This window comes from Micromonospora sp. NPDC049101, assembly GCF_040648675.1.
GTDB lineage: Bacteria > Actinomycetota > Actinomycetes > Mycobacteriales > Micromonosporaceae > Micromonospora.
The window spans coordinates 167364-224116 of the sequence record NZ_JBEZED010000012.1 but is presented as its reverse complement, the minus strand read 5'-3'; the positions used below and the strand labels follow the sequence as shown (position 1 = coordinate 224116).

Sequence of the window (56753 nt, the reverse complement as noted above, 5' to 3'; positions counted from 1 at the left end):
TGCGCTGTATGGGAATATTGTTGACCGTGATTGCTGTGGGTGACTATTCTTTCGTGAGGGGAATCCCTGAGAATGCCGATTTGCCGAATGGATTTCGTGTCGGCAACAGTCTCATACAGCGACGATTCGGCAGGTCGTGCAGGCTGTGTGGTCCCGCTCGCGGTCGCGGTGAGTGGTGGGCGCCAACAGATACGCATCCCCAACCTGTGGTCACCGACAGTCACATCAACCGTCTCTGCGCGCCGGCTTGGTGCTGCTTTGGCGGGCTTGGTCAGGTTCGATCCTGCCCGGTCACCAGCCGAAAAAACTTGCCAGTGTGACCTTCTTGTTATCGGGCTGGCCAGCCGAGTGTTGCGGAATCCCGGCCAACCTCATTGCCCGGAAAGAAATGCAAGGACCCGATGGTGCTGGCGGCCCGAGCCAGCCGCGATGATCATGGTCCGGTCGGCGCGCTATTAGGGCGGTGGTGTCTGGGGTGTTGTCTGGGGTGTTAGGGGTCGCCGATGCCTCCGGGGGATCACCCACCGCCGCTCCGAGATCGACTCGGATTTCATGAAGTCGGGGCATCGAGGCCATGTTGACACCCCGACTTCCCGAAAGCTGAGGTGATCAGAGGCCGAAACGCCGTACGCGGTCCGGGTTATCGGCGCGGGTCCACGGGGCATGTCGGAGGTGACACCACCACCGACGTGTGAGGAGGGGCGATGGCCTCGGACGAGTCTGCCGCCCGCCGGACGCCTGCCGACGCCAGCGCGCCGGTCGGGCCCGACGCGGGGCCGGACAGCCCCACCGACCTACCCGGCAGCGGCTGGAAGGCGGCACTGCGGCGCACGGTCAGCGAATTCCAGGACGACAGCCTGACCGACTGGGCGGCGGCGCTCACCTACTACGGGGTGCTGTCCATCTTCCCCGGCCTGCTGGTGCTGATCTCGATCCTCGGTCTGCTGGGCGCGGGCGCCACCGAGGGGGTCAAGGACACCGTCAACCAGGCGGTGCCGGAGGGCAGCATCCGCCAGATCATCGTCGACGCGATCACCGCGGCGGACAAGAACGGCAGCCTGGCCAGCATCGCGGCGATCGCCGGTGTGGTGGCCGCGTTCTGGTCGGCGTCCGGCTACATCGGGGCGTTCATGCGCGCCTCGAACAGCATCTACGACGTACCGGAGGGTCGGCCGATCTGGAAGACGCTGCCCATCCGGCTCGGCGTGACCGCGGTGGTCGGGGTGCTGCTGCTGGCCAGTGCGGTGATCGTGGTCTTCACCGGCCGCCTCGCCGAGACGGTGGGGGACGTGGTCGGCCTCGGCTCGGCGGCGGTCACGGTGTGGGACGTCGCCAAGTGGCCGGTGCTGCTGATCCTGGTCAGCCTGATGTTCGCGATCCTCTACTGGGCCTCACCGAACGCCCGGCACGGCGGCTTCCGCTGGGTCAGCCCGGGTGGTGTGCTGGCCGTGGTGATCTGGCTGGTGATCTCCGGCGTGTTCGCCCTCTACGTGAGCAACTTCGGCTCGTACGACAAGACGTACGGGGCGCTGGCCGGGGTGATCATCTTCTTGGTCTGGCTGTGGCTGAGCAACATCGCGATCCTGCTGGGCGCCGAGTTCGACGCCGAGCTGGAGCGGGGCCGCGCCATCGCGGCCGGCCATGGCGTCGACGACGAGCCGTACGTCGAGCTGCGCGACGACCGCAAGCTCCGCAAGAAGCGCAACGCCGCCAACCGCCGCTGACGGCCTCCCGCAGCGCCCGCGCCCCGCGCCGGGACCGACCGGCGGCCCCGCACCGACCGGCGTGCCCCGCACCGACCGTCCCCGCAGCCCACCGCCGCCCCGCCGGTGAAGATCGACTGGCGGGGCGATTTCGTGTGTGTCGATGGAACTGCGGGCGAGCGGACGCGGGCGGCCCGTGATCCTTTTCTTGATCGACTAGTAGCTTTTGTTCTTTCGGACAAAAGTTCATCTCGGAACGGTTGAAGCTCTGGACACGCGGCACAACGCGCTCCTACTGTGTCGGACACAACACTTCGACGTTGCGTCGATGTGAACGATGCCAATGAAGAGGTGACCCCCCGGTGCGGACCGCCGACCCCCTGCACGTACGACTGTTGCGGTTGCTCCGCGACGAGGGGGCCGTCTCCCGCGCCGAGTTGGGCGACCGACTCCAGATGCCGCGCCCGCGCATGCTGGCCGAGCTGGATCGCCTGGTGGCGCTGGGTTATGTCGCCGAGGCGGGGCTCGCCGCCTCCCGGGGTGGGCGGCGCTCGACACTCGTCGAGCTGAACCCGAAGCTGCGCTTCGCCGCCGTCGACCTCGGCGCCAGCTCGATGGACATCGAGGTGGTCAACGGCCGCCTCGAACCGGTCGCCCAGTACGCCGAGCCGGCCGACATCCGCAATGGACCGAAGGTGACCCTGCAACGGGTCAACGAGCTGCTGCACAAGGCCCGGGTCGACGGTGCGTACGAGCGGTTGGACGCGGTGGGCATCGGCGTCCCCGGTCCGGTCAGCTTCCGCGACGGTGTTCCGGTGTCGCCGCCGATCATGCCGGGCTGGGACCGGTTCCCGGTGCGCGAGTTGCTCAGCCGGGAGCACGGCTGCCCGGCGGTGGTCGACAACGACGTCAACATCATGGCGATCGGCGAGCGGCACGGTGGGGTCGCCCACTCGGTGGACGACTTCCTCTTCATCAAGATCGGCACCGGTATCGGGTGCGGCATCTACCTCACCGGCGAGGTCTACCGGGGCACCGACGGTTGCGCCGGCGACATCGGCCACATCCAGGTCGACTCGCACGGTCCGATGTGCTCCTGCGGCAACGTCGGCTGCCTGGAGGCGCTGTTCAGCGGCGCCGCGCTGGCCAAGGACGCCTTGGCCGCCGCCCGCAGTGGGACGTCGCCGGCGCTGGCCGAGCGGCTGGCGCTGCGCGGGGTGGTCACCGCGCTGGACGTCGCCGAGGGCGCCGTCGAGGGCGACGTGACGTGCATCCAACTGATCCGGGACGGCGGACGACGGGTCGGCGGGGTGCTCGCCGGCCTGGTCAGCTTCACCAACCCGTCGATGATCGTGATCGGCGGCGGGCTGGCCCAACTCGGGCACATCCTGCTCGCCGAGATTCGCAGTGTGGTCTACCGCCGGTCGCTGCCGCTGGCCACCGGCAACCTGCCGGTCGTGCTGTCCGAGCTGGGTGGACGTGCCGGTGTCACCGGCGCGGCAGTGCTCGCCGGCGATGTCGCCTTCGGGGAAGCCGCATGAACCAGACCGAAATCCTGTCGTGAGCGAGGAGGAGACTGTGGCTCTGTCCGAGGATGACCCCGCCACCGCGTCGGCCGAGGCCGCCGCCGAGGCACCGCTGGTCGAGGCTCCCGCCGACACCGTCGCGGGCGAGGTGGTCCTGCGCCTCACCGATGTGGTCAAGACCTTCCCCGGTGTACGCGCACTGGACGGCGTGCAGCTTGAGGTGCGTGCCGGCGAGGTGCACTGCCTGCTCGGGCAGAACGGCGCCGGCAAGTCCACCCTGATCAAGGTGCTCTCCGGGGTGCACCAACCGGATTCCGGTCAGGTGGAGTGGCGCGGCGAGCCGGCCACGTTCACCAACCCGCAGGCCGCGATGAAGGCCGGCATCGCCACCATCTACCAGGAACTCGACCTCGTCGAGGACCTGTCGGTGGCGGAGAACGCCTTCCTCGGTCACGAGTACCGCAGCTTCGGGTTCGTCCGGCGCGGCCGGATGGCTCGGCACACCCGGCAGATCCTCAGCCGGCTGGGCCACGGTGAGATCCCGCCCGGACGGATGGTCCGGTCGCTGCCGGCCGCCGGCAAGCAGATCGTCAGCATGGCCCGCGCGCTGTCGCACGAGGCCCGACTGATCATCATGGACGAGCCGAGCGCGGTGCTGGCCCACGACGAGGTCGGCAACCTGTTCCGGATCATCCGGGAGCTGACCGCGCAGGGCATCGCCGTCATCTACATCTCCCACCGCATGGAGGAGATCCGCGAGATCGGCGACCGGGTCACCGTACTCAAGGACGGTCGGACCACCGCGGCGAACCTGCCGGCGCGCGACACCCCGACCCGCGACCTGGTCAGCCGGATGACCGGCCGCACCATCGAGTACGTCTTCCCGGACCGCCCGGCCGAGGACCCCGCCGGCGCCGACCTGCTCCAGGTGGAGGGGCTGACCCGCACGGGTGAGTTCGCCGACGTCTCGCTGAACGTGCGCGCCGGGGAGATCGTCGGCATCGCGGGCCTGGTCGGCTCCGGCCGCTCGGAGCTGCTGGAGACCATCTACGGCGCCCGCCTCGCGGAGGCCGGGTCGGTCCGGATGAACGGCAAGGTGCTGCGTCCCGGCGTCGGCGCCGCCGTGCGGGCCGGCATGGGGATGGCCCCGGAGGAACGCAAGAGCCAGGCGCTGCTGCTCGGCGAGCCGATCTACCGCAACGTCACGCTGGCCACCTTCGGCCGGTACGCGCGGCTCGGCTTCACCAACGCCGCGAAGGAGCGCGCCGAGGCGGACCGGATCGCCGAGAGCCTGGAGCTGCGGCCCCGGGACGTCGACCGGCCGGTACGCACGCTGTCCGGCGGCAACCAGCAGAAGGTGGTGGTCGGGCGGTGGCTGCTCGGCGGCACCAAGCTGTTGCTGCTCGACGAGCCCACCCGGGGCGTGGACGTGGGCGCCCGGGCTGAGCTCTACCAGGTCATCCGGGGTTTGGCCGCGCAGGGCGTCGGGGTGCTGCTGGTTTCCAGCGAGGTGCCCGAGGTGCTGGGCCTGGCCGACCGGGTGCTGGTGATGCGGGAAGGGCGGGTCGTGCGTGAAGCAGCGGCCGGCGAACTTGACGAAAACACTGTGCTCGACCTCGTGATGGCGGGGTCCTTGATGGAAGGCGCACCGGCATGAGCGACGCGACTCCCACTCCCACCGCGACACCGGAGCGCCCGCAGCTTCCGGCCCAGTCGCCGCCGGTGGACCCGGCGGAGACGGCGGTGGCCAGCGACAAGGCAGCATCCGGGGGCCGGCTCTCCTGGTGGCGGGGCGACGGCGGCGACGGCGCGAAGCGCAACCTGGGTCTGATCGGGGTCCTGGCCGCGCTCATCATCGTCGGCGCGATCACCAAGCCCGACCTGTACGGCGACCCGACGTGGGTCTGGAACAACGTGCTGGCCATCCTGCAACTCGCGTCGGTCGTCGGCGTGGTCACGGTCGGGATGACCTTCGTGATCATCGGCGGGGGCATCGACCTGTCGGTCGGTGCGATCGTCGCGCTGGCCGGTGTCTGGTGCACCACGGTGGCCACCCAGAGCTACGGCGCCGGCGGCATGATCTTCGCCGCGCTGGTGGTCGGCATCTGCGTCGGCCTGGTCAACGGCGTGCTCATCTCGTACGGGCGGTTGGTTCCCTTCATCGCGACGCTCGCGATGCTGGTGGCGGCTCGCGGGCTGGCGTCGTCGATCTCCAACAAGCAGACCCAGGTGTCGAGCAGCACCTTCATCAACGACATCGCGGCGCGCAAGGTTCTCGGGATTCCGATCCTCGTCTACATCCTGGGCGCGGTGGTGGTGGCCGGGTGGATCCTGCTCAACCGGACGACCTTCGGCCGGCGGACCATCGCCGTGGGCGGCAACCCGGAGGCGGCCCGGCTGGCCGGCATCAACGTCCGGCGGCACACCATGCTGCTCTACGCGCTCTCCGGTCTGTGCTGCGGCATCGCGGCCATCATGCTCACCTCGCAGGCCACCTCGGCGCAGGCGGCGATGGCCAACCTGTACGAGTTGGACGCGATCGCCGCGGCGATCATCGGTGGGACGCTGCTCAGCGGTGGTCGGGGCACGATCGTCGGCTCGCTGCTCGGCGTCATCATCTTCGCCACGATCACGAACCTCTTCGCCATCAACGGCCTCTCCATCGAGGCGCAGAACATGGTCAAGGGCGGCATCATCGTCGCCGCCGTCCTGATCCAGCAGTTCCAGTTCAAGTCCGTCACTCGGCTCCTCGCGCGGAACAGGGTCACCACCGCAACCTGACGCACCGCACCGATGTCCCGGGCCACGTCGAGAAATTCGACGGCGGCCGGGCCCCGCACACCCTTATCAACTGAAATTCCGCCCCCAGGAGGTCGTTCATGACCCAGCACAGTCGCGACCTGTCGCGCCGCCGGTTGCTCTTCGGTGGAGCCGCAGTTGGCGCCGCCACCCTGCTCACCGCCTGCACCAGCAACGAGACCCCGGCGGCCAGCACCCAGACCAAGGCCGCCGGCAACGCCGAAGGCAACAACGCCCCGGGCAAGAAGGTCGTCATCGGCTTCTCCGCCCCGGCCGCCGACCACGGCTGGATGGGCGCCATCCACGCCAACGCCAAGGCGCAGGCCGCGGCCTACTCGGACGTGGAGTTCAAGGAGGTCGACGGCGGGTCGAACTCGGAGGCCCAGCGCTCCACGCTCGGCACGCTGATCGCCCAGAAGCCGGACATCATCGTCGTGCTGCCGCACGACGGCAAGGAGGTCAACGCCGTTGCCCTCCAGGCGATGCAGGCGGGCATCCCGATCGTGAACCTCGACCGGGCGTTCCCCGACGCGCTGGCCTCCCGGCTGGTGATCAAGGGTGACAACTACGGCATGGGCGTCTCGGCCGGGCACTTCATCGGCAAGATGCTCAAGGACAAGGGTGTCGCCAACCCGGTCATCGGTGAGATCGCCGGTCTGGAGATCCCGCTGACCGTCGAGCGCAGCAATGGCTTCAAGGCCGCCCTGGCGACCTACGGCTTCACCGTGAAGAACCGCCGTTCGGCGGAGTTCACCTCGGACAGCGGCCAGCGCGAGGCATCCCAGCTGCTCCAGGCGCTGCCGAAGATCGACGCGATCTGGAACCACGACGACGACCAGGGCATCGGTGTGCTCGCGGCCATCAAGCAGGCCAACCGGTCGGAGTTCTTCATGGTCGGCGGCGCCGGCTCCAAGCTCGCGATCGACGCGATCAAGGCCGACAACACGGTGCTCAAGGCGACTGTCACCTACAACCCGTCGATGGCCTCGTCGGCTATCTCGCTCGCGCGGCTCGTCGCGCAGGGTCGGGGCCTGGGCGACCTGACGGAGCTGCAGGTTCCGAAGGAAGTGACCCTGGCCTCGGAGACCATCACCAAGGAGAACGCGAGCAGCTACGACAAGCTCGGGTTCTGACATACCAGGGGAGGCCACCTTGTCCACGACAGACAAAGAACTGCGGGTCGGCATGGTCGGCTACGCGTTCATGGGCGCCGCGCACTCACAGGCGTGGCGCACCGTGAACCGCGTTTTCGACCTGCCGGCGCGGGCCCGGATGGCGCTGATCTGCGGTCGAGACACAACGAAGGTGGCAGATGCCGCCGATCGGCTCGGCTGGGACGCGTCCACCACGGACTGGCGTGAATTGATCAACCGGGATGATATCGACGTCGTCGATATCTGCACCCCGGGTGACAGTCACGCCGAGATCGCTCTGGCCGCACTGGCCGCCGGCAAGCACGTTCTGTGCGAGAAGCCGTTGGCCAACACGGTGGCGGAGGCGCGGGCGATGACCGCTGCGGCGGACGTCGCCCGGGCCGCCGGAGTGCGGTCGATGTGCGGGTTCAACTACCGCCGGGTCCCCGCGGTCACGATGATGCGCCAGATGGTCGCCGACGGACGACTCGGGGTGATTCGACACGTCCGTGCCACGTACCTACAGGACTGGATCGTGGACCCGCAGTTCCCGCTGGTCTGGCGGTTGCAGAAGGACAGGGCGGGCTCCGGCGCGCTCGGTGACATCGGTGCGCACATCATCGATCTGACCCAGTTCGTCACCGGCCAGCGGATCAGCGGGGTCAGTGCGGTCACCGAGACCTTCGTCAAGGAGCGGCCGTTGCCGGCCGAGTCCAGCGGTCTGGCGGCGACTGTGGACGGCGGCTCGGTGCCCACCGGGCCAGTCACCGTCGACGACGCCGCGGTCTTCGTGGCCCGGCTCGACGGCGGCGCCCTGGCCACGTACGAGGCGAGCCGGTTCGCCACCGGTCGCAAGAACGCGCTGCGTGTCGAGATCAACGGCTCGCTGGGCAGTGTGGTCTTCGACCTGGAGCGGCTCAACGAGCTGGAGTTCTACGACGCCACCCGGCCCAGCGTGGAACAGGGTTTCAGCCGCATCCTGGTGACCGAGGGCGAGCACCCGTACATGTCGGCGTGGTGGCCGCCGGGCCACATCATCGGCTACGAGCACTCGTTCACGCACGAGATGCGTGACTTCATCGAGGCGGTCGCCACCGGCGTCGACCCGACTCCCTCCTTCGCCGACGCGTTGCAGGTCCAGCTGGTGCTGGACGCGGTGGCCCGCTCGGCGGAGCTCGGCTCCTCCTGGGCCGAGGTGGAACCGGCGCTTGTCACAGCCGCCGCCTGACCTCTGACCATCCGCGATGGCGGTGTTCGCACCGTCATCGCCCGACCGGCTTTCCGACGCCGACCGGCGAGGGACCGACCGCGGATTGCGCCCCGCGGTCGGGACGAGGTCGGCGGCGGAGAGCGTGCAGCCGGGCCGTACGGCCCGGTGGCGCACGAGCAGGACGGTCGTCCGGTGCGACCGGACCGGGATTCCCCGGCCGCACCGGAGGACCGCCACCACCGGTGGAGACCGGATGCGGGGGAGGCAGGGTCGAGACGCCGACCCGACCCTGCCTACCAGCCCCGCCCGCCCGCACCCGTACCGGGGACCGGTCCGGCGTCGTCGCCGCCGACGCCGACGTCGGAAAACCGGTGCTGTCCCGGTGCGGGGCGGGCGGGCGGGGCCATCCAAACAAGGCCATATCTTTCCGAAACTTATTCTGATATTCCTATATTTAGCGGTACCGACGATTCCTCGAGAACGGGGAAGGAGCACCATGCGAACAGGTGTCTGGCTGATAGGAGCGCGTGGTTCCGTCGCGACCACCAGCATCGTCGGAGGGCTCGCGTTGCGAGCCGGGCTGGCCGGGCCCACCGGCTGCGTCACCGAGCTGCCTGAGCTGCGCGGCCCCGCCCTGCCGGCCTTCGCGGACCTCGTCTTCGGTGGGCACGACCTGGCCACCACCCCGCTGACCAAGCGGGCCGAGGCACTGGCCGACGCGGGCGTCATCCCCTGGCGGCTGGTTGCCGCCCTCCCGGACGAGCTGGGCGCGGTCGAGCAGGAGCTACGCCCCGCACCGGTCGGGGCCACCCAGGCCGATCGCGCCGACGCCGTGGTCCGCGACCTCACCAGCTTCCGCGAGCGGCACGGGCTGGACCGGGTGGTGGTCGTCAACGTCTCCGCCACCGAGGCCACCGCAGCACCGCACCCCGGGCACACCGACCCCGACGCGTTGCGCGCCGCGCTCACCGGCCCGGACGAGGTGCTGCCACCCAGCTCCCTCTACGCGTACGCGGCGCTGCTGGCCGGCTGCTCGTTCGTCGACTTCACCCCGTCCACCGGGCTGCGGCTGCCCGCGTTGGCCGCGCTCGCCGACGAGGCCGGCCTGCCGTACGCCGGGCACGACGGCAAGACCGGGGAGACCCTGGTCAAGTCCGTGCTCGCGCCGATGTTCGCGATGCGCAACCTGGACGTGCGCTCCTGGTCCGGGTTCAACCTGCTCGGCGGTGGCGACGGCGCCACCCTTGCCGACCCGGCCGCGAACGCCGCGAAGGTGCAGAGCAAGCAGCGGGTGCTCGGCGAGACGCTGGGTTACGTCCCGCAGGGCGGCACCCGCATCGAGTACGTCGAGGAGCTGGGCGACTTCAAGACGGCCTGGGATCTGATCACGTTCGCGGGCTTCCTCGGTACGAGCATGCGGATGGAGTTCACCTGGCACGGCTGCGACTCCGCGTTGGCCGCGCCGCTGGTGCTCGACCTGGCCCGACTCACCGCCGCCGCGCACGCCGCCGGGCACGTGGGGCCGCTGACCGAGCTGGGCTTCTTCTTCAAGGACCCGCTCGGCTCGCCCAGCCACTCGCTGGGTGAGCAGTGGGCGCGGCTGACCAACTTCACGCGGCTGCTGCACACCGGCGGGGGCGGTGCCGATGACCACGCTGGCTGACCTCGCCGAGCTGGTCCGGGCGCCGGCCGCGCTCTCGGTCCCCGGTGACGTGGTCGCCGGCGCGGCGGCGGCCGGCGCGTTGGGTCCACGTACCCCCGCCCTGGCCGGCGCCTCGGTGCTGCTCTACTGGGCCGGCATGGCCGCCAACGACTGGGCCGACCGTGACCTGGACGCGGTGGAGCGGCCCGAGCGGCCGATCCCCAGCGGTCGGATCACCCCGGCCGCCGCGGTCGGCCTCGCGGCGGGCCTCACGGCCGCCGGCGTGGGCCTGGCCGCCGCCGTGGGCGGTCGCCGCGCCGCCGCGCTCGCCGTGCCGCTGGCCGCCACCATTTGGGGGTACGACCTGCTGGCGAAGAACACCGCCGCCGGTCCGGCCGTGATGGCCGCCTGTCGTGGCCTGGATGTGCTGCTCGGCGCGTCCGGCGGCCGGGTGACCAGGGCGTTGCCGGCGGCGGTCACCGTCGCCGCGCACACCTGGACGGTCACCGCGCTGTCCCGCCGAGAGGTCAGTGGCGCCGACGCGGCGCTGCCGATGCGCACCCTCGCGGGCACCGCGCTGGTCGCCGCCAGCGCCGCCCTCCCGCACGCCCGACGCGCAGCCGCCAGTGCCGCCGACCAGGGCGGTGCCGACAACGAGATCGGCGGGCGCGCGAGTCGTACCCGCTCGGTCGGGGTCGCGGCCGTGCTGCCCGCCGTGCTGGCCGGGTGGTACGCCGCCCGCTACGGCGCGGCTCAGGCCGAGGTGATCCGGGATCCGTCGGCCGGGCGGGTTCGTGCCGCCGTCGGCGCCGGGATCACCGGCCTGCCCGCCCTCCAGGGGGCGCTGACCGCGCGCGGTGGCGCCGGCCTGCTGGGGTTGGCCGTCGCGGCCGCCGCGCCGCTGGGTCGACGCCTGGCCCGGAAAGTCTCGCCGACATGACAGCTCCCCAGCCCCGATCCGCACCGCCGACGGCCGACGCCACGACGCTGCGCCTCGGGTACGGCACGAACGGTTTCGCCAACCACCGCCTCGACGACGCGCTGGCCGTCCTCGCCGACCTCGGCTACGACGGGGTGGCGCTCACCCTGGACCACGACCACCTGGACCCGTTCGCGCCGGGGCTCGCGCGCCGGGTCGCCGTCCTCGGCCGACGGTTGGAGGAGCTGGGTCTGGCGGTGGTGATCGAGACCGGGGCCCGCTACCTGCTCGACCCGTGGCACAAGCACGCCCCGACGTTGCTGCACGACGACCCGACCCGGCGGATCGAGTTCCTGCGCCGGGCCGTCCGGATCGGCGCCGACCTGGGCGCGGAGGCGGTCTCGTTCTGGGCCGGTGTCCGGCCCGAGACGGTGTCACCGCAGTGCGCCTGGGACCGGCTGGTGGCCGGCTGCGCCACAGTGGTCGACGCGGCGGACGCCGCCGAGGTCACCCTCGGTTTCGAGCCGGAGCCGGGGATGCTGGTGCAGGACATCGCCGACTGGCGTCGGCTGCGCACGGCCCTCGGTGACCCGGCCCGCTTCGGCATCACCCTCGACATCGGCCACTGTCGGTGCCTGGAGCCGTGGCCGGTGCCGCAGTGCGTCGCCGAGGTGGCCGACCACCTGGTCAACGTGCAGATCGACGACATGCGCCGGGGCGTGCACGAGCACCTGGAGTTCGGCGTCGGCGAGATCGACTTCCCGCCGGTGCTGGCCGCCCTGGCCGAGGCCGGCTACCGGGGCCTGGTCGCCGTCGAGTTGCCCCGCGACTCGCACGCCGCACCGGACGTGGCTGCCCGGTCGATCGATTTCCTGCGCGCCGCCGCCGCGACGTCCACCGATTACCACCCTGCCAAACCCCTTTGCTCTGCACCCGCCGAGGCGACATCCGCCCCAGCGGCACCTGCTGCGGCGGCACCCGTCGCAGCGACACCTGCTGAGGCGAAACCCGCCGACGAGGCCCCGGCGCATATATAGGTGCAGAGCAAAGGGTGGTGGTGGGGGCACCTGGAGCAGCACGAGGGAGGAGACGGGATGACACCGGATTCACTGCGGGCCGCGCTGGGAGGCGTACCCGATCCCGACTGGCTGGACACGGCGCTGCGCCGGGTCACGGCCGAGCCCACCGCGATCACCCGGCTCTTCCCCGCCGCCGGCCGACGTTGCGGTCGGGCCGCGCTGCCCGACGCCCCCGGCTGGACCGCCGACGACGCGGCCCGGGTGCTGCTGCTCACCAGCCTGCCCGGCGACCACGCGACGTACGCCGAAAGCCTCTACCAGCACGGGGACGCGGCCGAGCGGCGAGCCGTGCTGCGGGCCCTGCCCCTGCTGCCGATCGGCGCCGCCGGGGTGCCGCTGCTGCACGACGCGATCCGCACCAACGACACCCGGCTGGTCGCCGCGGCCCTCGGCCCCTACGCCCGGCACCTCGACCCGGCCGCCTGGCGGCAGGCGGTGCTCAAGTGCGTGTTCAGCGGCGTCCCCCTGGCCGCCGTGGCCGACCTGGACACCCGGTCCGACGGGGAGTTGGCCGCGATGTTGGCCGCGCTGGCCGCGGAGCGGAACGCCGCCGGCCGGGAGTTGCCCGCCGACGCCACCGACCTGCTCGACCGGCTCACCGCCGCACTGCCCCGGGAGGCGTGACATGCGTATCTTCGACCCGCACATCCATATGACCTCGCGCACCACCGACGACTACGAACGGATGGCCGCCGCCGGCGTACGCGCCGTGGTGGAGCCGTCGTTCTGGCTGGGTCAGCCGCGCACCAGCGCCGCCTCGTTCACCGACTACTTCGACTCGCTGATCGGCTGGGAGCCGTTTCGGGCCGGGCAGTTCGGGGTGCGGCACTTCGCCACCGTGGCCCTGAACCCCAAGGAGGCCAACGACCCGCGCTGCCGCCCGGTGCTCGACCTGCTGCCCCGTTACCTGGACAAGGACGCGGTGGTGGCGGTCGGCGAGATCGGGTACGACTCGATGACGCCGGAGGAGGACGAGGCGTTCGCCGCGCAGCTCGCCCTCGCCGTGGCGTACGACCTGCCGGCGCTCGTGCACACCCCGCACCGGGACAAGGCGCGCGGCTGCGAACGCACCCTCGCCGTGGTCGCCGAATCCGGCATCGACGCGGGTCGCGTGGTGGTCGACCACCTCAACGAGGTGACCGTCAAGCTGGTCCGGGACAGCGGCTGCTGGTTGGGCTTCTCCATCTACCCGGACACCAAGATGACCCCGTCGCGGATGGTGGAGTTGCTGCGGGAGTACGGCACCGAACGGATGCTGGTCAACTCGGCGGCCGACTGGGGGCGCTCCGACCCGCTGCTGACCCGGGCCACCGGCGAGGCGATGCTGCTGGCCGGCTTCAGTGACGACGACGTCGACAGGGTGCTGTGGCGCAACCCGGTGGAGTTCTACGGGCAGTCCGGGCGGCTCGACCTCAGCGACCTGGACGTCACCGCCAAGGTGGACCCGCAGACCGGCAACTCGATCCTGCGCGGCGGCAGCTGATGCGGCTGCGACACGCCGGCGGCGACACCGTCCACCTCAGTTACTGCACGAACGTGCACCCCGCCGAGGACCTCGCCGGCATCCTCGGTCAACTGGACACCTACGCCGTGCCGGTCCGCGAGACGCTCGGCGGTGACCTGCTCGGGCTCGGCCTGTGGCTGGCCGCCCCGGTCGCCGCCGAGCTGGCCGCCGACCCGGCGCTGCGTCGCCGGCTGCGCACCGAGCTGGACGCGCGCGGGCTGGAGGTGGTCACCCTCAACGGTTTCCCGTACTCGGCCTTCCAGGCCCCGGTGGTCAAGCAGGACGTGTACCACCCGGACTGGACCACCGAGCAGCGTCTGACGTACACCCTGGATCTGGCCCGGGTGCTCGCCGACCTGCTGCCCGACGACGCCGCCCGGGGCTCGATCTCCACCCTGCCGCTGGCCTGGCGCAAGCCGTGGGACACCGCTCGGGCCGACGCGGCCCGAGGCCGGTTGGACCAGTTGGCCGCCGGTCTGGCCGAGGTCCAGCGGGACACCGGCCGCGAGGTGCGGGTCGCCTTCGAGCCGGAGCCCGGCTGCGTGGTGGAGAGCACCGGTCAGGCGGCCGAGCTGCTGTCCGGAATGGACACCGAACGGTTGGGCGTCTGCGTCGACCTGGCCCACCTGGCGTGCGCCTGGGAGGAGCCGGCCGACGCGCTGGAGCGTCTGCGCGCGGCCGGGCTGCCGGTGGTGAAGGTGCAGGTCTCCGCCGCCGTCGAGGCGGCCGACCCGGCCGGCGGTGCCGACGCGCTGCGCCGCTGGGTGGAACCGCGCTTCCTGCACCAGACCCGGGGCGCCGGGTGCGCCGGTCTGGCCGACCCGGCCGACCCGGCGTACGCGGCCGACGACCTGGACGAGGCACTGGACCGGGAGCTGCCCGGCCCATGGCGGGTGCACTACCACGTGCCGCTGCACGCCCCACCCGAGGAGCCGCTCGGCTCGACCCTGCCGGTGCTCCGCGCGGCCCTGAGAGCGCTCTTCGACGCGCCGACCGCGGGCTGCGACCACCTCGACGTCGAGACGTACACCTGGGGGGTGCTGCCGGCCGCACGACGGCCCGGCACCGACGCGGAGCTGGCCGCCGGCATCGCCGCGGAGCTGGCCTTCGCCCGAGACGAACTGGTCGGCCTCGGCCTGACCACAGACCGAACCGTGAGCATGGGGGTGACGCGATGAGCCGACGACTTGTGGTCCTCGACGTGGTGGGGTTGACGCCCCGACTACTGGCGCACATGCCCCGGCTGCGGGGTGTCGCCGACGGCGGCTTCCGGGCCGAGTTGGGCACCGTGCTGCCCGCGGTGACCTGCTCGGTGCAGTCCACCTTCCTCACCGGCGAGCCGCCCAGCGGGCACGGGATCGTCGGCAACGGGTGGTATTTCCGGGAGCTGGGCGAGGTGTTGCTGTGGCGGCAGCACAACGCGCTGGTCGGCGGGGACAAGCTCTGGCAGGCCGCCCGTCGGGCCGAGCCGGGCTACACCGTTGCCAACGTCTGCTGGTGGTACGCCATGGGCGCGGACGTCAACTGGACGGTGACGCCCCGCCCGGTCTACTACGCCGACGGGCGCAAGGAACCGGACTGCTACACCGACCCACCGGAGCTGCACGACGCGCTCACCGGGCGGCTGGGCACGTTCCCGCTGTTCACCTACTGGGGGCCGACGGCCGGGTTGCCGTCGTCGCGGTGGATCTGCCAGGCGGCCGAGCAGATCCTGGCCGACGTGTCACCCGACCTCACCCTGGTCTACGTCCCCCACCTCGACTACGACCTGCAACGCTTCGGCCCGTCGTCGGCCCAGGCCGCCGCCGCGGCAGCCGAGCTGGACACGGTGCTCGGGCCGCTGCTGGACGCCGCCCGCGCCCGGGACGCCACAGTGGTGGTGCTGTCCGAGTACGGCATCACCGACGTGTCCCGGCCGGTGGACGTCAACCGGCTGCTGCGCGCCGAGGGGCTGCTGCGGGTGCACACCCAGGCCGGCATGGAATACCTCGACCCGTGGACGTCGAAGGCGTTCGCGGTCGCCGACCACCAGATCGCGCACGTCTACGTCAAGGACCCGGCCGACGTGCCGGCGGTGGCGAAGCTCTGTGCCAGCCTGCCCGGGGTGGCCGAGGTGCTCGACGCCGAGGGCAAGGCCGTACACGGTCTGGACCATCCGCGCGCCGGTGAGCTGGTGTTGGTGGCCGAGCCGGACGCCTGGTTCACGTACTACTACTGGCTCGACGACGACCGGGCACCGGACTTCGCCCGGCTGGTGGAGATCCACCGCAAGCCGGGGTACGACCCGGCTGAGCTGTTCTTCGACCCGGCCAATCCCGGTGCCGCGAAGGCCCGCGCCGGGGTGGCCCTGGCCCGCAAGAAGCTCGGCATGCGGTACCTGATGAGTGCCGTCGGCCTGGACGCCGGCGCGCGGGCGGTGAAGGGCTCGCACGGGCGGCTGCCCAGCGACCCGGCGGACGCCCCGGTGCTGCTCTGCTCCGACCCGACGGCCGCCCGGGACAAGATCGCGGCCACCGAGGTCAAGGCGCTGTTGCTGGAGCTGGCCGGGCTGCGTGACGGCGGGCCGGGGGAGGGGTCGTGACCCTGACCGTCGCGCCCGCCGACGCCAGCGGGCTGCGGGCGCGCTTCGACGCCGAGTTGGCCGGGTTCCTCGAACGGCAGGGCCCGGACTGGCCCGACGGCGCGCCCCGCGGCGTGTTCACCGCGTTGCAACGGTTCGTGCTGGCCGGCGGCAAGCGGCTCCGCCCGCTGTTCTGCTACTGGGGCTGGCGCGGCGCGGGGGCGCCCGACGGCACCCCGATCGTGGTGGCCGCGGCGGCGCTGGAGCTGTTCCACGCGTTCGCGCTGATCCACGACGACATCCTGGATGGCAGCGACCGCCGTCGGGGTGAGCCGTCGGTGCACCGGCTCTTCGCCGACCTGCACGCCCGCTCGGCGTGGCGCGGCGACCCGGAGGCGTACGGGCGCAACACCGCCCTGCTCTGCGGGGATCTCTGCGCCGCCTGGTCGGACCAGATGTTCCACGAGTGTGGGCTGAGCACCGAACAGGTGCACCGGGGGTACGGCGTCTTCGCGCTGATGCGCACCGAGGTGATCGCGGGAGAATACCTGGACCTGGTCTCGGGTGTGGGTGACGGCTCGGTGGCCAGCGCGCTCACCGTGATCCGGATGAAGGCCGCCCGCTACACGGTGACCCGGCCGCTGCAGATCGGGGCGGCTCTGGCCGGCGCGGAGCCGGACCTGATCGCCGCGCTCGGCGAGTTCGGTGACCCGTTGGGTGACGCCTTCCAACTCCGCGACGACGTGCTGGGCGTCTTCGGCGACCCTGCGATCACCGGCAAGTCGGTCCTGGACGACCTGCGTGAGGGCAAGCCCACGGTGATGATGGCGCTGGCGCGCAGTGCCGCCGACCGGTCGCAGACCGTCCGGCTGCGGGAGTTGTTCGGCAATCCGGCGCTGGACGCCGAAGGCGCGGCGGAGCTGCGCGGGATCATCGAGACGACAGGTGCCCTGGAGCGGATCGAGCAGATGATCCGCGTCCGGACCGAGACCGCGCTCGGTGCTCTCCAGAACGCGATGGTGGCTGACGAGGCGCGTGCGGCGCTTGTTGCCCTGGCCGGACAGGCGATCGACCGCCGGGCGTGATCGCCAACTTTCGATCAGATCGACGAAAGTTGGCGCTGTACCGCCGGAAGGTATGGACACATCGACACCCGCAACTTAGTGTCGTGACCAACACGACAATGTTTCGTCGAGGTGAACCGGCGGCGCGGTAACCCATCGACCCCCACCATCACCGCTACGGCATCCGGCGCGACGGCGCGCGCCCGCCTGGCAGTCACTCGTCAGGAAGGGGCAGCACACATGTCCATGAAGGACGCACCACACCAACGCTCTCGACGATGGTCCTCCGCTGGTTCGGCGCTGCTGCTGGCGGTCACCGCCGGCACTGTCGCGCTGGCCGCCGGTTCGGCTCCCGCACAGGCGCACACGATCGTCGCCACCGACTTCCAGCAGGTCGAACTCGCCCGCGGCGTGACCGACATGGGCGAACCGATGTCGCTGGCCGTGCTGCCGGACCGCTCCGTCCTGCACACCGCCCGCAACGGCACCCTGCGCCGCACCGACGCGAGCGGCACCACCTCCGTGATCGGCACCCTGTCGGTCTACAACCACGACGAGGAGGGCTTGCAGGGCGTCGGGGTCGACCCCAACTTCGCCAGCAACCGGCAGATCTTCCTCTACTACGCGCCGCCGCTGTCCACCCCCGGCGGTGACGCGCCGGCCACCGGCACCGACTTCTCCGCCTGGCAGGGTGTGAACCGCCTCTCCCGGTTCACCCTCAACGCCGACTTCACGATCAACCAGTCGAGCAAGGTCGACGTGCTCGACGTGCCGGCCGACCGGGGCCTGTGCTGCCACGTCGGCGGGGACATCGACTTCGACGCCGCCGGCAACCTGTACCTGTCCACCGGTGACGACACCAACCCGTTCGAGTCCGCCGGCTACTCGCCGCTGGACGAGCGGACCAACCGCAACCCGGCGTACGACGCGCAACGCAGCGCCGGCAACACCAACGACCTGCGCGGCAAGATCCTGCGGATCAAGGTGAACGCCAACGGCTCGTACTCCATCCCGTCGGGCAACCTGTTCGCGCCCGGCACGGCCAGGACCCGGCCGGAGATCTACGCGATGGGGTTCCGCAACCCGTTCCGGATCAGCGTGGACAAGGCCACCGGGGTCGTCTACGTCGGTGACTACGGGCCGGACGCCGGCACCACCAGCTCCACCCGCGGGCCGTCCGGTCAGGTGGAGTTCAACCGGGTCGCCGCACCGGGCAACTTCGGCTGGCCGTACTGCACCGGCACCAACACCTCCACCGAGACGTACAACGAGTGGGACTTCGCCGCCAACACCGGCGGTGCGAAGTACAACTGCGCCAGCGGGCCCACCAACAACTCGTTCCGCAACACCGGCCTGACCACCCTGCCGCCGGCCCAGCCGGCCTGGATCCGGTACGCCGGCGACGCCGGCACCCCGACCGAGTTCGGCGGCGGCTCCGAGTCGCCGATGGGTGGCCCGGTCTACCGCTACAACGCCTCGTCGACCTCCACCACCAAGTTCCCGCAGTCCTTCGACGGGCAGTTCTTCGCCACCGAGTTCGGCCGGGGCTGGATCAAGCCGATCCACGTCAACTCCGACGGCTCCCGGGGCACCATCGACACGTTCCCCTGGGTCGGCAAGCAGGTGATGGACTCCGCGTTCGGCCCGGACGGCGCGTACTACGTGCTCGACTACGGCACCGGCTACTTCAACGGCGACGCCAACTCGGCGCTCTACCGCTTCGACTACGTCGGCAGCGGCAACCGGGCACCGACGGCCGTGGCCGGCGCCAACCGGACCTCCGGTGCGGCACCGCTCGCGGTGACCTTCTCCTCAGCGGGCTCGTCCGACCCCGAGGGCGGCGCGCTGACGTACTCGTGGGCCTTCGGCGACGGGACCACCTCGACCGCCGCCAACCCGACGAAGACGTACACCACCAACGGCACCTACACCGCCACGCTGACGGTGCGGGACCCGCAGGGCGCCACCGGCAGCAGCAGCGTGCGGATCAGCGTCGGCAACACCGCGCCCACGGTCACCATCAACAACCCCGGCAACGGCCAGCTGTTCAGCTTCGGCGACACGGTGCCGTACAGCATCACGGTCACCGACCCGGAGGACGGCACGATCGACTGCACGAAGGTCAAGATGACCTACGTGCTCGGCCACGACCAGCACGGGCACCAGATCACCTCGAAGACCGGGTGCTCCGGCTCGATCACCATCCCGGTCGACGGTGAGCACGACGACGCGGCGAACATCTTCGCGATCTTCGACGCCGAGTACACCGACGCCGGCGGGCTGACCACCCACACCCAGCACACGCTGCCGCCGCGGCACCGGCAGGCCGAGTTCTACGGCACCTCGTCCGGGATCAACGTGTTCAGCAAGGCCACGGCCGAGGGCGGCAAGACCGTCGGCGACATCAACAACGGTGACTGGATCGCGTTCCAGCCGTACCGGCTGGGCAACGTGACCTCGTTCACCGCCCGGGTCTCCTCGGCGGGTGCCGGTGGCACCCTCCAGGTCCGGGCCGGCTCGGCCACCGGCACGGTGCTCGGCTCGGCCACGGTCCCGGTGACCGGCGGCTGGGAAACGTTCGCCACCGTGACCGGGACGATCACCAACCCCCCGACGGGTACGACCACGCTGTACCTGACCTTCGCCGGGTCGGGCACCGGTGCGCTCTACGACCTGGACGCGTTCACGTTCGTCACCGGCGCCGCCACCAGCGGGAGCGGCCCGATCAAGGGTCTGGGTGGCAAGTGCCTGGACGTCCGCAACGCCGCCACCGCCGACGGCACGCAGATCCAGATCTACACCTGCAACGGCAGTGCGGCCCAGACCTGGGCGGTCACGCCGAACTCCACGATCAAGTCGTTGGGTAAGTGCCTGGACGTCGCCGGCGCCGGTACCGCCGACGGCACCAAGATCCAGCTCTACACCTGCAACGGCACCGGCGCGCAGAACTGGGCCGCGCAGGCCGACGGCACGCTACGCAACGCGGCGTCGAGCAAGTGCCTCGACGTTTCCGGCAACACCTCCGCCGACAACACGGCGGTCCACCTCTGGACCTGCCTCGGCGCGGCCAACCAAAAGTGGATCCTGCCCTGAGCTGAGTGGTGGGGCCCCCTGTCACCCCCTACGGTTGGGCAGGGGGCCCTTCCTAACCACAGTTAGGAGAGCGATATGCGCAGACGCCTGCGACCCGTCCTCGGTGCGGCCCTGGCGGCACTCGCCGTCATCGCCTGCACCACCCCGGCAAGCCCGGCCAGCGCCGCCGACGCCCCGTACGACGTGCTGGTCTTCTCCAAGACCGCCGGTTTCCGGCACGACGCGATCCCGGTCGGCATCCAGACCATCCGCGACCTGGGCGCGGCGAACAACTTCACCGTCACCGCCACCGAGGACGCGACCGCGTTCACCACCGCCAACCTCGCCCAGTACGAGGCGGTCGTCTTCCTCAACACCACAGGCGACGTGCTCGACGCCAGCCAGCAGACCGCCTTCGAGTCGTACATCGCCTCCGGTCGCGGTTACGTCGGCGTACACGCGGCCTCCGACACCGAGTACGACTGGCCGTTCTACGGCAACCTGGTGGGCGCGTGGTTCGCCTCGCACCCGGCGATCCAGCAGGCCAACGTCAAGGTGGAGGACCGGGCGCACGCCGCGACCGGTCACCTGCCGCAGACCTGGACCCGCACCGACGAGTGGTACAACTACCGGACCAACGCCCGCTCCACCGCCCACGTGCTCGCCACGCTCGACGAGTCGTCGTACTCCGGCGGCGGCATGGGCGCCGACCACCCGTTGAGCTGGTGCAAGAGCTACAACGGCGGCCGGTCCTTCTACACCGGGGCCGGGCACACCCAGGCGTCGTACGCCGAGCCGGCGTTCCGGACCCACCTGCTCGGTGGCATCCGGTACGCCTCCGGTCGGAGCAAGGCCGACTGCCGTCCGGAGACCGGGTACACCCCGCTCTACAACGGCTCGACGACCGGCTGGTCACAGGCCGGCCCGGGCAACTTCACCAACTCCGACGCCACCCTGACCTCGGTGGGCGGCATGGGGTTGTTCTGGTACAACGCCAAGCAGTTCACCAACTACTCGCTCAAGCTGGACTGGAAGCTGGCCGGGGACGACAACTCCGGCATCTTCATCGGCTTCCCGCCGTCGAGTGACCCGCAGTCGGCGATCAACAACGGCTACGAGGTCCAGATCGACGCCACCGACGCGGTCGACCGCACCACCGGCGCGGTCTACACGTACAAGGCCGCCGACACCGCGGCCCGGGACGCGGCGCTGAACGCGCCGGGGGAGTGGAACGCCTACGAGCTGCTGGTCGAGGGCGAGCGGCTCCAGGTCTTCCTCAACGGAGTGAAGATCAACGACTTCACCAACACCGACCCGGTCCGTTCGCTCGCCGGCCACATCGGCATCCAGAACCACGGCAACGGTGACGACGTCGCGTTCCGCAACATCCGGATCAAGGAACTGGGCACCACCCCGACGCCCACCGGCACGATCCAGGCCGAGTCGTTCACCTCGGCCAACGGCGTCTCCGCGTTCGCCAAGGAGGGCGCCAACGGTGGGCAGACCCTCGGCTACATCGAGCCGGGCGACTGGGCCGCGTACAACGGGGTCAACCTGACCGGGGTCACCTCGTTCACGGCCCGGGTCGTCTCCGGTGGCGCGGGCGGCAGCATCCAGGTGCGCACCGGCTCCGCCACCGGCCCGGTGCTCGGCACCGTCGCGGTGCCCAACACCGGCAGCTGGTCGACGTACGCCAACGTCACCACCACGCTCGCCAACGTCCCGTCCGGCACCCAGAACCTCTACCTCACCTTCACCGGCAGCGGCACGGGGCTCTTCGACCTGGACGACTTCACCCTGGTCAAGGGCGGCAGTGGCACCCCCGGCGTCGGCCCGATCAAGGGCCTGGCGGGCAAGTGCCTGGACGTGCGCGGCGGCGGCAGCGCCGACGGCACCCAGATCCAGCTCTACACCTGCAACGGCGGCACGGCGCAGACCTGGACCGTGTCCGGCTCGACCATCAGGGCGCTCGGCAAGTGCCTGGACGTCAACGGTGCTGCCACCGCCAACGGCACCAAGATCCAGCTCTGGACCTGCAACGGCAGCGGCGCGCAGAACTGGGCGGCCCAGTCCTCCGACAGCAGCCTGCGCAACCCGTCGTCGGGCAAGTGCCTCGACGTCTCCGGCAACAACTCGGCGGACGGCACCGCCGTACACCTCTGGACCTGCCTCGGCGCGGCCAACCAGAAGTGGACCCTGCCCTAACCAGCTAGAACGGGTGGGGCCGACGCCGCAAAGCGCCGGTCCCACCCGCGCCGCGCCGGTCCGCCGGGGCGGGAGGGGGTGGGTAGGGCGGGGGGTTTGGTGACGCGGGAGGCCGGCGCGCAGCGGACTGCCGTACCTTGACCTGCATGGGGCGGTTCGCGCAGTGGCGCGGGATGGTGCTGGAGCAGGGGCATCGGCTGCGCGGTGCGCTTCGGCGCCCGGAGGAGCTGGACGACCCGTTCGATCCGACGGGCAGTCTGACCCGCCTCGACGCGCTCGTGGAGGGCTTCGCCGCCGGCCAGCCGGTGCGGTGGACCCTGGCCGGGCAGCCCCGGCCGTTGCCGGGGCCGGTCGACGCGGTGGCGTACCGGATCATCGAGGAATCGTTGACCAACGCCTGCCGGCACGCCCGGGGCGCGCCGGTCGCGGTCCGCCTGCGCTACGACGCCACGGGCATCACCATCGAGGTCCGCGACGAGGGTGCCGGCCCCCTGCCGTCCGGCGGCGGCAGCTCCGACGCCGGGCGGGGTCTGCTCGGGGTACGCAGGCGCACCGAACGCCTCGGAGGCACGCTGTCCGCCGGCCCGCGTGCCGGTGGTGGCTTCACCGTGCGGGCCGCCCTGCCGGCGCCCGAGGAGGTGGCCGAATGATGATCGAGCCGCAGGGCTTTCGCAATGGGGTGCCACGGAAATAGGGTGGGGGCGGCGACCGTGTTGGTGGCCGGTGACCCGGTGGGAGGCGCAACCCGCCGGGCTCAGGTGTGTTCCGCACCCGCCGGTGACCGTCCGGCGCCGCGTACGCCCGGTCACCCTCGCCCCGGTCCGCACCTGGAATCCCCCATGACAACAGGGGAGTAGAACAATGGCGCGACCCATCACGCTCTTCACCGGCCAGTGGGCCGATCTGCCTTTCGAGGAGGTCTGCCGGCTCGCCTCCGAGTGGGGCTACGACGGCCTGGAGATCGCCTGCTGGGGCGACCACTTCGAGGTCGACAAGGCGCTCGCCGACGACTCGTACGTCGAGCGCAAGCGGGAGACTCTCGCGAAGCACAACCTCGAGGTCTTCACGATCTCCAACCACCTGGTCGGTCAGGCGGTCTGCGACCACCCGATCGACGAGCGGCACCAGGACATCCTGCCCGGCCGCATCTGGGGCGACGGGGAGCCCGAGGGGGTTCGCCAGCGGGCCGCCGAGGAGATCAAGGACACCGCGCGGGCGGCGGCGAAGCTCGGCGTGAAGACCGTCGTCGGCTTCACCGGGTCGTCGATCTGGCACACCCTGGCGATGTTCCCGCCGGTGCCGCCGTCGATGATCGAGCGCGGCTACCAGGACTTCGCCGACCGGTGGAACCCGATCCTCGACGTGTTCGACGAGGTGGGGGTGCGGTTCGCGCACGAGGTGCACCCCAGCGAGATCGCGTACGACTACTGGACGACGAAGCGGACGCTGGAGGCGATCGGCAACCGGCCCGCGTTCGGGTTGAACTGGGACCCGTCGCACTTCGTCTGGCAGGAGCTGGACCCGGTGAACTTCATCTTCGACTTCGCCGACCGGATCTACCACGTGGACTGCAAGGACGCCAAGGTCCGTACCGGGGATGGCCGGCGTGGCCGGCTCGCCTCGCACCTGCCCTGGGCCGACCTGCGCCGCGGGTGGGACTTCGTCTCCACCGGGCACGGCGACGTGCCCTGGGAGGACTGCTTCCGCGCGCTGAACGCGATCGGCTACACCGGCCCGATCTCGGTCGAGTGGGAAGACGCCGGGATGGACCGGCTGCTCGGCGCCCCGGAGGCGTTGCAGTTCGTCCGCCGGCTCGCCTTCGACGCCCCGAGCGCGGCCTTCGACGCGGCGTTCAGCAGCAAGGACTGACCGGACTCCGGACAGACCACGGGCCGGTCGCCCTGCGGCGACCGGCCCGTCGACGTGCGATTGGTCAGAGCGTGCTGGCGTTCGTGCCCGAGCCGGACGGCTTGGTGCGGGGGGTGTTGGTGGCCGACGGCGACCCGGAGGTCGTGCCGACCGTGCTGGTGCCCGCCTTGGCGCCCACGGTGGCGGGCGTGCCGGCGAACGCGTCGTCGGCGGCGGTCAGCTCCTGCTTGCCGGTGCTGCCGTTGCCGGTGCCCAGCTTCTCGGCCAGTTTGGTCTGGCCGAGCTTGTCCTTGCCCTCGCTGTAGAGCTTGTTGGCCTGGGCCTGTGCGACCCCGGCCGCCTCCTGGACGGTCGGGTGGTCGAGCACCTTGCGGCCCTTGACCACGAGCTCCTCGTACTTTTCCCGGCCGGCACGGGCGCCCAGGACGAATCCCGCAGCCAGCCCGCCAAGAAACATGATCTTTCCGCGCATGGCGGCTCCTTCCGTACCTGACGCGCCGTCGCCTCGGCGAGTTGCCCCGTCGGAAGGCGACCTGTTCGCGCCTGCGTCCTCTGTCCGCAGCTAACTACCCATCCTGCTCCCCGCTCACGCATACTTGTGCCGGGATGACGATTTACCCTAATTGTCGATGCGTTGCGGGCGCTGGCCTGGGCACCTCGATCAGCGGCGTGCGGGGCGGAACCCACTGGACCACCACCGGGGGATGTCCTGTATTCTTTTCCCGTCGCACGGCACCAGCATGGTCCGGGGCCGAGCGGTGCACGATCCCCTGTAGCTCAATTGGCAGAGCAGCCGGCTGTTAACCGGCAGGTTATTGGTTCGAGTCCAATCGGGGGAGCTTCTCCACCCAACGCCCGTCGGCCCCCGGCCGACGGGCGTTCTCGTACCCCCTCCCGCCCCCGCCCCGGTCGATCATGGAGTTGTGGTGCCGGGTTGAGTGGTGATTGAGCCTTTCGTCCACCACCACAACTCCTTGATCGACGCCGTTGGGATTCCGGTTTCGGTCCTTCCGACCTGCTGGGCCGGCAGGATGGTCGGCGTTGACGCAAACTCCACCGCGTCGATCCATGGGGGGAGTGCGGATGTCGGGACGGGGCGGCCGGGCCACGCTGATCGCGGTGGCGGTCGTGCTGGCCTGGCTGGTGATCGGCGGCGTGGCCGGCCCGTACGCCGGGCGCCTCAGCGAGGTCGCCACCAACGACAACGCGGCGTTCCTGCCCACCAACGCCGAGGCGACCCGCGCCCAGGACCTCACCGACGACTTCGTCGACCGGCAGACCATCCCGGCGCTTGTCGTCTACGAGCGGCCGGCCGGGATCACCGACGCGGACCGGCAGCGGGTCAGCGCCGACGCCGCCCGGTTCGCCCAGGTGCCCGGCGTGCTCACCCCGCTGCCGCCGCCCATCCCGAGCGAGGACGGCCAGGCCCTCCAGGTCGTCGTGCCGGTGGACGACGCCGAGGGGGAGGAGATCGAAGCGGTAGTCGAACGGCTCCGCGACATCACCGGCGGTGACCGGGACGGGCTCACCGTGGACGTCTCCGGACCCGCCGGCCTGCTCGCCGACCTGATCAAGGTGTTCTCCGCCATCGACGGGCCACTGCTGCTTGTCACCCTGGTGGTGGTGCTCGTCATCCTGCTGGTGGTCTACCGCAGCCCGGTGCTCTGGATCTTCCCGCTGCTCGCCTCCGGCATGTCGTACGCCCTGGCCTCGGTCTTCGTTTACCTGCTCGCCGACGCGGACGTGGTCAAGCTCAACGGGCAGGCGCAGGGCATCCTCACCGTGCTCGTCTTCGGGGCGGGCACCGACTACGCGCTGCTGCTGATCGCCCGCTACCGGGAGGAGCTGCACCGCCACGACCGACCGTGGGACGCCATGCGGACGGCCTGGAGGGGCGCCGCGCCCGCCATCATCGCCTCCGGCGGCACTGTCATCGTCAGCCTGCTCTGCCTGCTGCTGTCCAGCCTCAACTCCAACCGGGCGCTCGGCCCGGTCGCCGCCATCGGCATCGCCGCCACCCTGCTGGTGATGCTGACCTTCCTGCCCGCCCTGCTGGTGCTGGGCGGCCGGTGGGCGTTCTGGCCGCGACGGCCCCGAGCCGACCAGGCCGACCCGCGCGCCGAGCACGGCATCTGGAGCCGCGTCGCCGGGTTCGTGGCCCGGCACGCCCGACCAATCTGGCTGAGCACCGCCGTCGTGCTGGCCGCCCTCACGCTGGGCCTCACCCAGCTCGGTGCCACCACGCTCGGGCAGTCCGACCTGTTCACCCAGCGCACCGACTCGGTGGACGGCCAGGAGGTGATCGCCCGACACTTCCCCGCCGGCACGGGCAGCCCGGCCACCATCTTCACCACCCAACAGACGGCCCAACAGGTCGCCCAGGTGGCGCAGGGCGTGCCCGGCGTCGCCGCCGTCCGCCCTTTCACCGCCGGCCCGCAGACCGGCCCACCCGAGGAGAACGCCCCACCCAAGGTCGTCGACGGGCGGGTGCAACTGGAGGCGACCCTGGCCGACCCGCCCGACAGCGACGGCGCCGAGCGGACCATCCGGGAGCTGCGTGTCGCCGTACACCGGGTGGCTGGCGCGGACGCGGTGGTCGGCGGCTTCACCGCGATCAACGTGGACACCTCCGACGCCGCGAAGCGCGACCAGAACGTCATCATCCCGGTGGTGCTGGTGGTCATCGCGGTCATCCTGGCCCTGCTGCTGCGCGCGCTGCTCGCCCCGCTGCTGCTGATCGGCACCGTGCTGCTCAGCTTCGCGGCGACCCTCGGCCTCTGCGCGCTGCTGTTCCGGCACGTGTTCGACTTTCCCGGGGTGGACTCGTCGTTCCCGCTGTTCGCGTTCGTCTTCCTGGTCGCCCTCGGCATCGACTACAACATCTTCCTGACCAGCCGGGTGCGGGAGGAGTCGGTCAAGCGCGGAACCCGCGCCGGTGTGCTCGCCGGCCTCGCCGTCACCGGCGGAGTGATCACCTCTGCCGGCATCGTGCTCGCCGCGACCTTCTCCGCCCTCGCCGTGCTGCCACTGGTGTTGCTCGTCGAGCTGGGTACGGCAGTCGCGATCGGGGTACTGATCGACACGATCATCGTCCGGTCGTTGCTGGTGCCCGCGCTCGCGTACGACATCGGGCCGAAGATCTGGTGGCCGGGCCGGTTGTCCCGGGCGAACGGTGAGCGGGAGGCGCGCGATGCTGGCTGAGACGGACGTGGTCATCGTCGGCGGCGGCCTGGCCGGCCTCGCCGCCGCCCGCCGGCTGCACCGCGCCGGCGTGCCCTGGCGGCTGCTGGAGGCCAGCGGCCGGCTCGGCGGCCGGGTCGCCACCGACGTCGTCGACGGCTACCTCATCGACCGGGGCTTCCAGGTGCTCAACACCGCCTACCCGCAGCTCGGCACGTTGCTCGACACCGACCGGCTGCACCTCGGGTACTTCACCTCCGGCGTGCTGGTGCGCCGAGGCGACGACCTGCTGCGGCTGGTCAACCCGCTGCGCGAACCGACCGGCGCCCCCGGCACCGCGCTCGCCGGAGTCGGCTCCCTGCTCGACCGGCTCCGCTTCGCCGCGCTCGCGACCGGCTGCGCCACCCTGCCGGTGTCCCGGCTGCTCGCCGCGCCGGAGACCAGCGCCGAGACGGCACTGCGCCGGGCGGGCCTCTCCGACGCCATCATCGAGGAGCTGCTGCGGCCATTTTTGTCCGGTGTGTTCATCGACCGGGAGTTGGCCACGTCCAGCCACGTACTCGCGATGGTGTTGCGCTCCTTCGCCCGCGGCCGGATCGGCCTGCCCGCCGAGGGCATGGCGGCGCTGCCCCGGGCCATCGCCGACCCGCTGCCCGCCGACCTGCTCGACCTGGACACCCCGGTCGCGGCTGTCGCGCCCGGCCGGGTCCGCACCCAGGCCGGCGACATCCACTGCCGGGCCGTCGTGGTCGCCGTCGACCCACCCGCGGCGCCCGCGCTGCTGCCGGCCCTGGCGACGGTACGCATGCACAGCTACACCACCTACTACCACAGCGCTCCCGAGCCGCCGCTCACCGAGCCGATCCTGCTCGTCGACGGCGACCGGCGCGAGATCGTGGCGAACACGGTGGTGCTCAGCAACGCCACGGCGACCTACGCCCCCGCCGGCCGGCACCTGGTGGCCACCTCGGTGGTCGGCCCGACCGCCCCACCCGAGCCGACCATCCGGGCCGAGTTGACCCGGCTGTACGGCCGATCCACCGCCGACTGGACCCACCTCACCACCGTGGCCGTGCCCCAGGCGCTGCCCGCCGCACCGCCACCGCAGGGACGGCTACGCAAGCCCGTGTCGTTGGGAGAGGGCCTGTTCGTGGCCGGTGACCACCGGGACAGCCCATCGATCCAGGGCGCCCTCGCCAGCGGATGGCGAGCCGCCGGCGCGGTGCTGGACGAGCTGCGCGCCGGCTGACAGTCGTACCCGAGCACGCTGTTATATTCCTGTAGCCCATCGTGCTGGTGCAGGCGTGGGCACCGGCCGGCACGGTGCTGGCTGCTGATCGCCGAGCGGGATAAGATCCGGCGCGGTGTTTCGGGGCGGTAGCTCAGCCGGTTAGAGCAGGGGACTCATAATCCCTCGGTCGCGGGTTCGAGTCCCGCCCGCCCCACCCATAGCTCCTGAGCTGGGCCAGACGTGAGAGCGGATGTGGCGGTACACGAACCCCCTTTGCGAACGCGCCGTGACCTGGTGGATCGTGGGCGTCTGGTGGGTGCGGCCGTCGTCGTGCGTGACGGCCGAGCGCCCCGAGGGCCGCGGTGATCGGCCGGATCAGGTACGCCCTCGGTGGGCCCTGCTCGTGTGAGCGGTGCCGGAGGTGGCGCTGCCTGGCGGTCCGCCGACGCTGGTGGACGGCTGCGTTGATGGGCTGCCGATCACCTGGCTGAGCTGACAGCGCGCCTTGTCTGCGGCAGATCCGTGCACGTGATCATGAGCTGGGGCCGACTCGACGGCTCAACCGCCGGTGACCAAATGGCGGGAGATGAAGTCACGCCAGAGACCGCCCGTGCCTGATGGCTGCCCGTATTGTCGAGGACCTGTACAAGTCGATGACCAGGATGTTTCCTCGCTGACGATCAGCCTAGGCACTGCGGTCGGCGACATTGACGATGTGAAGAGCTCGCTTCCCGTGTTGCTTGAACTTCCTGGTCATCGCCACCGACCTCGGGCTTGACGTGCGCGCGGACTGACGGCAACGTCCGTTGCCCCGATCATGGCCGAATGCTCGTCGACCGGGGGTCAAAGCACGTACATCAGGCGATGATCGGCGCAAGCTGTCCACGGGGGACGCCGGTCGGGCCGCTCAGCTCCGCCAGGAGGGCGTCCACCGCGGGCCGTTGCGGCGTGCCACCGAGGGCGCGGGTGACTGCGAAGATGCGCCGCTCGGTGACCGGCTCGACCAGTGGCTCCACGTGCACCCCGGCTGGCACGTGGCGCAGTGCCAACTCCGGCACCAGCGCGGCGCCCAGCCCGGCCGCGACGAGGTCCAGCGTGAGCGCGAAGTCGACGGCACGGTGCCTGATGTCCGGCTCGAAGCCGGCGAGCCGGCAAGCGTGCAATGTGGACCGTAGACACGGCGTGTGCTCGGCGCTGGCGATCCATGGCACGTCGCTCAGCTCGCTCAGCCGGCCGGTGCGACGGCGCCACGCGACCGGGGTGATCAGGTGCATCGGGTCGGTGGTGACCGGATGCCGGTCCAGGTCATTGACCAGCGGCGCGGGCACGTGGTCGTACTCCTGCAGCACCACTACATCGAGGGTGCCGGAGCGTAGGTCGAGGCGGCTCTGCTGGTCTTCGGCCTCGATCACCCGCACGTCTAGTTTTGGGTGCTTCGCCCGCAGGCGTGCGGCGGAGGGGGCCACCAGCGCGCCGGCTGCGGACGCGAACGCGCCGACCCGCACCGTACCGCTGACGCCGTGGCGGAGCGCGGCGAGCCCGGCCACCGCCTGCTCCACCGCGCCCAGCACGTCCTTCGCGTGGCTGGCCAGCACCTGGCCGGCAGGGGTGAGGACGATCCCGCGCCCGGCCCGCTCGACCAGTTCGTGCCCGGCCTCTCGGGACAGCTGAACGAGCTGCTGGGAGACCGCCGACGGAGTGACGTGCAGCGCCGCGGCGGCGGCGGTGACGCTGCCGCGCAGCGCAACCTCGTGCAGCACGCGGAGCCGGCGTACGTCAAGATTCATGTAGCCACGCTACATCAGCGATGAAGAACGTTGAACTGGTCCTTAAGCGTTGCCTCGGGCAGCGTAGCCGGTATGAAAGCATCACACCGACTTCTCGCCCTGCTCGTCGCCGCTATCTGGGGCGTCAACTTCGTCGCCATCGAGCTGGGCCTGCGCGACCTGCCGCCGCTCGTGCTGACCGCGCTGCGCTTCGTCGCGGCGGCGGTGCCGCTGGTCTTCCTGGTGCCGCGCCCCAGCGCCCGGCTCCGCTACGTGATCGCCTACGGGCTGGTGCTCGGCGTCCTGAAGTTCGGCGCACTGTTCACGGCGCTCGCAGCCGGCATGTCCGCCGGTCTGGCCTCGCTGGTGCTGCAGGCGCAGGCGCTCATGTCGGTGCTGCTGGCTGCGGCAGTGCTCGGCGAGCGGCCGGCGCGGGCGCAGGTGGCCGGCGTACTGGTCGGATCGGTCGGGATCGGGGTGCTGGCAATCGGCAGCGGCGGCCACGCTACGGTGATCGGCTTCGCGCTGACGCTGTTCGCGGCGGCCAGCTGGGCCACGGCAAACCTAGTCATGCGGGCCAGCGGCGAGACGCGACCGCTCTCGCTGCTGGTCTGGTCGAGCCTGGTACCGCCGTTACCGCTGCTCGGCCTGGCCGGCGTGGTCGACGGCGGACAGGCGGTGCTCGATGCGATCACCGGCCTGTCGGGGCGCGGACTGCTAGCCGTGGCGTACATCGCGTACGTGTCGACCCTCGTCGGCTTCGGCATCTGGAACCGGCTGATCGCCCAGTACTCGATCGCGAGAGTGGCGCCGTTCAGCCTCCTGGTGCCTGTCTTCGGGCTCAGCGCGGCGTGGCTGCTGCTGGATGAGCCCGTCGGCGTGACGGAGCTGGCCGCGGCCGCCATCGTCATCGCCGGGCTGGCGCTGGTAGTGCGGCGCTCCACAGCGGACGCCAACAACGCCACGGATGCGAGCGAGGGTCGCGAGCCCGAGTACGCCCCGGCCGCGACTGCCTAGGGTCTGTCCTGTCGATCATGGAAGCCAGATGACGGCAGCGATCAGGATGAGGCTCGCGCGGTAAGGGGATGCGCGTTTGGCGTAGCGGGTGGCCAGGTCACGCCACTGTTTGAGCCGGTTGAAGCAGCGTTCTACGACGTTGCGCTTCTTGTAGATCGCCTTGTCGAAGGCTGGTGGTCGTCCGCCGGTGCTGCCTTTGGCTGCCCGGCGGGCGGACCTGGTCGCTGCGTTCGGGGATGACGTGCCGGATTCCTCGCTGCCGCAGGGCTCGACGCGTCGAGTCAAGCGCGTAGCCCTTGTCGGCGATGAGCACCTCGGGGCGCTTGCGGGGTCGTCCGGGTCCGGGCTCGTTGACGCGGATCGCGTCGAGCAACGTCAGGAGCTGGGGATTGTCGCCGGCCTGACCGGGGGTGAGCAGGAGCGACAATGGTCGGCCGCGTCCGTCGACCGCGAGGTGGATCTTCGTGCTCAGCCCTCCACGGGATCGGCCGATGGCCTCGCCATCTCGCGCACCAGGCGTCGCCGGACTTGTTGCGGAGCCCCTTTTTTGCGGGCGCCGGCATGCTGGTGCGTCCGCACGATCGACGAGTCGATACTGATCGTCCACTGCACCGGTGTGCCGTCGTCATGGACCTGCACCGCGGCCAGGATCCGATCCCACGTGCCGTCAGCGCTCCACCGCCGCAGGCGCTCATGGCAGGTCTTCCACGGCCCGAAGCGTTCCGGCAGGTCACGCCACGGCGCGCCCGTACACAGCTTCCACAGAATCCCATTGATGACCTGCCGATGATCCCGCCACCGCCCCTCGAACCGCCCGACTCGGGAAGCAGCGGCGCGATCACCACCCACGCCTCATCGGTCAACTCACCACGACGTACCACCGGCACATCGTCAACGATCAACCCCCACTCACAGGTCGGCAGGACACGTCCTAGTCCGCGGCTACGACACCTCAGCACGCTGGTCGCAATCAAGACGGATACCGGTACGGCGCTCGACCGCAGCGAGCATTCCTGCCACCCACAGACTGGGAGTACGCATGGCGCCGTAGCGATCAGCAAGCTCGGCGTCGAGCGCGTCGGGTCTGACGCCTCCGCGTGTCCAGCCAGCTTCCATCGCGGTGATGAGCTCGCCCTGCGTGGCAAAGCTGAACCGTGTCACCGCGTTGACGTTCCACCAGGCACTGCGAACCTCCGCGTCGACGCTGAACGCTCGCAGCACCTCCGGGCGGGCTCCCTGGAAGCCGTTGTCTTCGAAAATGGTGACAGCAGGGCCTACCTGATCGAGATGCAGGACCCATCCGTCGTTCGGGCCGATCTCGTAGGCTTCGGACAGGTCAAGCACTTCGAGATCGTCGGGGTCGCCACCAAGGCGGGACGCGACGTCCTCGAGGCCGACTGTTCTCGGGGGACGCCCGCTCCCGGATCCGGCCGGGGTTGGTACGGGTCTCCGACCGGTCATGCCGCAGTCGAGCATCGCGGCCCGATCGAGGTCGGCGCCTGCGGAGTCCAGGTCGGTGAGCCTCGCGTAGCGCCGATCCGGGTGTGGAAGTCCGACGTGCCGGCTGTCGTGGATCCGTCCCAGGAGGGTCAGTGCGGCTTGGACATCCACGGCCCACACGGCCAAGCTCGGTACGTCCACGGCGTCGGCGGCGGGCTGATGTGGCAGCGGTGGCGGCCACGGCGAGTACGCCAGGACGTAGGAGTCATGCGCCCGTTGTGGCCGGCGCGTCAATCGCAGGCCCGGCATTCGCCTCCCCTGAGTGCGCCGATACCTGACGATCATCGCCGGTGCCGGCGCGCGCGTGGCGGCGAGGTGCATGGTGATCGACTTGTCGTTGTGGCCCGGTCAGCGGGACGGCGGCGGGTAGAGGGTGTTTATGCGTACCGTCCACGGCTGGTATGGGCCGGGGCACGGGGTGGGGTCGTGGTTGCACGCCGTGTCGGTCTGCGTGTAAAGGTCGAACGAGGCGCCCCCGACCGCCCGGAACAGCACCCTGAGCGGCTGCCCGGTGGGGTAACCACCGGTGGTCCACACGAGGGTCAACGCAGGGTTCACGGACGTGAACGGCCGGTAGTTCGCGGGTAGCGACACGCCGAGTGTCTGCCCGACGACCAGATTGACCGTGGTCCGGTTCGCGGCCTGGGTTAGGTTGACGTCTCCGGCCGGCGACGCGGGGACGACGTTGACGTGAACCGTCCACTGCAGGACCGGTCTCGCACACGGTGGCGTCGTGTGGAAGCACGGGTCGTCGCTCACCGTGGACAGGTCGAGCGAACCGGTACCGACCGCCCGGAACAGCGCGGTCAGCGGCTGACCGGTGGGGTATCCGCCGCTGCTCGACACGAGGGTCAACGCCGGGCTGGTGGACGTCAACGGTAGGTAGCTCGACGGCAGGGACACGCCGAGCGTCTGCCCGAGAACCAGGGTCACTGCGGTGCGGGTGTCGGCCTCGGTGACCCTGACGTCCTCAGGCCCCGGCGGCGAGCTGGAGACTGGCGGCGAGGAGGGCGGTGACACGGCATTGTTACTGCAGCTCAACGCCGGTGCCGAGCTCGAGCCGGCCAGCTGCATCCCGAACGTCGTGGAGGCACCCGGAGCCAGCCTGCCGTTCCATGCGAGGTTGACCGCGGTCACCGTCTGGCCCGACGTGCTGACCGTGGCGTTCCACGCGTTGACGACCCGTTGGCCGTCCGCCAGCGTCCACGTCACCGACCAGGTCGTCGCGGGCGTCGTCGCGGTGTTGGTGACCGTGACGACGACGACCGCGCCGCTCGTCGGACCATTGCCCCAATGCGAGTCGGTACGCGCCGTCGCCCGGCATCCAACTGCCACGGTGTCCGCCGAGGCGCTACCGGGCACCACAGAGATCATGGCGAGGGCGGTCAGCGCGCCCACTCCCGCTACCAGCCAGGATGCCGCAAGGGCCACCCGTTTTGATAACGCCATGTCGACGCCCCCCTCTGCAATTGATACCTGCCTATGCTTGCCCGTCACGGTATACGCGCGGGCGGGCGCACAGGGCGTCCACTATGACCGAATGTTCAGCAGTCGCACCAAGGCCCGATCGTTCAGGGCCCACCACGTCGAAGCGGAGGCCGAAAGCGAGCTCGGTCCGGCGCGGGATCCTGGGCACGGCCGGCCAGGAGGCACGGGGTGTTCGGTGACAAGAGTGTGCATCCGACGCCGCACCGGCACAGGTGCGGCGATGTCGCCGGTCACTCGGGAGGGCCGTAGGGCTGGCCGGCAACTGGCGCTAGGTGCCAGGACCCTGGTCAGGACTCAATCCGGTGCTGCCGGGTCGCTACCGGGACCTGTTCCGTTGGCAAGTTCCGTTAGCCGGCGTTCGAGGAAGCGCCGTTCGGCTCCGTCCTCGGTGAGTTCCCTCGCACGTCGATAGGCGTCGCGCGCCTCATCGGTGCGCCCGTGCCGTCGCAGCAGCTCGGCCCTAGTTGAGTGCAGGTAGCGGAAGTCCTCCAGACCGAGTTCGTCGACGATACGCAGACCGGCCTGTGGTCCTTCGGTCTCGGCGACGGCGATGGCGCGGTTCAGCTCGACGACCGGCGAGGCGGTCAGGCGGGTGAGCTCGCCGTACAGGGCGGCGATCTGCGCCCAGTCGCACGGCGTCTCGGCGTGCAGCGAGGCGATCGCGGCCTGGAGGACGTAGGGCCCGCGACCGCCCAAAGCGATCGCCTGGTTGAGTCCGGCACGTCCCTGGGCGATCTGCGTGGTGTTCCACCGTGACGGATCTTGATCTTCGAGCAGCACCAATTCGCCGTCGTTGAACCTCGTCTCGCGGCGAGAGTCGTGCAAGAGCATCATCGCCAGGAGCCCGCGAACCTCGGGGTCGTCGGGAAGCAGTTCGGTCAGTGCACGTCCCAGCCAGATCGCCTCGGCCGCGAGCTCGTCGCGACCGCCGTAACCCTCATTGAAGATCAGATACACGACGGCGAGTACGGCGTCGAGACGCTCGCGGAGCAGGTGATCCGGCGGGACCCGGAACGGGATCCCCGCCGCCTTGATCTTACGTTTGGCCCGCACCAAACGCTGCGCCATGGTGCGCTCCGGGACGAGCAGGGCGCGGGCGATCTCGTCGGTGGTCAAGCCCCCGAGGGTACGCAGCGTAAGCGCGACCTGCGCCTCGATGCCGAGCGCCGGGTGACAGCAGGTGAAGATGAGTTCCAGGCGTTCGTCGGGAAAAGTGGTGGTGTCCACGGGCATCTCGACCTCCTGGGCAGCGACGAGCAGGCCGAGCCTGGCGGCGAAGGCACGGTCACGGCGGATGCGGTCGGTAGCGCGGTTACGCGCCGTGCGGACCAGCCAGGCGCGCGGGTTGGTTGGCACGCCGTCGCGTGGCCAATGATCGGCGGCGATGACGAACGCCTCCTGCGCGGCGTCCTCGGCGAGGTCGAAGTCGCCGAGGACGCCGATGAGGGTGGCCAGGACGCGCCCCCACTCGTCGCGGAAGATCTCGTCGAGTGCCGTTACCAATACACTTCCGAGGGCCGGATCTCGACGGCTCCGCCATAGCGTGCCGCCGGGACGCGGGCGGCCACCTCGATGGCCGCGTCGATGTCGTCGGCCTCAAGGATGAACAGGCCACCCACGGCCTCCTTCATCCCGACGAACGGGCCATCGGTCGTCAGGATCTTGCCTCCTTCGACCCGCACGGTGGTCGCGTTCTCGGCGAGTCCCAGCGGCGGCAGGGTGGTGACACCCGGTGCCTGGTTGATCCCCTGGTAGTCGGCGTAGACCTGCTTCTGCTCCACCTCGGTAAGCGCGGACTGCCGTTCGAGCGCCGGGCCTTGGTAGATGAGCATGACGTACTTCATCGCTACCTCCTCGTCGGTACGAGATTCGCAGTAAGACGAACGGCGAGCCGCGAAATCGACACCTCGACGTCGAAACTCGATCCGGCCCCGATCAGAGCAAGGCCGTTCGGTCATCGTCCACGCTTCACACACGCGCATAGTGCACGCTCATCGGCATGGTCGCGCACCCGACACTACGATCTCCGTTACGCTCGGTAGCGCCCGACTCGTGGCAGCTGCGGAGGTGTCAGTCGCTGCCGAGCGCTGCCGCTTGCGGGCGTTCCCGGGTGTCCTCGTCGAATGCGACGAGTCGTACCCGTTGAACCGCTGTTGGTGTGGCCTTGAGCGTTGCCACGGCGATCCGGGCGGCCTGGTCGGGAGGGAAGCCACACACGCCGGTGGCGATCGCGGGGAAGGCGACGGTCCGGGCGCCGAGTCCGTCGGCGAGTTGCGGGCTGCGTCGGTAGCGGGAGGCCAGGACGTCGGCTTCGCCGTGGTCACCGCCTTCCCAGATCGGCCCGACCGGCTGGAGGCGGCGATGACTTGCTCGGGGTCGGGGTCCGGGAGGTTGGTGATGTGGACCTTGATCCCGGCCAGCGCCCGGTCCTTGGCCTCCAGCGCACGGCTGACATCCTTCGCCGCGCCGGTCCGGCGTACCTACCGGTTGCGTTTGGCCGGGGTCTTGCCGGCGACCGCGCGGGTTGCCCGGGAGTTGCGCGACGCGATCTACAAGTTCTACCTGCACGCCGGCGTCACCCTCCCCGTCCTCGACCGACTGTCAGCTCGGGGCCAACCCGTTCTGGTACGCCCACACCACGGTCTGCACCCGGTCCCGTACGCCGATCTTGGTCATCGCCCGCCCGAGGTGTGACTTGACCGTGCTGGTCTCGATGAAGAGCTCGTCGGCGATTTCGTTGTTGGACAGCCCTTTGGCGAGCAATCGTACGATCTCGGCTTCGCGCGGGGTGAGCTGGTGCGCCGCCGCGGACGCGGGCGGTGCTGCCGGTCGCCGACGGGCGAACTCCGAGATCACCCGGCGGGTCACGACCTGGTCGACGAGACCGTACCCGTTCGCCAGCCGACGGATCGCGTCGATCAGGTCCTCCGGCTCGCAGTCCTTGAGGATGAAGCCACTGGCCCCGGATTCGAGTGCGCCGAAGACGTACTCGTCGAGGTCGAACGTGGTCACCACCAGGATGGCTGGCGGCGACTCGGGCGAGCCGGCGAGGATCTCGCGGGTCGCGGTGAGCCCGTCGCCGCCGGGCATCCGGACATCCATGCAGATGACGTCGGGGCGCAGCCGGGCCGCCACCGCCACCGCTGACGATCCGCTGGACGCCTCCGCCACCACCTCGATGTCGTCCGCCTGCGCCAGGAGCACCCGGAAACCGGCCCGCACCACCGCCTGGTCGTCGACCAGCATCACTCGGATCGTCCCAGCGCCAGTCTCGGCCCCATTCCCAGCACCGGTCACGACGGGTCCCCTCCCTTTGATGTCAGCGTCGCTGTGACGGACCAGCCGCCTTCGGTCGTCGGCCCGGCCGCGAAACGTGCGCCGATCAACTGCGCCCGTTCCCGCATGCCGATCAGCCCGACTCCGCTGCTGGTGCGCGCCGCAGGTTCGGGACGCCGCGCTGGCGGATCGTTCACCACCGCCAGCGACACCTCTCGCGGCAGGTAGCGCAGCGTGATCAGCACCGGGGCGCCCGGCGCGTGCTGCCGCGCATTGGACAGCGACTCCTGCACCATCCGATAGAGAGCGACGTCGGCGATCGGCGGCACCGGACGTGGCGGCCCTTCACCCACGAACTCGACCGGTGTGCCCAGGTCCCGAGCGGTCCGGACCAGGTCGTCGAGCACGGCCAAGCCTGGCACCGGAGCGCTTCCTTCGCCATGGTGGCCAGGTGTGTCGCCGCCGCCGCTGCTGTCGGCCGGGGTGCCGCGCAGCACCCCGACCACCAGCCGCAGGTTGTTCAGGGTTTCCTTGCCCTGGGACCGGATCCAGGCCACGCCGGCCTTCGCCGCGTCCGGGTCCCGGTCGATCAGCCGGTGGACCGCCGCCGCCTGCACCACCATGCCGGACAGGTGGTGGGCGGCGACATCGTGCAGTTCCCGAGCCATCTGGGTGCGTTCCGCGCCGAGCGCGGCCTGCACCTTCGCCTGCTGGGCCCGGACCGCCTCGGCGGCCTGCAGGCGTAGCAGCTGCGTGTAGCGTCGGCGGGTCGCCACGTAGTTGCCGACGAGGACCGCAGCGAGATTGGACAGTGCGCTCGACCCGGCAGGGCCGACAGCCGACAGCAGAAGGTCCGGCGTCGTGACGGCGGCGGTGCCGAACGCCGCTGTCGCCTCGATCGCCACCGCCGCGCCGACCAGCACGAACGCCGTCCGGGCCGGCAGCAGAACCCCGATGGTGTACGCGACGATAAACGGTGCGAATGCCCGGATCGTCGCGTCTGGTGGGGACAGGGTGATCATGGCGACCTGAAGGCCGACGATGCCGGCGAGGCAGAGCAGCGGGCGGACCCGGCGCAGGCAGAGCAGCAGCGCCTGCCCGACCCCGAGGGCGACGAGCAGCCAGGCCCGCACCGGGTCTACCACGATTTCGCCCGGTGACGTCGCGCCCCGGAACAGAGCCGCCATCAATGTGAACGTCAGCCCGGCGACGACGGCCGCGAGCAGACAGTCCCGGGCGAACCGCCCGGTCACCCCGAGGTTGGCGAGCAGTACGTCCACCCGCTTCGTCAGCCGGGGCTGGTCCGCCGGACCAATTGGCTCGGCGGTGACCGGGCCGTCCTCGATGTGATCGTTCACCGTGTCAGCATCCTCTGCTCGCAGATCGAGACGGATCGGGGAGGGGTGGGTCGGGAAGGGATCGGTCGAAACCGTCAGTAGGAGATGTTCGGCGAGAGCAGCATGAACTCGACGGCGAACCATCCCGTACCGGCGAGGGCCAGCAGGACCAGCGCGCTGCCGGCGGTCCGCGACCAGCCGACCCGCCGGCGGACGTCGTCCACCAGCCGGACCGCTGCGGGGATCACCCCGAGCAGGCCGATCAGCTGGGCCACCTGCACGCTCCGCATCGAGACGGTGGAGAGATCCTCCAGGCCCATGATGAGCATCAGGCTTCCCACCCAGCCGCCGACCGCGAGCAGGGCGCAGCCGACTGCGACGCGGCTGAGGATGCGCGCGGTGCGTCCAGCTCGATCACGCGGTGCCCGCCGCCGCAGCCGGCGACCGATCGCCCCGATCGGCCAGGCCAGGACGGTGAGCAGGAGGATGACCACCGAGCCGACGATCACCGGGATGGCCAGATAGGTGCTGCGTGCGGTATCGACGGGCACCAGGGCGAACGCGGAGTCGAAAACGATCGCGTCGACCCGGCCGTCGACGGCTCGCATCGCGATCGTCTCCTGGCCGCCCACCTCGCGCCAGACCCAGGGTTCGATCTCTTCGTAGACGGCGGCGGTATCGGACATCGGACGCGGTTCGAGCAGCAGCCGGCCGTCATCGCGGACGCTCACCGTGGTACGCCCGGACAGGCCGATCACGGTCAGGAAGTTGCTCTCGATCGCGCGGGAGCTCTCGTAGGTGCCGGCGGCCATCGCGGCCCGCTCGGCCGTGCCCGAGGCGTCGGTGGTCGGAGCGGCCAGTTCGGTCGCCGGCACGTTGTTCGCCGCCGCGCCGGGCACCGCCGGGAAGTAACGGTCGGCGAAGGCTTTCGTCAGCTCCTGTCGCAGCTTGTGGTTGGCCAGCCCCGACGTACCGGTGCTGTTGAGCGAGATGAACAGGCCGGCGCCCTCGTCCGGGTAGATCTGTAGGTGGGTGTGGAAGTAGAGGGTGTCGCCGCCGTGGCCGATGATCCGGTGGCCGTTGCGGCTCTCGTCGAAGAACCCGAGGGTCATCCGGGGTGCACCGGCGAGGGTGCCGAGCGTGGTGGCGTCGAGCGCTGGCTGGTGCATCAGGTCGAGCGTCGGCTTGTCCAGGATCGGGGTGTCGCCGACGGGTTCGCCCAGGTGGGCGAGCATGAAGCGGGCCATGTCCGGGGCCGAGGCGCTCATCGACCCGGCGGGCGGGGTGCCGATGATCTCGAAGTACCCGGCGGGGGACGACGCGTTGTCGTATCCGTTCGAAACGCGGCCTGCCAGGTCGGCGGGGAGCGGCTGGGCGAATGAGGACGATGTCATGCCGAGGCGGTCGAAGACGTTACGGTCGACGTACTCCTCGAACGGGATGCCACTGACCCGTTCGACGATGTATCCGGCGAGCGAGTTGCCGTAGTTGGAGTAGGCCGGCACGGTGCCCGGCCGGTAGATCTGCTCCGGCGGGTCGGTGACCAGAGCGTCGCGTAGGACGGCCTCGGTGCCTTCCTTGCCGATGAGGCCGGCGATCCGTTCCTCGAACCCGGCGGTGTGGGTCAGCAGGTGCCGCAGGGTGATCGGCTCGTCGAAGTTGCGGGGGATGGTGAAGTCGAGGTAGCCGGCGATGTCGGCGTCGAGGTTGACCTTGCCGTCCTGGACGAGTTGCATCGCGGCGGTGGCGGTGGCGAGCTTCGACACCGACCCGATCCGGAACAGGTGCCGCTCGGGGTCGACCGGCACCGGCTCGGTGCCCTCGCCACCGGTGTCGACGTGGCCGTACCCCCGGGTGGTGACGGTCCCACCGTCGTTGACGACGGCGACCGTTGCCCCGGCGATGTCATTGGCTTCCAGCGCGGCCGGGAGCATCTCGTCGAGCCAGGCGTTCACGTCGCTGGCGTTCAGCACGCCCGGTTCGACGGCTGCCGCCGGGGTGTCGCTCGTCGGGGCCGGCTCCTGCGCGGCACCGGCACCGCAGCCGACGACGCCCGCCCCGACGACGACCGCGGTTGCCAGGGCGGCACCGAGACGCCGCAGGCGGAAAGCCGGCCGGGACAGGTAGGACCGGGAAGGAGTCTGCTCTGGTGCATCGCTCTGGTTCATACCCGAGAGCCTGCTGCAGCGGCACCGCCGCGCCATCTGGCGCAGGACCACACTCGACTTACGACTTAAGTAGGAGGCTCAACCAGCGATCAAGCCGGACCATACCGCGGACCGGCCCCGCAGATCGGCCGGGCTCGCGGCAACGACGTAGTGCCGGTGATCGGCGTACCGCGAACCAGCCGGCGCCTGTTGACCTCGCCATTGCCGTACCTCCGACTGGGCGAGATCGCAAGCCTGTTCGTCGCCTGCCGTGATGCCTTCTTCGAGACGGCCGACCGTTTCCATTGGACGCCGGCGCAGCGATCCCCCGCCGCACACGCTGCGGCGGAACTTCCCTCGCCAGACCCCGCAGTCGCCGAGCCGCGAGGAGAGACCGGGCATAGGCTAATCGCGGAGGTCGTGCAGACCTACCTACTCACAGCGAGCGGCCACCTCGGCGGACTCGCGAGCCTTTATGCGAGCTGTGAGGTCATCTTCCCGACGCCACCGCTCATCCGTTCAACCATCGAGAACTGTGCACACGCTGTGTGGGTACTCGGCGAAGACCCCAACGAATCGTCCGAGAACAGGCTTGCCCGCGCCTACCTTGAGGAGCTCGTGAGCGCGGAAGAGGCGAAGAAGAACGCCGGTCGGATGCGCGCCAAGACGCACCCAAGTCACCTGCTGGCCGACCAGCATTACACGGCGCTGAAGGGTGAGATCATCGCTCGCTTTCCCGGCACGACCACAGCGGCCTTGGGGAACCGGACCTTGAACGGACAGACCCTACCCAACCTGGAAGCTGTCGTTCTCTGGATGTACGAACTGACCCAGAGCTACGGCGGGACAATCGACGGTCGTGCGGGGACCGGAATCTACGGCTTTCTGTCCAACATGACTCACCCGACCCTCTACCCTGCCCGCCAACGACGCGAATGGGCTGAAGACCCAGTGACAGGCCACCAGGTGGCCTACCTTCGTGTTGGCTTGGGTTCCGCTGAGAACGCGGCGAGGGCAGCAATCGCCGCGTTCTACAACGCCCTCACCTACACAACGTCCTACTTCGGCTGGCCCACCGCAATCATTGATGAACTCACCGCCAAGATCGAGGAGACCATGCCAACGTTCTTCGTGCCACAGGACTGAGCACGCTCCGTGTCGTGGATCTATGACCACGTACGGCCCGACCGGGCCTCAATAACTCTGTCGACAACCCGAAGGTGCCGAGGACGTCACGGCGTCACACGATGTGACTCTTCCGTTGGCCAGCCCGCCGCACGCACTGGGGCAGATCAGCGCGGAGCGCTCTGCGGCGGCTGGCAGTGCTCACCGCACTGCACCAGCCGACAGATTTCAGCGTCGAGAGCCGCCAGAGCGGAGATTTCCGTCCCGTCCCACCACCGGACGTCGGCGATCTCGTCGTTGGGGACGAATGGTATGCGGCCGACGAGGCCGCAAACATAGACGGCGGAATACTCCAAGCGTCGGTCAGGCATCAGCCGGAACTTGGCTGCGCCCACGAATGAAATGACCGGAACGGTCTGGCCGGTCTCTTCAACGAATTCTCGGACCGCCGCTTCCCTGGGTGTCTCACCTGGCTCAACCATGCCGCCCGGTAGTTCCCACTCCTTTCGCGATCTATTCAGCACAAGCAGGGTCTTGCCGTTGTATCGAGCTACCACCAACGCCAGCGTCAACGGGATGTCAGCCTCGAGGAGTTCCAAACTGCCCTCGGCTCCCGTCCTGAACTCCAGCAACTCATTGCCCGCAGCATCGATCATAATCGGGGACGCCATGAAACAGATTCTGCCACACGGTACAGGTACGTGTGGCCGCCTGTGAATGGCGATCCCGATATCGGCGCGGGCCGGGTACGGCGACCAGGAGACTACTTTCGCACGTCCGAACGTCCTTGCACTCCGGACGCGCGCTCATGATCGACGGTTACTGACAGCGCTGGACGGATCAGCGCTACCACGCCCTGCCTGCGGCAAATGAGGATGTGTTTGCGGAGGGCGGCTTGTTGTCGGTTAGCTTTCTGGGCCGTCTCGCCGTGACCGCAGCGACTGGGATGGATCGCCCGATACGACGGCGCGTAGCTGGGCTGCGAGCGGCCGGTTGGTCGTCGGGCAGGCGCTGTGGGTGGTCCAGCCTCCGGCCGGCAGGAACTTCAGCAGCGGTGGACAGAGCCAGCCGTGGATGCCGTCGTGGATCTTGCGAGGGCTTCGATGTTGGCTCGGTTGGGCGGCGTGTGGCCTCAGCGTGAGGTGGCCTCGATGATGGCGTCGAGCATCGTCCGGGCGGTGCGCAGCTCGGCGATGGAACTGCTGATCCGGTCGCGTTCACGGCGCAGGTCGGTCAAGAGGTCGGGACATGCCGCGGCCAGGCCGTTGCCGGTGTCGGCCGTACAGGGCAGCACGTCGGCGATGGTGGTGGTGTTGAGCCCGGCGGCGAGCAGGGTGCGGATGCGTCGCACCTGTTCCACGTCGGCGTTGCCGTACTCGCGGTATCCGCTCGGTCGCCGAACTGGCCGCAGTAGGCCCTGCTCCTCGTAGTAGCGCAACAGCCGTTGGTTGACGCCGGTTCGTCGAGCCAATTCCCCGATACGCACGACACTCTCCACTTGACTCTCACATCGATGTCAAGGTCTAGCTTTAGCACACAGATCACGCGGCCACGCGGGTCCCATGAACAGTGGAGGACTTCATGAACCAGCGAACGGGCGCCCGGGTGACGGTGTTAGGGCTAAGCCCGCGAGGCGCGGCACTGGCCCGCGCCCTGGCGGCGGCTGGTGGTGCCGTCACAGTGTGGGACGAGGCCGGCACCCTGTCCGAGGCGCCGCCTGCCGAGGACGTGTCCCGGGCCGACTCGTTGCAGGCGGCCTTCACCGCCGCATCCCTGATCCTCGTCTGCGTCGACGACTACGACAGCGTCCAGCGCATCCTTCGCCTAGCAGACCCGTATGTCACCTCCGCCGACGTGGTCAACCTGACATCGGGAACGAGTGCCCAGGCCGAGCAGGTCGCCGCTTGGATGGACGCCCGGGGCGGCCACTACCTCGACGGTGCGTTGATGGCCCATCCCGAGCATGTCGGCAGGCCGGAGACGGTGCTGGTCTACAGCGGCTCGCACGAGGTGTTCGAGCGTCACGAGGCATCGCTCAGGCACCTGGGCGCCGCCACCTACCTTGGCGCGGCCCCTGGCACCGCCGCCCTCTACGACGTGGCGATGCTCAACCTCGCCTGGACCACCCTGATCGGCTTCTTGCAGACCGCCGCGCTTCTCGGCACCGCCCAGGTCCCTGCCACCACCGTGGCGCCTCTCCTGACCCGCTGGCTGGCCGCCACCGTCACAGAGGTGATCACCGACTACGCACAGCAGATCGATGATCGGCACTACCCGGGCGACGAGGAATGGCTCGAACTGGACGCCCCACTCATGGACCACCTCATCGAAGCCGCACGGGCCTCCGGCATCGATACCACCCTTCCCGCACTCATCAAGTCACTGACCAACCAGGGCATCGCAGCCGGCCACGGGAAAGACAGTTTCGCCAGCCTGTTCGAGGTCATCCGCGGCTGACCTCACCCCACGCGCGAGCACCGGCATCAGCAGGCCAAGAACCTGTCCTGGAGATGGACCGTGGGGTGATCCGGCATTCGCCCACAGGTGCTCGTGCGGGGATCATGGTTCGATCAGCCTCGTCAGACCACTCGCCTACCGACCGGTGAAACGGTCACAACCAGCAACCTCACAATAGCCATTTGCTGGCGGCCAGCGTGCCGCACAGCCGAAGATCCTCGGCGCTTCGGCTGTGCACCCGACATCCGCTCATCGGCATGACAGTGCATCCGTGCCGACAGGAAGTCTGCGAGTTGGTGTGGTTGGCGGCGTCGGCGGAGGGTCTCATTCCCGTGCGGCCGGGGCCTTCGTTGTTCTGAGCATGGCGGGGACGAAGCGTCGTACGTCGATCGTGGTGGTGCGAGAGTCGAGGACGGCGTCGATGTCGGCGGAGGATCGGGAGCAGGCGGTCACTGCCCTGGCCGTCATGATCCATGAGTGGTGGTCGGGTGATCGGGGTCGCAGCGCCGATGCCGTTTGCGGATCGGATCAGTCCGGCGACGCTGCGTCGGGCTGACCGGCGGCGAGCCGGTCAGGACCGGCGTCGGCGTACGGCTGGCAGTGTCACGATGGGCCCCTGAACAGCGTGAATGCGGTTCGGGTTGTGCCACATCCGGTCCACCGAACCTTCTGCCCTGCTGTTTCGTGGTGACAGGTGGTCACCATGCGGACCATTGGCGTGTCGTCTGACGTAATGGTGGACGTCCTGGCAGCTTTTTGGTCATACTTGTGACCATGACGACACTGCCGTTGGGGGAAGTGAAGACTCGGCTTTCTGAGCTGGTGGGGCGGGTACACGACCACCACGAGCGGGTGACGGTCACGGTGCACGGCCGGCCGTCCGCCGTGCTGGTTTCGGTGGAGGACCTGGAGCGGCTCGAGGAAACCGTCGCGATTCTCGGGGATGCGGGCACCCTGCGGCGGCTGGCCGACTCCGACGCGGAACTGGCCCGAGGTGAAGAGGTGTCCGCCGACCAGCTTGCGGAGACCATTCGCGCCCGTCGCGCCTCGGCCGCGTGAGCCCCCGGCCGCCGGAAGATCCGTACACGCTCCGCACCACGCCGACCGTCCGTCGAGCACTCGCCGAATGGTTGCCGGAGGCCGTCGCGGTGGCCGCGTACGAGTTCATGACCGGGCCGTTGGTGCGAGAGCCCTACCGGGTCGGGAAGCGCTTGCTGCCGCCGTTGTCGGATTGGTTCAGCGCCCGGCGAGGCACCTACCGGATCATCTACCGCATCGACGACGACAACCACACCGTGACCGTTGTGGACATTGCTCATCGGAGGGATGTATACCGCTCCTGACGCCCCTGGCCCTCCCTGCCCGATGCCATGGCATTCAGTACGGTGAGCACCGTGTCGATGAGCGTGGCTGACGAGGCTGCAGCCCTTGAGGCCGAGGTGGAGCAGTATCCGGACGATCAAGGTGAGATCCTGCTCGGGGCTGCCGACGCATGGCGTCGGGGCAGGGCGGCTCGAACGAGCAGTTGAGTACAGGAAGTGTTGCGGCCGAGCCGTCTGAGTACCCTCCGACGCGACGCACGGGAGAGCCCGTCACTACGCATCCCTACCTGCCAGCGCTCCTATTGGTGGCAGGGGTAGCGGGTCGCCGACGATCGTGGCGGTGTGGTTCGCATGGTGGTACCTCCGGCCCACCGAAACGGAGACCCAAACGGAGGGTTCAAGACCCGCGAAGTTGCAGGCCACGGCCGGCATCTCGGAGATCGAACAACCGGCGCTGCTTGGAGCGGCACCGGCCGGACGGCCAGCGTGCGCGGTGGGGGGCCTCGTCGGCATCAAGCGTTGATGGACCCGGCCGATCACACCTTGAGGACGTCCACGTCGTACAGCGCTATCGACGCGTCGCGGGAGGCCAGGGTCAGATTCTCGGTGATCGCCTGGGCCACCAGCATGCGATCGAACGGATCGCGGTGATGCGGTGGCAGGCGGCGGGCGGCGATGGCGTGGGCGTGGGTCACCGGGAGCTCGCGGAAGCCCATGTCTCTTACCCGCTCGGCGAGGTCAGGGGGTCCGGGGAGTTTCCCCGCACGCTGTTTGATGGTGATCTCCCACAGGGTGACCGGGGAGAGGAAGATGTCCGGCTCGTGGCGTAGCCGGTCGAGGAACTCGGTGCCAAGGGTTGCGTCGCCGGTGATGGCCCAGAGCGCGACGTGGGTGTCCAGCAGCAGGGTCATGCGCCGATGCCGAAGTCGGCGGCGATCTCGGCGTTGGTTTGTGATGAGTCCCAGTCGCCGGAGAGGTCCAGTTGCCCTGCGAGGGAACCGACTGCGGTGCGGTTGGCCCGCCGGACCAGCGGCACGACCTTCGCCACCGGAGTACCGGCTCGGTCGATGATGATCTCCTCGCCGCGTTCGACCCGTTCGATGATGCGCGACAGATGGGTCTTGGCATCATGCATGTTGTAGTGCACGGCCTCGGCCGACACGGCGCAACCTCCTCTGTTCTTCGAGCTTGACGACTGCGGGGACGAGTCCCGGGTACGGCTGGGCAGGTGTGCCCTGCGTGGGCAGTTCGACGCGCTACGTCTACGACCTTTGGGCTGATGGGAGCACAGAATCACTTTGAAACGGGCCAATGAGGCAGTCAGCCGGCCCCGAAGTGGTCCAAGGCGTCGATGACCACGTCGCCGACGCCGCGCCCGGTGCCGTGGCCAGCATCGTCGATCAGCTCCAACCGTGCCTCGGGCCACAGCTTGGACAATTGCCAGGGGATGTCCACCGGGCTCCCGAGGTCGAGCCGGCCGTGTGCGAGCACACCGGGAATGCCGGCGAGCCGGTGTGCACCAGCCATCAACTCGCCGTCGGCGAACCAACCGTCGTGCGCCCAGTAGTGGGTGACGAGACGCGCGAAGGTCATCCGAAACGCCGGATCCTCATAACGTGGGTCAGGTTGGCTGCCGGGCAGGTTCGAGACGAGGGCGTCCTCCCAGGCACACCAGTTGCGGGCGGCCCGGTCCCGCACGCCTTCGTCCGGATCGGCCAGCAGGCGGGCGTAGGCGGCGGGCAGATTGCCGTCGCGTTCGGCCGCCGGCACCCCGTCCCGGAATCTCTCCCACTGTTCGGGGAAGATCCGTCCGAGGTCGCGGGTGAGCCACCGATGCTCTGCCGGTGTGCTGGTGACGACGCTGAACAGCACGATCTCGGTGACCCGGTCGGGGTGCCGCTCGGCGTAGCCGAGGCCGAGGGCGCTGCCCCACGATCCGCCGAGCAGTAGCCATTTGTCGATGTCCAGGTGCGTGCGTAGCTTTTCGATGTCGGCCAGCAGGTGCGGCATGGTGTTGGTCGACAGGTCCGTTCGCACGTCGCCCGCGTCCGGTGTGCTGCGTCCGCATCCCCGCTGATCGAACAGGACCACCCGATAGACGGCCGGGTCGAAGAATCGCCGCCAGGAGGCGCCGGCTCCGGAGCCGGGGCCACCGTGCAACACCAGGGCTGGCTTTCCGAGGGGGTTACCGCTGCTCTCCCAGTAGACGAGGTGGCCGTCCCCGACGTCGAGCATGCCGTGTGCGAAGGGTTCGATCTCCGGATATAAGCGGGCCATTTCAGTGATCCAACCAGTCTGCTCGTTGCCGCGCACCCCAGTTCTCAGCCGTGTTGCGGGACCTGGCCGCAGACGCCGAAGGGAGCCTCAGGCGGTGCCGGTTGAGGCGACAATGCCGGTACGCAGGAGTGCGACCAGGCGGCGGGCCTGCGCGGGGTCGGCGGTGAGGGCCGCTCCGCTGGCCAGGGTCAGCACGTCGGTGGCGGTGAGGTCGGAACGGAGTGCTGGCTGCGCGCGTCGGACGAGGCGGTCGGCGATCGAGGTGATCGACGCGTGCCAGTCCCGAAACAGCGCGGTACGGCTTTCGTCGGAGCCTTCCGTCGCGGCCAGGGCGAGGGGCCGCTTGGTGGCCACGTGCACCACGAACTCGTCGAGCCAGGCGAACAGCGCGTCCGTCGGCTCCGCCGCCCCCAACAACTGCTCGCCGCGTCGGCACAGTGCGGCGACCTCGTCGGCATAGACGGCGACGAGCAGATCGGCGCGCGTCGGGAAGTGGCGGTACAGGGTGGCGTTGCCGACCCCGGCGCGTCGGGCGATCACGTCGAACGCGACGTCGTTGCCCGCGTCGATCAGCGCTTCACGGGCTGCGGCGACGAGCCGCGCACGGTTACGGGACGCGTCGGAGCGCGGGCCACGCTTGCTAACCGGGGACATCCCCGGATACGTTACCGGCAGCTAAGTGGGGGGTTCCCCGTTTAGGAGGCAGGGGGGAGCACGATGCCCATCACCATGGATGACCGGATCACCATCACGGATCTGATCAACTCGCACGGGCACCTGACAGATCGCGGCGACTTCGACGGCCTGGCGGCGCTGTTCACCGACGACGTCGTCTACGACGTGTCGGCTCTCGGCGGCGGCACGTTGGTCGGTCTCGCCGCAGCCCGCGAAGCCGCCCTGGCGCTGGGCGACGCCAACCCGGTAGCCCACCACGTGACAAATATCGTGCTGCGCGAGACGGCGGACGGCACGGTCAATGCCCTGTCCAAGGGATTCGGGGTCATGGCTGATGGATCGACCGGCAGCGTCACGTACGAGGACACCGTCGAACGAACGGCTGCCGGATGGCGTATCACGCACCGAATCGTGCGCGCCCGACGCACGCCCCTACAGCAGGACTGACACCAACAAGATCCAGCGTCCGCTCATCTCCTCATCGGGGCCTGCCCGACGAGGAGATCCGGAGTCGGTTTCAAGGTCCCGCGACCTGCTGAAGCCACGCTCTGTCGAGAGCATTCAACGTGTCGTCGTCCAGCAACATCTGGAGCAGGGAGGCATGTTCGGAGAAAATAGCCCTGCACTGTTCACGTTCCGGATGATCGCTGTCGTTGCCAAGCAGCAGCACCGCGCGCTCGTTGTCCGCGTCGACCGGCTGCGATAGCTCAGCGGTGACGACCACGAGGTCGAACAAGCCGGACCGCACCGAAACATCCGGGCTGGCCGCCAGCCGAAGCAGGAACGGCAACGCTGCCGGCATTGCCGCGCTTAGGCGGAAGACGCCCCCCATCAGGATGTTGGTGAGCACGCGTGCGGCCTCTGGTGCGGCAACCTGATCGAGTAGCCCGTAGAACAGAGACGGGATTCCATCGGGACAACCGGGAATCTCGGACCAGGCGACCTCGGCACAGCCCCGCAGCGCGGGATGCTCGCTGGCGGCCTGACCTCCTTGCGGATGCTCCTTGAGGAACCGGGCGACAGCCGCCTCCTTGGCTGCGGCATCCACCACCCACATCCCTTGCGGCCCCCCAAGTCAGACAACGCCAGCTCCTAAGAGCCTCCCATGGAGGGCATTCTCCCCGCCCCAGCCGTGGGGAGTGGTGACGAGGTGTCCCCGGCGCTCCGCTGCTAGAAGCCCATCTGAGCAGTTCGCCGGTTGCCCATCTTGATCTCATGATTCCTCGGTCGCGGCGTGGCCCGTCCCCCTCGCACGTCCCCGCGACGCGCTGGTTCAGGCTCAGCCGCAGGTCCGAAGCCAGCCTCACTGGTTCCGCGCGCAGCGATACGCCTCAGCCCAAGCATGCGCCGATCCACCCGCGAACCGGGAAACCGGGCAAGGTTCGTCAATCAATTCCCGGCCGCCGGATCAACCAGTAGCACTGTGCTTTGCAGCACCTGCTCATCTACACGCTGAACGTGGTAGTCGCTTTCGTACGCCTGCGGCGACGCAAGGTAAAGCTGGGAAACGTCGTCGGTCAGCAGCAACGCCTGAGGAGGGCGGGCGAACGACGGGTCGTAGAAATCGCCGTAGTAGAACCGACCGAAGTTGGCCTCCGAAATAACGCTCAATTGTGGTACCCGCTCACCAACAAACACAGCATTGTCCACCCCAGTCCGAACCTCCACAACCCTCGGTGGCTTGCTCTTGTAGTAATGGCCGAGGTAGCGGTCGCCTGGGCGCACCTTGTGGCGCAGGATATCGTCACCGGAGCGGCGTGGCGGGCTGGTGAAGCGGACGAAATGGCCGTCCACTGTAAGGAAGTCTGGCCTGAGATTCCACCCTTCGGTGACTGTCTCTAGCACTGCCCCTCTGAGCGTTGTGTCTTTGCGGGCGACGACTCTCTGCGGTGGAACGCCGCGCTGGGTGAGGAAGTCCCGAGTATCGGCGGCGAGGCGATCGAGTCTGCGCGCGGCTTCGGCGGGGGCGGCAGAGTTAGCTACCCGGAACGCGTTGAGGAGCTGCGCCGCGCCTGCGGTGGCCTGGTGGCGGGCTGCTGCGGCCTGGTTGATCCGTTCGCTGAAGTCCGACATGTCGTTCCCCTTCGCAGGTTGTGCTGTAGTCACGGTCCGTCGCCGTACAGTGGTCCCGCACACCTCAGCCACGTTGATTGCGGCATTACTGATTTCCACATCGGAGTGCAGGGCCGTGTTCCGCTGCCCATCCAAGGGCGCTGTCTCGTGGTTACCGCCGCCCGCAAGTCCGGCCCGTGCTACGACATGATCAGGTCATTTGACTTCATCGCATACTCGGCGGCTTGAGGCGTCGCGGCGAGGTTTTCGAGGGTTTCCCGCATGTCGGTGGGCGGGGTGTGGCAGGTCAGGCGGTTCCCATCCTCGATGGGCAGCGGTGCGGGGGCGGATTCGGTTGCGGCGTTGGCGGTGGGTTCGCTGGTGCCGCAGGTCGTGGCGAGGGTCGTTAGGGCAGCGGCCAGGGGCGAGGACGGTGTAGTGGGTGCGTTGGCTCTCGGGTTACCTTGCTGGATCCGATGCGAATGCTGTGTCGCCTACCGGACAGCCATCCGGTCAGTCAGCGGGCCACCCAGGTGTGTCTGCTGTCCGAGGATCATGCGATGCGTCTTCGCCACAGGACTATCGCCGTCGCCGCCACCCTCATGCTTGCCGCCGGCTGCGGCACCAACACACCCGACAGCCCGGTTGCCGCCCCGCCAGCGTCGCCCGCCGTACCCGCCGCGCCCGCACCAGCCCCGGCGGCGGCTGCCCCGCTCACCGCCAAGCAGGTGCTCGACAAACTGTCCGCCGCGAAACTGGGCCTCACCGCCGGCGCCGTGCAAGACGAAGACACCGACCCCAACGACCTCCTCGGCAGGCCCAACGGGTACACGTCCAGGGCATCCGCTGACCTGCCCGGCGGAGACAAGACAGCAGACAAGTACGGCATTGACCGTGGGCTTGTCGTCGAAGTGTTCCCAGCTGTTGAGGGTGTGGAACGCCGGTCCAAGTTCATTCAGGAAGCCTTGAAGAACATGCCCATCCTTGGCACCGAATACCACTACCGCGCGGATGACGGGCGTGTGCTGGTGCGCGTGTCAGGGAAGGTGAAGCCGACGCAGGCGAAGAAGATCGAGGGCGCGGTTTCGGCGATGTGACACCGCAGCCGGGCGGGTGCTGGTCATGCGCGGCCGCGGCGGAACTGCAGGAACACGTTTCGATTCTTCGCCAGCACGGTGATCCGACCCCGCGGCGGCGCACAGCAGGCACGCGGTGACCGTGGCGGTTGTCAGGATCCGGCCGTTGCACAGCGGACGTTCGTTACCGCGTCAGTCCGATGGTGTCGGCCAGGCGGGACACGTCGGCCGCACCGGGGCCGGCCCGGAACACGGCGGTCAGCGCTGCCCGGGCCACCGGACGAATTCTTGTCTCCCAGGTGGCGATCCGGTTGGCGGCGACCAACGTCCGGCCAGCGGAGCGGGTGTCTCCGAGGTCCAGATAGGCGTGCGCGATGTCGATCAGGTGGGCGGCCCGGTGTTCGGCGGGAAGCAGGTGCCAGGCGTTACCGCTGGCTACCCGGAGGTGGGTGGTCACGGCCAGTTGGTGGTCGCCGGACCACATCGCGATCAGGGCGCGGGCGAGGTCGACAGGCGCGGGACCGAATCCGATGCCGTCCCAGTCGTGCTGGCGCTGGCCTTCGGCGAGGCGAGCCGCGCGTTCGGTGAGTTCGCCTGCCGCGTTGGCGTCTCCGCTGGCGGCGGCGGCGAGCGCCGCTTCGATCAACAGGGTTCCGGTTACGCCGGGCTGGCGGACGTGGGGCGGTGCCAGGTCGAGTTGGTGGATGGCGGCGAGGGCGGCCGTCATCGCCAACCCTCCTCGCCGCAGGGATCGCAGGGCCTGGGTGAGCGAGATCGCCGCAAGGCCGGCACGCCAAGGGTTACCGGCGGCGGCGTTCATCGCCCGATCGGCGGCCAGCCAGGCCAGGTTGGCCTCACCGAGTTTGACCAGCACCTGGGCGGCGAGCCGATACACCCGTACCAGCAAGTCCGCCGCGTCTCCCGGCTGCGTGCGGCTGTCGCAGAGCAGATCGGGCAGTAGGCGCAGCACCTGGGGGTGGTGACCGTTGCGGTACGCCGTCCACGCGTACCCCGCCTGGGCATCGAGCTGAGCCAACGACGGCGCTGGCCGGCCGTCGTTGCCGGAGTCGGGTAGGTCGTAGCGGGCCAGCGCCGCGCGGAGGCGTTCCACGTCGCCGCCGGGTTCGGCGGCCGGCTCGCGCGGGGCCTTGCCCGCGAGCAGGACGTCCGGGGCGACGCCGAGGGCCGCGGCGACCGTCTCGATCACCGAGAGCCGGTCGAGGGTACGCACTCCTCGCTCGACCTTGTCCACCCAGCTCTTCGACCGGCGAATACGGTCGGCGAAGACCTGCTGACTCATTCCCCGACGTGCCCGCAGCTCGGCCATCCGTCGCCCGATCGGCGGCTCGTTGCCGGTGCGGCGGCTGGGCCCGGTCATCGCTCCCGCTCCGGCGACGGCTCCATGGCATCGGTGGATTCCCCGCAGCGGGGGCACCAGCGCGATTTGACCCGGAAAGCGAGGAGGCCGGCCAGGAAGCCGGGCACCAGGCCGCCGAACACGATCGACACGACTTCAGAGGCCATGCGCACGCTCGCTTTCTGACGAAGCCGGAGGCCGGGAGGTCGCCAGGCCCGCAGCTCACGCTGTGGTCAAGCTCCGTGGCCGACAGTCATCAGGGTTGCGCATCATGTGATGCAAGGCAAGGCAATCAGCATGATCGACACGCCGAGCACGTGCGTTAGAGCATGGAGAAACGCGAGTCAGGGCGCAGAATCACGACATGCCTCGATTTACGCCAGCGACACCGCGCTCTCGGCGACTGGGCCGGGAGCTCCGCAAGCTCCGCGAAGCGAAGGACCTGACCGGCGAGGCCGCGGCGGCGATCGTCGACTGCTCACCGTCGCGGATCAGCCGGATCGAGTCGGGCGAGATCAGACCTCGGGTCGGTGACGTGATGGAGCTGCTGGTCACGTACGGCGTCAGGATCGACGAGGAGCCGGGGACCTCGCTGCTCGATCAGGCACGCGGTCTGCGTGAGGACGGGTGGTGGCAGCGCCTCGGTGGCAAGTACGCCACCTACATCGCGTACGAGATCGAGGCGGTGGAGCTCAAGAACTTCGAGCCGATGCTGGTGCCCGGTCTCCTGCAGACCGAGAGCTATGCCCGTGAGGTCAACGTCATCGGCCGGGAGACCGACCAGGCTACCATCGACCAGCGGGTTTCCGCCCGGATGACCCGGCAGGGGGTGCTGCGCCGGCAACCGACTCCGCTGCGGATGCACGCCATCCTGTCCGAGGCGTCGGTGCGCACCGAAGTGGGCGGCCCGGACGTGCTGCGTGAGCAACTCGATCATTTGGTCACGCTCAGTCGGCTGCCGAACGTGACGATCCAGGTGCTGCGCTTCGAGGCCGGCGCCCACCTGGCGGACAGCAGCGGCTTCGCCCTGCTCAGCTTCGAGCGGGACGAGCCACCACTGGGCTACATCGAGACCCTGGCCGGTGAGCTGTTCCTGGAGTCGAGCCGTGACCTGGCGCGGTTGTCGGCGGCGTACGACAATCTGAGGACGCTGGCGATGTCGCCCGCCGAGTCGATCGCGTTCGTCAAGGAGCTGAGCAAGCATGGAACGTAACGCCTGGCGCACGTCCAGCCGTTCCGGCAGCAACGGTCAGTGCGTGGAGGTGCGTGACCGGCGCGTCCAGGTCGATGTCCGCGACTCCACGGCCCCCGACGCCGGGATGCTGAGCTTCGCGCCCGCCGCCTGGGACGCGTTCGTCCACACGATCAAGACGAACGCCCGCCGCCCCTGACCGGGAAGGACGGCGGCCTGGTGCGGGGCGCCCGCGAAGAACTGCTCGACCGCCTGGCCGAGGCGGTCGGGTCCGTCACCGTCGACCACCCGACGCGGGTCGCCGTCGACGGACCGCCCGCCGCCGGCAAGACCACCCTCGCCGACGAGTTGGCCGTCGTCCTGCGTGACCAGGGTCGCGACGTCATCCGCGCCACGATCGACGACTTCCTCTTTCCCCGGGCGCAGCGTTATCCGCGTGGCGAGTACTCGGCCGAAGGCTGCTACCACGACACGCACGACCGCGAGGCGTTGACCCGGGTCCTGCTCGATCCGCTCGGGCCGGGCGGCGATCGACGTTTCCAACCCGCGGTGTACGACCACCGCGCGGATGCCGCGGTGTCCCCGCCGTTCACGACCGCCCCGGCCGACGCCGTGCTGGTCGTCGACGGTGTCTTCCTTCTGCGCCCGGAACTGGTCGATAGGTGGGAGCTGCGCGTCTTCGTGTCGACGGCACCGGAGAAGACAGTGGATCGTGCCGTGCTCCGCGCGCATCGGGTGTCCACCCGGGCCGACGTCGAACGACGTTGGCGCGAGCGGTACATCCCCTCCCAGGAGCTGTATTTGGCCACGGCCCGCCCGACCCGTCGCGCGGACATCGTCGTGCACAACGACGAGCCCCAGCACCCGGTCTGGAGCGTGCGAGGCCTACCGTGATCCGTGACGGCAGCGGTCATCCGGCCCAGGAGCTGATCAGGAACGCTCGATCCGGACGGCGATGCCGTCGAGGATCAGCTCCAGCCCGAGGGTGAAGTCCGCGTCGGCGATTGTCGCGTCAGGAGTGTCCGACGGTGGTGCCTCGAACAGCGGCGAGGAGAACAGGCGGGCCATCTCGGGGAAGCGGGCGGGGTCGACGAGCCGCGCCAGTGCCCGACCGTATTCGCGTTCCGCGTCAGCCTGCCCCTGGCCCGGGGGCCTGCCCTCGGAGAGTTCGCTGTACTGCCGTACCGACTGGACCACGTATCCGCTGATCAGGGACAGGGCACCGATCTTGTGCGCCCAGTCCAGGTGGGTGCGGGACATGATCGCCAGCGCGGTCTCCATCCAGGCGATCTGGTTCGGCCCGGCGGGCGGCCCGGAGATGGGCACGCGCGTCAGCCAGGGCCGACGCTGGTACACCGCGCGATGCGCGAAGGCCCAACCGCGCAGCCCTTCCCGCCAGTCGCCGCCGTCGATGATCGGTGGCGGACCCAGCGCGGCGTTGGCCATCAGGGTGAGCAGTTCGTCCTTGGACCCGACGTGCCGGTAGAGCGACATGCTCGTGAAGCCGAGGCTCTCGGCGACCTTGGGGAGCGTGACGCCGGCCAGCCCGTCGCGGTCGGCGATCGTGACCGCCGCGGCGACGACCACTGTGACGTCGAGGGTCGCGGGTCGTCCGAGACGCGACGACTCTGGCATCCCCCACAGCCGGCGCAGCGGCGCCGGCACGAAGTCCTCGCTGGTCATGGGCTCCCACGTTCGCCCGGACAGATACCCGACCCATCATGCCAGACCTTTTAGTTTGCCAGTGATACTTTCTCTATGAAACTAAAACCGGCACGGCGGGGAGAGACGAGCATGAGCACTGACACCGCTTCGCGGACATCGAGAGGGCCGGTGCTGCGCACCGAACGTGCCCTCGCGCCGGACCTGGCGCGGGGAGCGATGCTGCTGATCATCGCGCTGGCCAACGTCGCCGGGGTCGTCTTCGCCGGCGAGCCCGGTCTCGACGCCACACCCGAGGGCGTCGACCGCGGCCTCAACCTCCTGCTCTTCG

At 69.7% G+C, this 56753-nt stretch carries 52 protein-coding genes, 2 tRNA genes and 2 pseudogenes (1 of these 56 only partly in view); 33 read left to right on the top strand and 23 right to left on the bottom strand.

All coding sequences use genetic code 11. The features are described 5' to 3' along the window. Window positions 1-704 precede the first annotated feature (704 nt). From AB0B57_RS19055 to AB0B57_RS18970, 18 genes are all read left to right on the top strand, one after another. Window positions 705-1724: a YihY/virulence factor BrkB family protein gene (locus AB0B57_RS19055; RefSeq protein ID WP_357070986.1), complete on the top strand. Its 1020-nt coding sequence runs from the start codon at window positions 705-707 to the stop codon at window positions 1722-1724. 341 nt (window positions 1725-2065) lie between these two features. Further along, window positions 2066-3244: an ROK family protein gene (locus tag AB0B57_RS19050; RefSeq protein WP_357070983.1), complete on the top strand. Its 1179-nt coding sequence runs from the start codon at window positions 2066-2068 to the stop codon at window positions 3242-3244. A gap of 133 nt (window positions 3245-3377) precedes the next feature. Beyond that, a complete protein-coding gene (locus tag AB0B57_RS19045; protein ID WP_357071062.1) occupies window positions 3378-4886 on the top strand; it encodes a sugar ABC transporter ATP-binding protein in 1509 nt (502 codons plus the stop codon). Further along, window positions 4883-6010, top strand: coding sequence for an ABC transporter permease (locus tag AB0B57_RS19040; protein ID WP_357070980.1), 1128 nt, complete (start codon window positions 4883-4885; stop codon window positions 6008-6010). The genes AB0B57_RS19045 and AB0B57_RS19040 overlap by 4 nt, the downstream gene beginning before the upstream one ends. Window positions 6011-6108: 98 nt before the next feature. Further along, complete coding sequence (locus tag AB0B57_RS19035; RefSeq protein WP_357070977.1) at window positions 6109-7161, top strand: substrate-binding domain-containing protein; 1053 nt, start codon at window positions 6109-6111, stop codon at window positions 7159-7161. Between the two features lie 19 nt (window positions 7162-7180). Continuing rightward, window positions 7181-8389: a Gfo/Idh/MocA family oxidoreductase gene (locus AB0B57_RS19030; RefSeq protein WP_357070974.1), complete on the top strand. Its 1209-nt coding sequence runs from the start codon at window positions 7181-7183 to the stop codon at window positions 8387-8389. Between the two features lie 478 nt (window positions 8390-8867). Then, window positions 8868-10034, top strand: coding sequence for an inositol-3-phosphate synthase (locus tag AB0B57_RS19025; RefSeq protein ID WP_357070971.1), 1167 nt, complete (start codon window positions 8868-8870; stop codon window positions 10032-10034). Further along, on the top strand, window positions 10018-10953 hold the full coding sequence (locus AB0B57_RS19020; protein ID WP_357070968.1) for an SCO3242 family prenyltransferase: 936 nt from the start codon (window positions 10018-10020) through the stop codon (window positions 10951-10953). The genes AB0B57_RS19025 and AB0B57_RS19020 overlap by 17 nt, the downstream gene beginning before the upstream one ends. Beyond that, window positions 10950-11969: a sugar phosphate isomerase/epimerase family protein gene (locus AB0B57_RS19015; protein WP_357070965.1), complete on the top strand. Its 1020-nt coding sequence runs from the start codon at window positions 10950-10952 to the stop codon at window positions 11967-11969. The genes AB0B57_RS19020 and AB0B57_RS19015 overlap by 4 nt, the downstream gene beginning before the upstream one ends. A 57-nt stretch (window positions 11970-12026) precedes the next feature. Beyond that, a complete protein-coding gene (locus AB0B57_RS19010) occupies window positions 12027-12635 on the top strand; it encodes an EboA domain-containing protein (protein WP_357070962.1) in 609 nt (202 codons plus the stop codon). 1 nt (window position 12636) lies between these two features. Beyond that, a complete protein-coding gene (locus AB0B57_RS19005) occupies window positions 12637-13494 on the top strand; it encodes a TatD family hydrolase (protein ID WP_357070958.1) in 858 nt (285 codons plus the stop codon). Beyond that, entirely contained in the window at window positions 13494-14693 is a 1200-nt protein-coding gene (gene eboE / locus AB0B57_RS19000; protein ID WP_357070955.1) for a metabolite traffic protein EboE, read from the top strand. Before AB0B57_RS19005 ends, eboE begins: the two co-directional genes overlap by 1 nt. After that, window positions 14690-16096, top strand: a complete 1407-nt coding sequence (locus tag AB0B57_RS18995; RefSeq protein ID WP_357070952.1) for a nucleotide pyrophosphatase/phosphodiesterase family protein — start codon at window positions 14690-14692, stop codon at window positions 16094-16096. Before eboE ends, AB0B57_RS18995 begins: the two co-directional genes overlap by 4 nt. Further along, window positions 16093-17160, top strand: coding sequence for a polyprenyl synthetase family protein (locus tag AB0B57_RS18990; RefSeq protein WP_357070949.1), 1068 nt, complete (start codon window positions 16093-16095; stop codon window positions 17158-17160). The genes AB0B57_RS18995 and AB0B57_RS18990 overlap by 4 nt, the downstream gene beginning before the upstream one ends. Window positions 17161-17379: 219 nt before the next feature. After that, the gene (locus tag AB0B57_RS18985; protein WP_357070946.1) at window positions 17380-20232 is read left to right on the top strand and encodes a PQQ-dependent sugar dehydrogenase; all 2853 of its coding nucleotides are present in this window, start codon (window positions 17380-17382) and stop codon (window positions 20230-20232) included. A 75-nt stretch (window positions 20233-20307) separates the two neighbouring features. Then, window positions 20308-22416, top strand: coding sequence for a ThuA domain-containing protein (locus tag AB0B57_RS18980; RefSeq protein ID WP_357070943.1), 2109 nt, complete (start codon window positions 20308-20310; stop codon window positions 22414-22416). A gap of 146 nt (window positions 22417-22562) precedes the next feature. Next, complete coding sequence (locus tag AB0B57_RS18975) at window positions 22563-23066, top strand: ATP-binding protein (protein ID WP_357070940.1); 504 nt, start codon at window positions 22563-22565, stop codon at window positions 23064-23066. A 211-nt stretch (window positions 23067-23277) separates the two neighbouring features. Continuing rightward, the gene (locus AB0B57_RS18970) at window positions 23278-24285 is read left to right on the top strand and encodes a sugar phosphate isomerase/epimerase family protein (protein ID WP_357070937.1); all 1008 of its coding nucleotides are present in this window, start codon (window positions 23278-23280) and stop codon (window positions 24283-24285) included. 64 nt (window positions 24286-24349) lie between these two features. On the opposite strand, the gene AB0B57_RS18965 is transcribed toward AB0B57_RS18970, so the two are convergent. Continuing rightward, window positions 24350-24757 carry a hypothetical protein gene (locus AB0B57_RS18965; protein ID WP_357070934.1) on the bottom strand — a complete coding sequence of 136 codons (408 nt, stop codon included), beginning with the start codon at window positions 24755-24757 and terminating at the stop codon, window positions 24350-24352. A gap of 294 nt (window positions 24758-25051) precedes the next feature. Between AB0B57_RS18965 and AB0B57_RS18960 the strand changes: the two genes are divergently transcribed. The 4 genes from AB0B57_RS18960 to AB0B57_RS18945 all read left to right on the top strand — a co-directional run bounded on the left by AB0B57_RS18960 (window position 25052) and on the right by AB0B57_RS18945 (window position 28910). Beyond that, window positions 25052-25124: transfer RNA gene (locus AB0B57_RS18960), tRNA-Asn, on the top strand. A 244-nt stretch (window positions 25125-25368) separates the two neighbouring features. Beyond that, window positions 25369-27486: an MMPL family transporter gene (locus tag AB0B57_RS18955; RefSeq protein WP_357070931.1), complete on the top strand. Its 2118-nt coding sequence runs from the start codon at window positions 25369-25371 to the stop codon at window positions 27484-27486. Continuing rightward, the gene (locus AB0B57_RS18950) at window positions 27476-28714 is read left to right on the top strand and encodes an FAD-dependent oxidoreductase (protein WP_357070928.1); all 1239 of its coding nucleotides are present in this window, start codon (window positions 27476-27478) and stop codon (window positions 28712-28714) included. Before AB0B57_RS18955 ends, AB0B57_RS18950 begins: the two co-directional genes overlap by 11 nt. 122 nt (window positions 28715-28836) lie before the next feature. Continuing rightward, window positions 28837-28910: transfer RNA gene (locus AB0B57_RS18945), tRNA-Ile, on the top strand. A 643-nt stretch (window positions 28911-29553) separates the two neighbouring features. Here the strand turns inward: AB0B57_RS18945 and AB0B57_RS18940 are convergent. Next, on the bottom strand, window positions 29554-30483 hold the full coding sequence (locus tag AB0B57_RS18940; RefSeq protein ID WP_357070925.1) for a LysR substrate-binding domain-containing protein: 930 nt from the start codon (window positions 30481-30483) through the stop codon (window positions 29554-29556). Between the two features lie 72 nt (window positions 30484-30555). On the opposite strand from AB0B57_RS18940, the gene AB0B57_RS18935 reads away from it, so the two are divergent. Beyond that, entirely contained in the window at window positions 30556-31479 is a 924-nt protein-coding gene (locus AB0B57_RS18935; protein WP_357070922.1) for an EamA family transporter, read from the top strand. A gap of 15 nt (window positions 31480-31494) precedes the next feature. On the opposite strand, the pseudogene AB0B57_RS18930 reads toward AB0B57_RS18935, so the two are convergent. The 9 genes and pseudogenes from AB0B57_RS18930 to AB0B57_RS18890 form a co-directional block, all read right to left on the bottom strand. Next, window positions 31495-32360, bottom strand: a pseudogene (locus tag AB0B57_RS18930) (IS5 family transposase). Between the two features lie 61 nt (window positions 32361-32421). Then, on the bottom strand, window positions 32422-32823 hold the full coding sequence (locus AB0B57_RS18925; RefSeq protein WP_357070919.1) for a DUF6461 domain-containing protein: 402 nt from the start codon (window positions 32821-32823) through the stop codon (window positions 32422-32424). A 504-nt stretch (window positions 32824-33327) separates the two neighbouring features. Beyond that, a complete protein-coding gene (locus tag AB0B57_RS18920; RefSeq protein WP_357070916.1) occupies window positions 33328-34476 on the bottom strand; it encodes a cellulose binding domain-containing protein in 1149 nt (382 codons plus the stop codon). A gap of 285 nt (window positions 34477-34761) precedes the next feature. Beyond that, window positions 34762-35970 carry an RNA polymerase sigma factor gene (locus tag AB0B57_RS18915; protein ID WP_357070913.1) on the bottom strand — a complete coding sequence of 403 codons (1209 nt, stop codon included), beginning with the start codon at window positions 35968-35970 and terminating at the stop codon, window positions 34762-34764. Next, window positions 35964-36311 (bottom strand): YciI family protein, encoded by a 348-nt coding sequence (locus tag AB0B57_RS18910; protein WP_357070910.1) that lies wholly within the window; start codon window positions 36309-36311, stop codon window positions 35964-35966. Before AB0B57_RS18910 ends, AB0B57_RS18915 begins: the two co-directional genes overlap by 7 nt. Before the next feature lie 226 nt (window positions 36312-36537). Next, window positions 36538-36813: pseudogene (locus tag AB0B57_RS18905) on the bottom strand (macro domain-containing protein); the annotation flags it as partial. 255 nt (window positions 36814-37068) lie between these two features. Then, a complete protein-coding gene (locus AB0B57_RS18900) occupies window positions 37069-37713 on the bottom strand; it encodes a response regulator transcription factor (RefSeq protein ID WP_357070907.1) in 645 nt (214 codons plus the stop codon). 47 nt (window positions 37714-37760) lie between these two features. After that, on the bottom strand, window positions 37761-39101 hold the full coding sequence (locus tag AB0B57_RS18895; protein WP_357070904.1) for a histidine kinase: 1341 nt from the start codon (window positions 39099-39101) through the stop codon (window positions 37761-37763). 74 nt (window positions 39102-39175) lie between these two features. Next, window positions 39176-41248, bottom strand: coding sequence for a serine hydrolase domain-containing protein (locus AB0B57_RS18890; RefSeq protein WP_357070901.1), 2073 nt, complete (start codon window positions 41246-41248; stop codon window positions 39176-39178). 156 nt (window positions 41249-41404) lie between these two features. On the opposite strand from AB0B57_RS18890, the gene AB0B57_RS18885 reads away from it, so the two are divergent. Then, on the top strand, window positions 41405-42373 hold the full coding sequence (locus AB0B57_RS18885) for a hypothetical protein (protein ID WP_357070898.1): 969 nt from the start codon (window positions 41405-41407) through the stop codon (window positions 42371-42373). A gap of 146 nt (window positions 42374-42519) precedes the next feature. On the opposite strand, the gene AB0B57_RS18880 is transcribed toward AB0B57_RS18885, so the two are convergent. Both AB0B57_RS18880 and AB0B57_RS18875 read right to left on the bottom strand, forming a co-directional pair. After that, complete coding sequence (locus tag AB0B57_RS18880) at window positions 42520-43023, bottom strand: NUDIX hydrolase (protein ID WP_357070895.1); 504 nt, start codon at window positions 43021-43023, stop codon at window positions 42520-42522. A 461-nt stretch (window positions 43024-43484) separates the two neighbouring features. After that, a complete protein-coding gene (locus AB0B57_RS18875) occupies window positions 43485-43838 on the bottom strand; it encodes a MerR family transcriptional regulator (protein WP_357070892.1) in 354 nt (117 codons plus the stop codon). Window positions 43839-43921: 83 nt separating this feature from the next. Between AB0B57_RS18875 and AB0B57_RS18870 the strand changes: the two genes are divergently transcribed. Further along, entirely contained in the window at window positions 43922-44809 is an 888-nt protein-coding gene (locus AB0B57_RS18870; protein WP_357070889.1) for an NAD(P)-binding domain-containing protein, read from the top strand. Between the two features lie 324 nt (window positions 44810-45133). Here the strand turns inward: AB0B57_RS18870 and AB0B57_RS18865 are convergent, their stop codons facing one another. Next, a complete protein-coding gene (locus AB0B57_RS18865) occupies window positions 45134-45277 on the bottom strand; it encodes a hypothetical protein (RefSeq protein WP_357070886.1) in 144 nt (47 codons plus the stop codon). A gap of 306 nt (window positions 45278-45583) precedes the next feature. Here AB0B57_RS18865 and AB0B57_RS18860 point away from each other — a divergent pair, with 306 nt between their 5' ends. Both AB0B57_RS18860 and AB0B57_RS18855 read left to right on the top strand, forming a co-directional pair. Further along, complete coding sequence (locus tag AB0B57_RS18860; protein WP_357070883.1) at window positions 45584-45868, top strand: type II toxin-antitoxin system Phd/YefM family antitoxin; 285 nt, start codon at window positions 45584-45586, stop codon at window positions 45866-45868. Further along, a complete protein-coding gene (locus tag AB0B57_RS18855; protein WP_357070880.1) occupies window positions 45865-46152 on the top strand; it encodes a type II toxin-antitoxin system RelE/ParE family toxin in 288 nt (95 codons plus the stop codon). Before AB0B57_RS18860 ends, AB0B57_RS18855 begins: the two co-directional genes overlap by 4 nt. A 515-nt stretch (window positions 46153-46667) precedes the next feature. Here AB0B57_RS18855 and AB0B57_RS18850 read toward each other — a convergent pair. From AB0B57_RS18850 to AB0B57_RS18835, 4 genes are all read right to left on the bottom strand, one after another. Next, window positions 46668-47042 carry a type II toxin-antitoxin system VapC family toxin gene (locus AB0B57_RS18850; RefSeq protein ID WP_357070877.1) on the bottom strand — a complete coding sequence of 125 codons (375 nt, stop codon included), beginning with the start codon at window positions 47040-47042 and terminating at the stop codon, window positions 46668-46670. Continuing rightward, the gene (locus AB0B57_RS18845; RefSeq protein WP_357070875.1) at window positions 47039-47293 is read right to left on the bottom strand and encodes a type II toxin-antitoxin system prevent-host-death family antitoxin; all 255 of its coding nucleotides are present in this window, start codon (window positions 47291-47293) and stop codon (window positions 47039-47041) included. Before AB0B57_RS18845 ends, AB0B57_RS18850 begins: the two co-directional genes overlap by 4 nt. A gap of 158 nt (window positions 47294-47451) precedes the next feature. Then, window positions 47452-48408, bottom strand: a complete 957-nt coding sequence (gene pip / locus AB0B57_RS18840; protein WP_357071059.1) for a prolyl aminopeptidase — start codon at window positions 48406-48408, stop codon at window positions 47452-47454. Window positions 48409-48495: 87 nt separating this feature from the next. Next, the gene (locus AB0B57_RS18835) at window positions 48496-49062 is read right to left on the bottom strand and encodes a TetR/AcrR family transcriptional regulator (protein WP_357070872.1); all 567 of its coding nucleotides are present in this window, start codon (window positions 49060-49062) and stop codon (window positions 48496-48498) included. Between the two features lie 63 nt (window positions 49063-49125). Between AB0B57_RS18835 and AB0B57_RS18830 the strand changes: the two genes are divergently transcribed. Further along, window positions 49126-49530 carry a nuclear transport factor 2 family protein gene (locus AB0B57_RS18830; protein WP_357070869.1) on the top strand — a complete coding sequence of 135 codons (405 nt, stop codon included), beginning with the start codon at window positions 49126-49128 and terminating at the stop codon, window positions 49528-49530. A gap of 70 nt (window positions 49531-49600) precedes the next feature. Here AB0B57_RS18830 and AB0B57_RS18825 read toward each other — a convergent pair whose 3' ends face one another. Continuing rightward, entirely contained in the window at window positions 49601-50131 is a 531-nt protein-coding gene (locus AB0B57_RS18825; RefSeq protein ID WP_357070866.1) for a hypothetical protein, read from the bottom strand. Between the two features lie 341 nt (window positions 50132-50472). After that, window positions 50473-51156: a hypothetical protein gene (locus AB0B57_RS18820; protein ID WP_357070862.1), complete on the bottom strand. Its 684-nt coding sequence runs from the start codon at window positions 51154-51156 to the stop codon at window positions 50473-50475. A gap of 455 nt (window positions 51157-51611) precedes the next feature. On the opposite strand from AB0B57_RS18820, the gene AB0B57_RS18815 reads away from it, so the two are divergent. Continuing rightward, window positions 51612-52232 carry a hypothetical protein gene (locus AB0B57_RS18815; protein ID WP_357070859.1) on the top strand — a complete coding sequence of 207 codons (621 nt, stop codon included), beginning with the start codon at window positions 51612-51614 and terminating at the stop codon, window positions 52230-52232. 163 nt (window positions 52233-52395) lie between these two features. On the opposite strand, the gene AB0B57_RS18810 is transcribed toward AB0B57_RS18815, so the two are convergent. Beyond that, window positions 52396-53589, bottom strand: a complete 1194-nt coding sequence (locus AB0B57_RS18810) for a helix-turn-helix domain-containing protein (RefSeq protein ID WP_357070856.1) — start codon at window positions 53587-53589, stop codon at window positions 52396-52398. After that, complete coding sequence (locus AB0B57_RS18805; RefSeq protein ID WP_357070853.1) at window positions 53586-53735, bottom strand: hypothetical protein; 150 nt, start codon at window positions 53733-53735, stop codon at window positions 53586-53588. The genes AB0B57_RS18810 and AB0B57_RS18805 overlap by 4 nt, the downstream gene beginning before the upstream one ends. Before the next feature lie 197 nt (window positions 53736-53932). Between AB0B57_RS18805 and AB0B57_RS18800 the strand changes: the two genes are divergently transcribed. The 3 genes from AB0B57_RS18800 to AB0B57_RS18790 are packed head-to-tail and all read left to right on the top strand — an operon-like array spanning window position 53933 to window position 55654. Further along, a complete protein-coding gene (locus AB0B57_RS18800) occupies window positions 53933-54781 on the top strand; it encodes a helix-turn-helix transcriptional regulator (protein WP_357070850.1) in 849 nt (282 codons plus the stop codon). Next, on the top strand, window positions 54771-54959 hold the full coding sequence (locus AB0B57_RS18795) for a DUF397 domain-containing protein (protein WP_357070847.1): 189 nt from the start codon (window positions 54771-54773) through the stop codon (window positions 54957-54959). The genes AB0B57_RS18800 and AB0B57_RS18795 overlap by 11 nt, the downstream gene beginning before the upstream one ends. A 17-nt stretch (window positions 54960-54976) precedes the next feature. Next, on the top strand, window positions 54977-55654 hold the full coding sequence (locus AB0B57_RS18790; protein ID WP_357071056.1) for a uridylate kinase: 678 nt from the start codon (window positions 54977-54979) through the stop codon (window positions 55652-55654). A 36-nt stretch (window positions 55655-55690) separates the two neighbouring features. Here the strand turns inward: AB0B57_RS18790 and AB0B57_RS18785 are convergent, their stop codons facing one another. After that, window positions 55691-56443 carry a TetR/AcrR family transcriptional regulator gene (locus AB0B57_RS18785; protein WP_357070845.1) on the bottom strand — a complete coding sequence of 251 codons (753 nt, stop codon included), beginning with the start codon at window positions 56441-56443 and terminating at the stop codon, window positions 55691-55693. Between the two features lie 111 nt (window positions 56444-56554). On the opposite strand from AB0B57_RS18785, the gene AB0B57_RS18780 reads away from it, so the two are divergent. Next, a protein-coding gene (locus AB0B57_RS18780) for a DUF418 domain-containing protein (protein ID WP_357070842.1) crosses the window boundary here: on the top strand, window positions 56555-56753 show its 5' end (the start). It continues 1001 nt past the right edge of the window; the window shows 199 of its 1200 coding nt (coding positions 1-199); it begins with the start codon at window positions 56555-56557; its stop codon lies beyond the right edge, outside the window.

Coding starts and splice junctions, on each gene's coding strand:
- AB0B57_RS19010 (WP_357070962.1), top strand. CDS start 12,027: ATGACACCGGATTCACTGCGGGCCGCGCTGGGAGGCGTACCCGATCCC.
- AB0B57_RS18950 (WP_357070928.1), top strand. CDS start 27,476: ATGCTGGCTGAGACGGACGTGGTCATCGTCGGCGGCGGCCTGGCCGGC.
- AB0B57_RS18785 (WP_357070845.1), bottom strand. CDS start 56,443: ATGACCAGCGAGGACTTCGTGCCGGCGCCGCTGCGCCGGCTGTGGGGG.
- AB0B57_RS18910 (WP_357070910.1), bottom strand. CDS start 36,311: ATGAAGTACGTCATGCTCATCTACCAAGGCCCGGCGCTCGAACGGCAG.
- AB0B57_RS19055 (WP_357070986.1), top strand. CDS start 705: ATGGCCTCGGACGAGTCTGCCGCCCGCCGGACGCCTGCCGACGCCAGC.
- AB0B57_RS18850 (WP_357070877.1), bottom strand. CDS start 47,042: ATGACCCTGCTGCTGGACACCCACGTCGCGCTCTGGGCCATCACCGGC.
- AB0B57_RS18995 (WP_357070952.1), top strand. CDS start 14,690: ATGAGCCGACGACTTGTGGTCCTCGACGTGGTGGGGTTGACGCCCCGA.
- eboE (WP_357070955.1), top strand. CDS start 13,494: ATGCGGCTGCGACACGCCGGCGGCGACACCGTCCACCTCAGTTACTGC.
- AB0B57_RS19015 (WP_357070965.1), top strand. CDS start 10,950: ATGACAGCTCCCCAGCCCCGATCCGCACCGCCGACGGCCGACGCCACG.
- AB0B57_RS19025 (WP_357070971.1), top strand. CDS start 8,868: ATGCGAACAGGTGTCTGGCTGATAGGAGCGCGTGGTTCCGTCGCGACC.
- AB0B57_RS18965 (WP_357070934.1), bottom strand. CDS start 24,757: ATGCGCGGAAAGATCATGTTTCTTGGCGGGCTGGCTGCGGGATTCGTC.
- AB0B57_RS18975 (WP_357070940.1), top strand. CDS start 22,563: ATGGGGCGGTTCGCGCAGTGGCGCGGGATGGTGCTGGAGCAGGGGCAT.
- AB0B57_RS18805 (WP_357070853.1), bottom strand. CDS start 53,735: ATGGCCTCTGAAGTCGTGTCGATCGTGTTCGGCGGCCTGGTGCCCGGC.
- AB0B57_RS18810 (WP_357070856.1), bottom strand. CDS start 53,589: ATGACCGGGCCCAGCCGCCGCACCGGCAACGAGCCGCCGATCGGGCGA.
- AB0B57_RS19040 (WP_357070980.1), top strand. CDS start 4,883: ATGAGCGACGCGACTCCCACTCCCACCGCGACACCGGAGCGCCCGCAG.
- AB0B57_RS18830 (WP_357070869.1), top strand. CDS start 49,126: ATGCCCATCACCATGGATGACCGGATCACCATCACGGATCTGATCAAC.
- AB0B57_RS18860 (WP_357070883.1), top strand. CDS start 45,584: ATGACGACACTGCCGTTGGGGGAAGTGAAGACTCGGCTTTCTGAGCTG.
- AB0B57_RS18935 (WP_357070922.1), top strand. CDS start 30,556: ATGAAAGCATCACACCGACTTCTCGCCCTGCTCGTCGCCGCTATCTGG.
- pip (WP_357071059.1), bottom strand. CDS start 48,408: ATGGCCCGCTTATATCCGGAGATCGAACCCTTCGCACACGGCATGCTC.
- AB0B57_RS19035 (WP_357070977.1), top strand. CDS start 6,109: ATGACCCAGCACAGTCGCGACCTGTCGCGCCGCCGGTTGCTCTTCGGT.
- AB0B57_RS18940 (WP_357070925.1), bottom strand. CDS start 30,483: ATGAATCTTGACGTACGCCGGCTCCGCGTGCTGCACGAGGTTGCGCTG.
- AB0B57_RS19020 (WP_357070968.1), top strand. CDS start 10,018: ATGACCACGCTGGCTGACCTCGCCGAGCTGGTCCGGGCGCCGGCCGCG.
- AB0B57_RS18820 (WP_357070862.1), bottom strand. CDS start 51,156: ATGTCGGACTTCAGCGAACGGATCAACCAGGCCGCAGCAGCCCGCCAC.
- AB0B57_RS18880 (WP_357070895.1), bottom strand. CDS start 43,023: ATGGCGTCCCCGATTATGATCGATGCTGCGGGCAATGAGTTGCTGGAG.
- AB0B57_RS18955 (WP_357070931.1), top strand. CDS start 25,369: ATGTCGGGACGGGGCGGCCGGGCCACGCTGATCGCGGTGGCGGTCGTG.
- AB0B57_RS18865 (WP_357070886.1), bottom strand. CDS start 45,277: ATGACGGCCAGGGCAGTGACCGCCTGCTCCCGATCCTCCGCCGACATC.
- AB0B57_RS18985 (WP_357070946.1), top strand. CDS start 17,380: ATGTCCATGAAGGACGCACCACACCAACGCTCTCGACGATGGTCCTCC.
- AB0B57_RS18900 (WP_357070907.1), bottom strand. CDS start 37,713: ATGCTGGTCGACGACCAGGCGGTGGTGCGGGCCGGTTTCCGGGTGCTC.
- AB0B57_RS18970 (WP_357070937.1), top strand. CDS start 23,278: ATGGCGCGACCCATCACGCTCTTCACCGGCCAGTGGGCCGATCTGCCT.
- AB0B57_RS18835 (WP_357070872.1), bottom strand. CDS start 49,062: ATGTCCCCGGTTAGCAAGCGTGGCCCGCGCTCCGACGCGTCCCGTAAC.
- AB0B57_RS18795 (WP_357070847.1), top strand. CDS start 54,771: ATGGAACGTAACGCCTGGCGCACGTCCAGCCGTTCCGGCAGCAACGGT.
- AB0B57_RS19005 (WP_357070958.1), top strand. CDS start 12,637: ATGCGTATCTTCGACCCGCACATCCATATGACCTCGCGCACCACCGAC.
- AB0B57_RS18815 (WP_357070859.1), top strand. CDS start 51,612: ATGCGAATGCTGTGTCGCCTACCGGACAGCCATCCGGTCAGTCAGCGG.
- AB0B57_RS18980 (WP_357070943.1), top strand. CDS start 20,308: ATGCGCAGACGCCTGCGACCCGTCCTCGGTGCGGCCCTGGCGGCACTC.
- AB0B57_RS18800 (WP_357070850.1), top strand. CDS start 53,933: ATGCCTCGATTTACGCCAGCGACACCGCGCTCTCGGCGACTGGGCCGG.
- AB0B57_RS18890 (WP_357070901.1), bottom strand. CDS start 41,248: ATGAACCAGAGCGATGCACCAGAGCAGACTCCTTCCCGGTCCTACCTG.